Here is a 57,671-nt window from a genome sequence, read left to right as displayed (position 1 = left end):
CGTGCCGCACGGCTTGCCGGTCACCTCGCTGGCGCTGGGCGACAGCCTGGAAGAACGGCCGGCGGCGCCCGCCATCGGCCGCGCCGAGCTGGCCATGCCGGTGCCGCCGAACGCCCATTGCGTGTTCGCGGCGAGCGGCTACGGCTTCCCCGAGCAGCGCCTGCTGGCGCTGGCTCCGGTACGCGGCGTGCTGCAGTACTGGGATCCGCTGGCCCAGCTCTGGCACGTGATGGCGGCGGAAAACCCGGGCAGCGAACTGCGTTTCGTCTCGAGCCAGTACGGCTGGCTGCCGGCCACGCATCCGGCGCGCGGGAAAGTGGGCGTGGTGCCCACCGAAGCGGGCCTGGTGCGGCTCTGGATCAACCCCGTCAACGAGAGCTACCACACCGAGATGCTGGTCTCGGGCCAGATCGCCTCGAGCCCGGGCATCATGCGCCGCCGCGTCGGCTGCCTGTGCGTGATCGAAGGTGCACTGCACCTGCTCGACGCCCAGGCCGACTTTTCCAGCGGCGAGAACTACGAATGCGCGGACGCCCCGACCACCGGCTGGATGCGCCCGATCGGCTACGACAACCGCCTGTTCTGGCTGCACCAGCAGGGGCAGCTGGCATGGCGTCCGGGCGAGGCGCCGCGCTGGCGCCCGTGGCCGCGCGGCTGGACGCCGAAGCTCGACTTCGGCGGCCCGACCCAGAGCCGCGACGGCCGCCTGTGGCATATCGGCCATGACGGCCAGGCCTATTCCTTCCTCGAACTGGGCGCCGACAATCCGCAGGTCGAACCGATCGACGGCGCGCGCCTGGGCTTTGCCAACCTGCTGTTCCGGCGCGGCCACCCGGTACTCGGCGAGCCCTGGTCGGCCGAGCACGTGGAAGACGTGAACGAAGACGATTCGCTGGTGCTGCCGCTGCTGCGCAGCTTCAACAACAACCGCAGCCAGCCGAGCGGCCTGGTGCTGCGCTTCCACAAGTACACCGGCCGCGCCGAGGAAGCGCTGGCCGGGCGCACGATCGCCCGCACCACGATCGAGTGGATCGGCAAGCGCAACGTGATCCTCGACGACGTCGCGCGCCTGGCCCGTCCGCTCGAGTGCGTGCCTTTTGTGTACGACGGCGCGCTGTGGCTGCACCATCCCGACTGGAACGCGATGCGCGGCTGGCGCCTGGAAGAGTTGTCGTGATGGCCTTCCTGGTGCGCGTCGCCGCCTGTCTCGCATTCCTGTGCGGCGCCGGGTTTGCCCACGCCGCGACGCCGCACGTCTTCCTGGTCCAGAACTCGGGCTGGATGGAACCCTTCTACAGCGATCCCGATTCGCCCTTCAAGCCGCTCGTGGCCGAGCTGGCGCTGGCCGTCGCCCAGCCCGGCGACGCCCTGGTGCTGGCCGCCTTCAACCAGTCGCAGCCGAATGCGCCTTCGCCGCGGGCGCTGGTCTCGAGCACGGTCGGCAAGGGCACGCGTGCCGAGGTGACGCGCGCGCTGGCCGGCCTCGACACCGCGCGCAAGCCCGGCGGCGCCCTGGCCGACACCGACCTCGGCGAAGCGGTGAGTGCGGCCATGAGCCAGGCGCTGGGTGGGCGGGACGGCATCGTCTGGCTGGTCACAAACAACCGCAACAGCCCGAACAACGACCAGGCCACGGCCCAGCGCAACCGCGAGTTCTACCAGTTGATCCACAGCGGCGCGGGCATCCGCACCGCGCTGGCCTTCCCGCTGCGCATGCGGGTAGAAGGGCAGCACTACCGCGCCAACGGCCTGATGATCTATGCCTTCGGCGTCGGCGCGGGCGGCAAGGCGGCGCTCGACCGGCTGCTGGCATCGGGCAGCATCAAGCAGGTGGTGACCGAACCGCCCGCGCGCCTGAAACCGCTCGACCGCGACACCGTGCGCCTGCTGCCGCGCAAGGTGGGCAACGCGCCGGGAGTCGACTTCGCCATTGGCGCCAACGGCGTCCTGCGCGCCGACATCGCCCCCGACGCGACTGCACCGAGCGCGAAGATAGACTGGCACCTCGAGAACACGATGTACCCCTACACCATCGTCAGCGCCACCCTGAGCGCACGCTCAAAGCTGGGCGGCGAGGACCGGCCGGTGACCTTGGGCAGCCGCCGCGTGAACGCGCTGGCGCCCGGCAAGCCGGTGCCGCTGGCCTCGACCCTGCAGCTGCCGGTGGCGCAACTGCCCGGCAAGTGGTCGCTGGAAGCCTTCAAGGCCGCCGGTTCGGCCTATGTGCTGCCGGGAGCGATCGAGGTGCACCTGGCCGACCAGCAGCTGGCGCTGTCGCAGGGCTTCCGTGCGCGCATGGCCGAGCTGTTCCCGGGCGACCCGCTGCCCGACATCTTCACGCCCCCGGCCTCGATCCAGGCTTCCACCGCCGTGCTGCCGCTGGAAGTGCGCGTGCATTACGGCAGCGGCCCGCTGTTCGCGGCCGGCGCCGCGCTGCTGGCGCTGCTCGCCGCGGGGGCCGCCGCCGCGTATGCCTGGATGCGCCCGCGCCAGGCCCAGGTGACAGTGGAAGACGAAACCCGCACCATGCACAGCCGCGCTGGCGCCATCCAGCCGATTTACGACAAGACGGGTGTGGAAGTCGCCCGCCTGAAGACAACCCTGTTCGGCCACCAGTTGATCGATCTCCGCCAAGGAGCACAAGTGCGCCTTGGCCGCGCTGAACCATAACAAAGGACTGCCCATGCAAGCCACCGCCCAGACCGACCCCGGATTCAAGCTCCCCCAGGACAAGAATACGCCCGACGATCCGCTGCCCAAGACCACGCCCGAGACGGCGACGACGACCACGCTGGAAGTGCAGCCGGGCGCGCCGGCGCCGGCCACCGATACCTCGACGCGCGACGTCGCCATCGGCGGGGCCGCCTTCCTGGTGCTGCTGGTGCTGTTCTTCTTCGCCCGCAACGCCTACGTGCACCACCTGGTGGTGCGCCGGGTGGCGCCGTCGACGGCGGGCAGCGCCGGCTGGCTGCTGTTCCTGGGACTGGGATTCATGGCCGCGGCGGCGGTGCTGGCCATCGTCAACGCGAGCAAGTACCTGACGCTGGGCGTCACCGCGCCGCTGGTGTTCGTCGGCCTAGTCGCCCTCGTCGCGGCCCTGTTCATCGGTCGGCGTTAAACGCGCGCCCTCAAAGCTGCAACCCAAGCAATCGAAAGAAATGACATGGCAGATTTACCGACTCCCGCAAGCCTGAACCGCAAGTCCGAGCTGAAAGTGGACCTGCGCCCGACGCTCTTCATCGGCGCCGGCGGCACCGGCATGGAAGTGATGATGCGCATCCGCCGGCGCATCCTGTCGGCGGTCTGGAACCGCCACAACCCGACGCGTGTCGAATCGATCGCCGATTTCCCCGTCGCGCGCTTCCTCCACTTCGACCTCGACTCGAACGCCGTCATCGACGAGGGCAAGTCGCAGCGCACCGACCCCTGGTACGAACTGGTGAAGCTGACCGACGAGGAACGCCTGGTCGAGCCGCTCGACCTTCCGCAATACCACGAATCCGACGACAGCCTGGCGCGCTTCCCGCTCATCGAAAGCTGGATGCCGCTGCGCCCGAAAAAATTGCGCTCGCTCGGCATCGATCCCTCGAAAGGGGCGGGGCAGATCCGGGCCGTCGCGCGTTTGTACCTGTTCGACAAATACCCGAAGCTGCGCGGCCGCATCAAGGGCGCGCTGAATTTTTTGGGCAGTAATGCCGGCATCGAGCGCAAGGACAACTACCAGCGCCTCGGCCTGCAGGTGGACACCTCCAAGTTCCGCATCGTCGTCATCGCCTCGAACGCGGGCGGCACGGGCGCTGGCAGCGCCATCGACCTGGGCTGGATGGCCAAGGCGATCGCGCGCCAGGAGGTGGCCGACAGCCAAGTCGACCTGGTGATGTTCATGCCCTCGGGTTTTGCGAAAGCGAACAAGGAGCGCACCGAGGCGAACGCCTACGCGACCATGATGGAGCTGGAAACCAGCATGCGCGACATGAACGCGCAGGTGAAATGGATGGACCCGGACAGCATCACGGGCCGCGGCGCGCCTTTCGACGACGTGTATTTCGTCGACACCGCCAACCTCGCCAACAAGGCCACGCAGGACGTCAAGGACGTCTACCAGATGGTGGCCGACACCCTGTTCGAGGACTTTGCCTCGGCCGACTTCGCCAACCGCAAGCGCTCGGTCGCGGTCAACCAGCAGCAGCACAAGCTCGGGCCCTACAACCCGCGCGTGCCGGAAGGGCGTTTCGGCGACATGCGCCTGTCCTACTCGAAGGTGTATTCGGCCTTCGGCAATTCCGTGCTCGACACCCAGCAAAGCCTGCGCGAGGACATCCGTGCCTACGAACTGGCCGCGCTGATGGTCAAGGAATTCTTCGGCCTCGTCGGGCGCGACGGCGCGCTGGCCCGGCGCGCGGGCGACCAGGAGCGCGACGCCTTCATGCGCGAGCAGATGGACATGCGCGAGCTGCCCTTCGACGAATTCCCCGACTTCCGCAAGGGGACGGTGGACGTCACGCCCTTCCAGGAATATGCGCTCACCGGCCTGCTGCTGCGCGACAAGGAAGGGCGCTCGCTGCTCGAGCGGGTCGAGAGCAAGGTGCAGCTCGAGATGGACCGCATCATGGCCGCCTTCGACATCCCGCAGTGGCGCGAGCGCGTGGCCGAGCTGCTGCCCAACCTCGAGCGCGACGCCATCCGCGAAGCCGGGGCGACTGCCGAGACCAGCGAAGACCGCATCAAGCGCCACACGATCGAACTGACCGGGCGCCTGAAGGGACGCGTGCGCGAACGCCTGTATGCGCTGCTGGACGACCGCAAGCAGGGCGGGCTGGAGTTCGTGCTCTCGCTGCTGGAGCAGGTCAAGGCGCGCTTGCTGCAGCGCGACCTCGCCAACGCCGAGCGCAACGGCCGCCGCTACCGCGACATCCGCGACGCCCTGCGCACGCGCCAGGTCGAGGAATCGCTGAACAACCTGTCGCAGGCCGCCGGCCGCCTGTTCGGCAAGGACGCCCAGGCGCGCGAAGTGATGGCGCATTTAAAACGCGACATCGCCGACTACCTGCGCTTCCACCTGCTGGCAGTCGCCGCCGGCCAGTCCATCGAAGTCATGCGCAACATGTCGTCCTGGCTGGGCGAGCCGCAGGCCACCGACGAATACGGCAATGCCCAGTGGAGCGGCATCGCCGGCGAATTCCAGGAAGGGAGAAGGCACGTGCAGGAGATCCTGCGCGCGGTCGACGGCCGCATCGCCCAACTGCGCGCCGACGCGCGCCAGGAGCACGCCACCTACATTAAGCTGGCCGGCGACGTGACGCCGGCCCCGGTGCGATTGACGGGCGACGTCAGCGCCTGGAGCGAGGAAGTGCTGCTCGAATTCGGCGGCTCGGGACGTTTGTTCCCGCAGTTGGGGGACGAGCGCACGCGTTCCGAACTGCTGCTGAAACTGTTCCGCCGCGCCCAGACCCAGCTGTCGGGAGAGGAGCTGGCCGAGCCTTCCGACCCGCTGCTCGACCGCCTGAATGCGATGACGCCGCAGGAGCGCCACCGCATCTTCGCCGAATGGATCAGGAGCGCCATGCCCTGGGTGAACGCGCGCTTCTCGGCCGAGTTTACTCCGAATTCGGACCAATTCAAGTGTTTTATTGGAGTGGGTGACACTTCGGCGTGGCGCAAGATGGAAGGGGAAATCCGCGCTGCGATCCCGACCGGCTTCTTCCATGGCGACCTGGTCTCGGTCGTCAACACCGGCGTGTCCGGGCGCGCGGTCTGCTATATCGAGCTGTCGGGCTACCCGATGACGGTGCTGCGCGGCCTGCCGACCTGGCGCGCCTCGTACCAGATCGAGAACCCGAAGATCCCGACCCACCTGCATTTCGATTCGACGCGCTTCCGCCATCCGATCTCGCCCTCGATGGACGAGTTGAACCGCCTGGCGGACGACTACGAGTGGTTCCTGCAGGCGATCGCCCTCGGCGTCATCCGGCGCAAGATGGATGCCGGCGACCGCGAGGCCGCCTTCCAGCCGCGCGGGCAGTACCTGTTCGAAGTCGAACCGGGTTCGGGCGAGTGGCTCCAGATCGGCAACGAGTACGCGATCCGCTCGAACGGCCTGCCGCCCTATTACCGCGAGCAGGTGCTGGCCGGCGTGCGCAACCGGCTGGCGAACCTCGGGCCGCACCAGTTGCTGCTGTTGGCCGCCCTGATGCGCCACTACCAGCTGCGCGTCTACGAGCCGCGCCTGGAGACCGACGAAACCGGCGCCCAGCTGCCGTCGCCTTCGCTGCCGAACATCACGGCGCGCCGCCTGTACGAGGCCTGGCTGCGGCGTGCGATCGCGCTCGACCCGATGCTCTCGCAGGCATCGAGCGAGGCGGCGCTGGCGCGCATCGGCGAGTGGACCGAGAGCGTGCCCGATTCCGCGTCGGACGCCTACAGCTGGGAAGTCGAGCGCCCGCTGGATAAACGCATCCTGCGCCCGGAATTTTTGGCCAGCGACGCGCGTGCGGCGACGGTCATCGCACGCCAGGAGCAGAAGGTGGAAGCGGCTGCGATTCCCGACCCGGCGCCCGTGCCGGCACCGGCAGCGCAGGGCGCGCGCTACAAGCTGTTCGTGGCCGGCGCCCAGCGCGGGCCGTTCACGGTCGAGGAAGTCGCGCAGCAGCTCCGGCGCGGCGAGATCGACCTGGCGACGCGTTCGTGGAACATGGCCCAGGACCTGGCATCCGGCAAGTGGCAGACCGTGGCCGACATTCCGGGCATCGGCGTCTGGCATGTGCAGGCCATTCCCGATCCGGATGACGGCATCCCGGATCCGCAATAACAGGGGAGGGCTGTGCAACACGATTCGATTTTCCGCTGTATCGACCCCGCCTGCGGACGGACGCTGCCCCGCAGCGTGAACTTCTGCCCCTACTGCGGCACCGCGCAGGTGGATGAGGCCCGGCGCACCCATGGGCACGCAGGCATGCCTCCCGAGCGGCAGGCGCCGGAGCGCGCGGTCGACGCCGTGCCGGCTGCCGCTGCCGCTGCCGGGATAGTCGCCGCCGCACCTGAACGCACCGGCACGCCGGCGCCGGCGGGGCAGACCGGCCTTGCGGGCGATGGTGCCGCGCCGCCCGCCCCCGCACCGGCACCGGCCATGCCCGCGCCGGCGGCCGCGATGGCGGCCGCGATGGCGGACGCCCGCCCGGCCGCGCCCGAGCCCAGCCCTGCAGGCGCCGGCAGTGCAGCCGATGCGCGTCCGGGCGCCGGCCCGGCCGGCGCGCAGGGCAACAACCCGGCGGGCGCCCGGCCCTCTCCGCTGCCGCCGCTGCCGCCTTTGCCGCCGCTGCCGCCGTCTCCCGGCGCGCGCGGAGGCGGGGCCGCGGCGCCGCCGAAGCGCGAGCCGGTGCGCCTGCGCTGGTGGATCCTGGCGCTGGCCGCGCTCTGGGGCATCTGGCTGCTGGCCAATCCCAAGGGGCGCCGCATCGAGGCGCAGATGGACAAGGCGATGACGCTCGCGAAGGAGTGCAAGCCGCGCGAGGCGCAGACCGAGCTGATCGCGCTGCGCAAGACGGAGGCGACCCCGGAGCAGCTGCAGCAGGTGCAGCGCGCCCTGAACGACGCCGCCGGCATGTGCACCCGCAAGCGCCAGCGCGACAAGGCCTGGCGCGAGGCGAAGACGGCCGTCGAGTCGGCGCTCGCTTCGGGCTCGGCCGAGCGCGCGCGCCAGCGCCTGCGCACCTTCACCAAACGCTGGGGCGAGGACGACGAGACCCGTGCGGTCAAGGAGGACATCGACGCGCGCCAGCCGGAACATCCGCGTGCCGATGAGGTCGAAGGAAGGAGGTAGGGCGCCGATGGCCGGCGCTGTCGTGGCGCATGCCTTTTTCGCAAGGTGTATGCTTGCGGAAACACGATCACAGGAGCGAATCATGAAAGCAACTACCCTGTTCGGTGCGCTGCTGGTGCTGGCCGTGGCCGCCGGCTGTTCGCGCGACGAGGATGCCATGGGCCCGGCGCAAAAGGCCGGCAAGGCCGTGGACGAAGCGGGCGACAAGGTCGCCGAGGGCTTGCGCGCCCCGCTCGAAAAAGCCGACGAGGCCGCGCGCCAGGCACGCGAACGCGCCGAGGAAGCCGGCCGCCAGGTCGCCGAGCGCACCGAGGAAGCGCGCGACAAGATCGTCGATGCCACCGAAGAGGCCGGGCGCGGGTTGGAGAAGGCGACGGAGAAGGTCGGCGAGAAGGTGGAAAAGGCCGGCGAGAAGATGCAGGACGCGGCGCGCTGAAGGCGCCGGGTTGATGGATGTGGGGCTGTTGCCTGTCGCGTTATCGGTGGCTGCCCACGCGGATCAAGCAAACCACCAACGGCACAGGCAACAGCCCCACCAGCCCTGAATAAGCCTCACGCCTTCGTGTGCGAATCCGGATGCCCGCCCGTCACGATCGACAGCTCGACAAACCCCGCGCGCCACGCCTGTTCCAGGTTCTGCCCGATCTCTTCCATCGAGGTGCGCCCGACGTTGGCGAAGCCGGCCACGCCGTAGGCCCGGTTGCGGCCGTGGCCCTTGGCCATGTACAGCGCCATGTCGACCAGGTTGACGGCGCGCTCCCACGACAGCGGCTCGCCGCCGGGGATCAGCGGGAAGGGCGCGTAGCCGATCGAGATACTGGCCGACAGCTGCGTCCCCTGGAATCGGATCTTCGTCCCGGCGATCCCGTTCAGCAGGCGGCGCGCAATCTCGTCGAGGCCTCCCTGCGGAACCGCGGGAAGAAAGGCCAGGAATTCCTCGCCGCCCCAGCGCACGATCATGTCGGTCTCGCGCAGGATCTCGCGCAGGCTGTCCGCAATCTTCATCAGCACTTCGTCGCCGGCGCCGTGGCCCCAGGTCGCGTTGATGTGCCTGAAGTGGTCGACGTCCATCAGGAACAGCGCGCTGACCATGTCGCCGCCCGAGGCACCGCGCCGGCCCTCTGCCTTGCGCTTGCCGGGGCCCTCGTAGCTGCGCATGAAGTCCTGGAAGTGGCGGCGGTTGTACAGGGCGGTCAATGGATCGCGTACGCTCTGCTGCTTCAGTTCCTGGTTCTTGCGGTAGAGTTGTGCGTTGGCGTGCCGCACTTTGCGGTACAGGAGGCCGGCCACCACCGCCGCCAGCGCGAACACCACGATCAGCAAGGACCGGACGCGCTGTTGCGGGCTGTGGATGCCGATCTCCACCGACTTGACCTGGTTCTCGCGCCGGAGCAGCGCGATCTGGCGCTGCTGCCACTCGGTGTCGTACTTCTGCTGCAGTTCCAGCATCGCCTTTTCGCGGCGCTGTTCGAACAGTTCGTTCGACAGGGTGCGCTCGCGGTGATACGCCCGGACCGCACCGGCATCATCGCCGGCCTGTTCAAGCGCCGCGCCGTACTCGGCCAGCACGGCCTGGAGCTGCAGCTTGTCGCCCAGCTTTTCGAACAGCGCGAGGCCTAGTTCGAAGCTGGCCTTGCCTTCGGCCACGCGGCCGCTGGCCAGGTAGGCCTGGCCGATGTTCACGCGGGCGGTGGCAATCAGGTTCTCGTTGTCCAGCGTATTGGCTGCTCGGAAAGCTTGCAGGCCGTAGGCGAGCGCACGTTGGTGGTCGCCCAGCTTGAGGTAACAGTCCGACAGGTTTACCAGCGAATACGGCACCGAGGACTGTGCACCGAGTTCACGTTGCAACGCCAGCTCGGCCAGCTGCGCCTTGAGCGCGCGCGCCAGCTGCCCACTGGCCACGGAGAGGCGGTATTCGGTCTCCTTCAGCTGCGCCAGCCGGCCGGGCGAGAGCGTTTCCGCGTCCAGCGCCATTGCTTCGTCGAGTGCTTCGAAGCCCTTGTCGTACTGGCGCATTGCCGCGTACAGCTTGGCCAGCGCGTTGAGCGCGACCGCCAGCTGGACCTTGTCGCCATGCTGGCGCGTATAGGCCAGGGCGGCCTGCATGCCTTCGAGCGCGCGCGGGAAATTGCCGTCCTCGGCATACGCATCGGCCGATGAGATGCCGGCGCGCATGCGCAGCTCGACGTTGTCCGTGGTGTTGGCGAGGCGCTCGGCTTCCCAGATCAACGCGTGCGACAGCGCCAGCTCGCTCTGCGCGTACTTGATGTAGCCCTTGCGCAGCAACCCTTTTGCAACTGCACCATTGTTTTTCTCGCGTTGGCCAAACGCAATCAGCTCATCGCAGACGGTGAGTGCCTGTTCATACTTGCCGAGCATGTTATGGGCGGCGCACAGCTGGGCCAGGAACTCGGCCTTGTCGTCCACCGCTGCGGCGCGCGCCTCCGCCTCGATTGCCCGCAGCATCGGCAGGCCGCGCTCAGGCAGGTAGCGGTTGATTTCGCGGATCTCCACGAGACGCTCGGCCAGCGGGGCCGGCGCCGCTTTGCCCCAGGCGCAGCTGGAAGCCAGCAACAGCGCTGCCAGCAGTGCCGGGGGGCGGCACTGCAGCAGTCTGTTTTCGCGTGCTGCCGGCATGATGGTCTTTCGATGAGTTGATCGGCAACGGTTCAATGCCGCCACCCGTCATTATATTCTTGTTGTAAAACAGAAATACTCGATTTCGCCACCGAGGAGGCCGGGCGCGGGCTGGAGAAGGCGAGGGACAAGGTCGGAGAGAAGATGCGGGACGCGGCGCGCTGAGGGCGCCGGGTTGATGGACGTGGGGCTGTTGCCTGTGCCGTTAGTGGTTTGCTTAGTCCGCGTGGGCAGCAGGGCTGGCTAAATGCCGGCACTGCACATGCCTACCCTACGAAATGCGCTATCGGCGAGCTCAGGAAAAATGCGGTGACGTCCGGCAGTTTGCAAGGGCTTGCCAGCGGCATATCCCGTAGGGTGGGCACTTGTGCCCACGCGGATCGTGCAAACCATTAACGGCACAGGCAACAGCCCCACCAGCCCTGAACAAGCCTCACGCGCTCGCGCGCAAATCCGCGTACCCGCCCGTCACGATCGCCATCTCGACAAACCCCGCGCGCCATGCCTGCTCCAGGTTCTGCTCGATCTCTTCCATCGACGTGCGCCCGAAGTTGGCGAAGCCGACCACGCCGTAGGCGCGGTTGCGGCCGTGGCCCTTGGCCATGTACAGCGCCATGTCGACCAGGTTGACGGCGCGCTCCCAGGACAGCGGGGTGCCGTCGGGGCTCAGGGGGAAGGGGGCGTAGCCGATCGAGACGTTGGCGGCGATGCGCGTGCCCTGGTGCTCGACCCGGGTGTCGGCGATGCCGTTCAGGAGGCGGCGCGCGACTTCATCGAGTCCGCTGCGCGGGATCGCAGGCAGGAAGGCGAGGAATTCCTCGCCGCCCCAGCGCACGATCATGTCGGTCTCGCGCAGGATCTCGCGCAGGCTGTCGGAAATCTTGATCAGGACCTCGTCGCCGGCGCCGTGGCCCCAGGTGTCGTTGATGTGCTTGAAGTGGTCGACGTCGAGCAGGAACAGCGCGCTGACCATCTCTTCGCCGGACGTGCCCGCGCCGCGCTGGTCGACAGGCTCGTAGCCGCGCATGAATTCCTGGAAGTGGCGGCGGTTGTACAGCCCGGTGAGGGGATCGCGCACGCTCTGCTGCTTGAGCTCCAGGTTCTTCCGGTACAGCTGGTCGTTCGCCTGGCGCACCTTGCGGTACAGGAGGCCGACCACGACCGAGGCCAGCGCGAAGACGACCGCCAGCAGCCACCAGACGCGCTGCTGCAGGCGGCGGTTGTCGATCTCGACCGACTTGACCTGGTTCTCGCGCTGGAGCAGTTCGATCTGGCGCTGCTTGCGGTCGGCGTCGTATTTTTCCTGCAGTTCCAGCATCGCCTTCTGGCGGCGCTTCTCGAACAGCTCGTTCGACAGTGCGCGTTCGCGGTGATAGGCCTGGACCGCGCCCGCATAGTCGCCGGCGCGTTCGAGCGCATCGCCGTATTCCGCCAGCACGGCCTGCAGCTGCGGCTTGTCGCCCAGGTCCTGGAAGATCGCCAGGCCCTGTTCGAAACTGCGCTTGCCCTCCACGACGCGGCCGCTGGCGAGATAGGCCTGGCCGATGTTCACGCGCGCGGTGGCCACCAGGGCCTGGTTGTTGATCGCACGCGCCGCCTCCAGGGCCTGCAGGCCATAGGCCAGCGCCTGGCGGTGGTCGCGCAGCTTGAGGTAGCAGTCGGCCAGGTTCACCAGCGACCACGGCACCGCCGACTGGGCGCCCAGCTCGCGCTGCAGCGCCAGTTCGCCCAACTGCGCCTCGAGGGCGCGCTTCATCTGGCCGGTGGCGACGGCCAGGCGGTATTCGGTCGCCTTCAGCAGGGCCAGGCGGCCAGGCGAAGCGGTCGTGGCGGCCAGCGCCATCGCTTCGTCGAGCGCCTCGAAGCCCTTGCCGTATTCGCGCATGGTCGCGTAGAGCTTGGCCAGCGAGTTGAGCACGACGACCAGCTGGGCCTGGTCGCCGTGCTGGCGCGTGTAGCCGACGGCGGCCTGCATGCCTTCGAGCGCGCGCGGCAGGTTGCCGTCCTCGGCATGCGCCTCCGCCGACGAGATGGCGGCGCGCATGCGCAGGTCGACGTCCTCCGTGGTGTTGGAGAGGCGCTCGGCCTCCCAGATCAGCTCGTGGGACAGCGCCAGTTCGTTCTGGTCGTACTTGATGTAGCCCTTGCGCAGCAAGCCCTTGGCAAGGGCGACGTTATTCTGCTGGGTGCGGCCCAGGTTGACCAGCTCGTCGCAGGCGGCGAGCGCCGCGTCGTACTTGCCGAGATAGCTGTGGGCCATGCACAGCTGGGCCAGCAGCTCGGCCTTGTCTTCCACCGAAGCGGCGCGCGCCTGCGTCTCGATAGCCTGCAGCATCGGCAAGGCCTTCTCGGGCACGAAGCGGTTGATTTCACGAATCTCGGCCAGGCGTTCGGCCAGCGATGCCGGCGCCGCCTGGCCCCAGGCAGGGGAAGCCGCCAGCAAGGGCGCGCTCAGCAAAAGCGCCGCCAGCAGCGCCGCAGGGCGCCGGCTCGACTGTCTGATCTTGCATGCTGCCGGCATAATGATCTCTCGATGGGTTGACCGGCACGATTTCCGCGCCGCCATCGACCATTATATTCTTGTTGCAGATCAGAAATATCGCTTTTTTTGTCACCAGTAGGCAAAAATGCGACGCCTGAATGTCAACATTTCGCCAGCGGTATTGAAGCGGTATTGTCTACACAGCGAGTTGTTGCAAAAGATATAAACGCTGGTACAAGCCACCCTCGATCCGCATCAGTTCCTCATGCGCGCCCGCTTCGGTGATGCGCCCGTGGTTCAGCACGATGATGCGGTCCGCATCGCGAATCGTCGACAGCCGGTGCGCGATCGCGATGATGGTCACCGTCCCGCGTAGTTCGTCGAGCGCCTCCTGCACGATCTGCTCGGTCGCGCTGTCGATGCGCGAGGTCGCTTCGTCCAGCAGCAGGATGCGCGGCTCGCCGGCCAGTGCGCGCGCGATCGCGATCAGCTGCTTCTGGCCCGAGGACAGGCGCGAGCCGCCTTCGCCCAGCGCGGTGTCGTAGCCGTCTTCCAGCGCCGCGATGAAGTCGTGGGCGTGCGCAGCACGCGCGGCCGCTTCGATCTGGGCCTGGGGCAGGCCGCGTCCCATGTCGATGTTCTCGCGCGCCGAGGCGGCCAGGATGAAGGGGTCCTGCGGAACCAGGCCGACTTCGTTGCGGAAGCGCTCGTTGTCGATGCCGGCGATCGGCTCGCCGCAGATCTCGATGCGGCCGGTCTCGGCCGGGTAGTAGCGCAGCAGCAGCGACAGCAGGGTCGACTTGCCGCTGCCGGTGTGCCCGACGATGCCGAAGAAGGCGCCCTGCGGGATGTCGAGCGAGATGTCGTGCAGGACGTTCTGGCCGGGGACGTAGGCAAAGGAGAGGTCGCGCACGCGCACTGCAGGCGCGTCGGACTGGGGCGCCAGACGGGTGCCTGCGGCGCGACCGGCCGCGTGTTCTGCGGCGCCGGCCTCGTCGAGCAGGCTGGCGACCCTGGCCGTCGCCACCACAGCCTGCTGCAGGCCGCTGAACTGCATCGTGATCTGGATGAGGGGCTCGACCACGCGCGCGATGTAGCTGATGAAGGCGTACAGCACGCCGACTTCGACCGCGCCGATTTCCCTCTGGCCGAAGCTGAAAATCACCACCGCCAGCAGGATCACGTTGAGCAGGTCGAGCATCGGCCGCAGGAAGAAGGCGTTGGCCTTCAGTTCCGCCAGGCGCGCCGTGTAGTGCGACTGGTTCGTGTGGGCGAAGCGCTCGCCGAAGCGGCCGGCCGCGTTGCTCGCCTGGAGCACGGTCATGCCGCCGATCGATTCGGCCAGCTGGCCGTTGATCTCGCTGCGCAGCGCGCGCGCGCGCGTCACGGCGGGCGCCGACAGGCGCTGGTAGAGCCAGACGATGACCAGAACGGCGGGCAGCAGCGCGAGCACGATCAGCATCAGGCGCCAGTCGAGCCAGGCCATCGCGATCGTGGTGCCGATCAGGACAATGGTCGAATCGAGCAGCACGAACAGCACCTGGATGTACAGGGTTTTGACCGCCTCGGTGTCGTTCGTCACCCGGCTTACCAGCTGGCCGGTGATGGCGCGGTCAAAAAAGGCCATCGGCAGGCGCATCACGTGGCCATATACCCATTCGCGCAGGCGCCGCACCGAGCGCATCGCCATGCCGGACAGGCGCACCAGCTGCAGGTAGCGCAGCCAGGACGCGGCCCAGCCCGAGAGCAGGGCGCCGCCCAGCAGCAGCGCCATGCGCGTCCAGTCGGCATTGCGCGGGACCAGGTGATCGTCGATCAGCGCCTTGCCGAGGATCGGGCCCAGCACCTCGAGGGCGGCGGCCAGGATCAGCCACAGCGTGGCGACCACCAGCTGGCGGCGGTCGGGCCAGGCGGCGCGGCGCAGCAGGGCGGCGGCCTGCGTGGTCTGGGCCCGGCCCGCTTTTTCGATCGTGCTAGCTTGCGAATCAGCTTGCATCGAGGCTGGCCTCCAGTTGTTGGTAGCGCCACTGGCTGGCGTACCAGCCGTCCAGCGCGAGCAGGGTCTCGTGGTCGCCCGATTCGACGATGCGGCCGTCCTTCAGCACCACGATCATGTCGGCGTTGACGACGGCCGAGAGGCGGTGGCTGGCGATGATCGCCGTCAGTTCCGGCCGCGCCGCGCGTACTTCGGCCAGGTGCTCGAGGATGCGCGTCTCGGTGCCGGTGTCGACCGCCGACAGCGCGTCGTCGAGCAGCAGCAGCGAGCTTTCCGCCAGCAGCGAGCGGGCGATCGCCACCCGCTGGCGCTGCCCGCCCGAGAGCGTGATGCCCTTTTCGCCGACCGGGGTGTCGTAGCCCTGGGGGAAGCGCAGGATGTCGTCGTGGATGGCCGCCATGTCGGCCGCGTGCTCGATCTCGGCGCGGCTGGCGCCGGGCCGGGCCAGCGCGATGTTCTCGGCGATGCTGGCCGAGAACAGGAAGGACTCCTGCGGCACCCAGCTGGTGGCGCCGCGCAGGGTGGCGAGCCGGTAGCTGTTCAGGGGATGGCCGCCCCAGCTGACGCTGCCGCCTTGCGGCGTGGCCTGGCGCAGCAGCACGCGCAGCAGGGTCGACTTGCCGCTGCCGGTCGGGCCGACCAGGCCCAGCGTCATGCCCGGGCGCAGCGCGACCGAGACGCCGTCCAGCGCTGGCCGTTCCGCGCCTCCGTAGCTGAAACGCACGTCGCGCAGCACTAGCGGGCCGTCCTCGATCCGGTCCAGCTGCCCTTCGTCCTCGACCGACAGCGGCGCGTCCAGCATCGGCTGCAGGCGCGCCAGGCCGGCGCGGCCGCGCTCGATCAGCGACAGCACCCAGCCGGCCGCGAACATCGGCCAGATCAGCTGGCCCAGGTACATCGTAAAACTGGTCAGCGCGCCGATGGTCAGCTGGTTGTGCCAGACCAGGTAGCCGCCCAGGCCCAGGGTCAGCGTGCTGGCGGCGGTCAGCGTCAGGCCGACCGCCGGCTCATAGGCCGCTTCCCATTTCTGGGCGGTCAGGCTGGCGTCCGCGGCCTGGCCGGCCAGCGTCGAAAACTGGTCGGCGCTGCGTTTTTCCAGGCCCAGGGCGCGCACCGTGCGCACGCCGGACAGCGATTCCTGCACGTGGTCGTTCAGCGCCGAGAAACGCTTCAGCGAATCCGTTTCGGCGGTGTGGATGTGGCGCGAGATGTACCAGAAGGCGAGGCCCATCAGGGGGAAGGGCAGCAGCGCGATGCAGGCCAGGCGCCAGTCGACGCCGAGCAGCATCACGCCGAGCACCATCACCAGGGTGAGCGTCCCGTCGAAGCCGGCCAGCATGGCTTCGCCGGCCGCCATCTCGATGGCGTCGATGTCGTTGGTGCCGAGCGCCATCAGGTCGCCGGTGCGCTGCTTCTGGTAGAAGGCGGGACCCTGGTTCGACAGGCGCGCGTACAGGCGCGTGCGCAGTTCCACGCCCAGGCGATAGGCCGCGCCGTACAGGCGGATGCGCCAGCTCACGCGCAGCACGTAGATCGCCACGCCGAGGGCGAGCAGCTGCAGGATCCCGATCGTCAGGTCGTGGTTCGACAGGCGGTGCGCGGCCAGGCCGTCGATCATGGCGCCGACCTTGCGCGGCACCCAGACGCTGCATATCGCGACGCCCGCCAGCATCACGGCCGACGATGCGTACGCCTTCCAGTGGCGCAGCACGAAGCCGCCCACCAATCTGGCTAGACTCATTGGTATTCCTTGCGTTGGCGCCCGAACGGCCAACCTGGCCAAAAGGGACGGGCGGCAGCCCGAAAAAAAAAGCGGGCCGAAGCCCGATCAACAAAAAAGCGGGCCGTAGCCCGCTAGTGTACTTTTTTTAACCGGGCGGCGCAGCGCGCCTCGGCGTATGGATCAGCTCTGCTTCCTGCGGCCCTTGGTGCCGCGGGTCTCGACCGGGCGGGTAGTCGTCGCTGCCGTTGCCGGCGGCGGAGTGGCGTCGACCGGTTCCACCTTCGGCAGTTCGATCTCGACCGCCACTTCGACCGGCACGCTGGCCGCGACCGGATGGGGCGGGGCGACCGGCGTGTCGAGCGCTTCGCTGGTGGCTTTTGCGATGGTGGTCGGCTCGGCATCCGGTTCGATGTCGGAGGTGACGACCGCGAGCTCGCTTACCTGGGCAGCCGATTCAGTGGCCGATTCAGTGGCCGATTCGGCGACCGACTCGGCGGCGGCGGCCGTGGCCGATGCCGTATCGCCGCCGATACGTTCGAAGGCCTCGGCGGCGGCCTGGCCGGCCTGGCTTTCCGCCAGGGCGGGAGCCGGTTCCTGCTGCGCAGCGACAGGCGCGGCGGCAGGTGCTTCGGCCGGCGTGTCCAGCGCCGGGCTGCCGACGCTGTAGGTGCGCATGAGCGGCAGGTTCATGCCGGTGGCGGCGATCGAAAACAGCTCGCGGCCATAGTCGAACATGGTGCGCAGGTGCTGCTGGGATTGGGAACCGATCGCCAGCAGGTCGCGCGGATCGCGTGCGGCCAGCAGCTGGCGCACGGCATTCGACGATTGTTCGACGGCGGCGCGCGATGCATCGAGCTGGAGAGCCAGCACGCGGCTGGTACGGTCGAGGGCCTGGTCGCTCAGGCTGCGGATCAGGTTGAAACTATTGTCGAGCTGAGTCTGGCGTGCTGCGGAGAACTGTTCTGGAAGCGAAGTCATCGATGGTCCTTATCGTTCGGTTATGGCGCACTGCAACATTCCTAGTGTAGCCTTGACGCTGAGCCTTGCAAAGCGAAATTTGTCACTGTGTCATCGGCGCAATATTGCATTGCATCATGAGTTACAAATCGTCACGCAAAATACCCTGCCTGGGTATGGGAACTCGCTACAATCAATCGGTCTGAACAGGAGCGTCCATGGATCTCGTGATTCGCAATGCCACGCTGGCCGACGGCCGGCAGAACATCGATATCGGCGTCGAGGGCGAGCGCATCGCCGCCGTCGAAACGGGGCTCGCAGCCCGGGGCGCGCGCGAAATCGACGCCGCCGGGGATCTTGTCACGCCGCCGTTTGTCGACGCCCATTTCCACATGGATGCGACCCTCAGTTACGGCTTGCCGCGCGTGAACGAGTCCGGCACCTTGCTTGAAGGCATCGCCTTGTGGGGTGAACTCAAGCCGCAACTGGCGCAGGAAGCCCTGATCGACAGGGCGTTGCATTATTGCGACTGGGCCGTTGCGCGCGGCCTGCTGGCGATCCGCACCCACGTCGATATCTGCGACGACCGCCTGCTCGCCGTCGAGGCCCTGCTCGAGGTCAAGCGCCGGGTGGCGCCTTATATCGACCTGCAACTGGTCGCCTTCCCGCAGGACGGCCTGCTGCGCAGCCCAGGCGCCTTCGACAACCTGAAACGCGCGATCGGCATGGGTGTGGACGTGGTCGGCGGCATCCCGCACTTCGAGCGCACCATGGCGCAGGGCGCCGAGTCGGTGCGCCTGCTGTGCGAATTCGCCGCCGAACGCGGCCTGCGCGTGGACATGCATTGCGACGAGACCGACGACCCGCTTTCGCGCCACATCGAGACGCTGGCCTATGAAACCTGGCGCACCGGCCTGCAGGGCAGGGTGGCCGGCTCGCACCTGACCTCGATGCATTCGATGGATAACTACTACGTCAGCAAGCTGATTCCGCTGATGCGCGAGTCCGGCGTGGCGGCGATCGCGAATCCCCTGATCAATATTACGCTGCAGGGCCGCCACGATACCTACCCCAAGCGGCGCGGCATGACCCGCGTGCCCGAGCTCATGGCGGCCGGCATCGACGTCGCCTTCGGCCACGACTGCGTGATGGATCCCTGGTACGGCCTCGGTTCCGGCGACATGCTGGAAGTGGCGCACATGGGACTGCACGTGGCCCAGATGACGGGCCAGGCGGCGATGCGCCAGTGCTTCCAGGCAATCACCGAGACGCCGGCGCGCATCCTCGGGCTGGAGGGTTACGGCCTGGCGCCCGGCTGCCATGCCGATTTCGTGCTGCTCGACGCTTCCGGGCCGGTGGAAGCGATCCGCCTGCGCGCAGCCCGGCGCGCCGTGGTGCGGCGCGGCGCCGTAGTCGCCGAAGCACCGCGTGCGGCCTCCTCGCTGCGCCTGCCGGGACGGCCGGAAACGGTCGATTTTCGAATCAGGCGTTGACGCCGGCAAACCCGGTGCTAGAATCCCGAGCCCATGTAGTATTGATAAACATTAGCGAGCCCGTGAAAGACATCCAGATCCGCCCAGCCACCAGCGCCGACTTCGACGCCATGTGGACCATCTTCACCGCCCACATCGCAACGGGCGAAACCTACCCGTTCGAGCACGAGGCCACGCGCGACGCGGCGCAGGCCTACTGGTTCGGGGGCGGAGTGACCTGCCGCGTCGCGGTGCTGGGCGAACGGGTGCTCGGCATGTACCGCATCGTGCCGAACCAGATCGGGCGCGGCCGCCACGTCGCGAACGCCTCCTTCATGGTCAGCCCGGCCGCCCAAGGCGTCGGTGTGGGCCGCCTGCTGGGCGAGCATTGCATCGAGGAAGCGCGGCGCCAGGGCTACCTCGCCATGCAGTTTAACTACATCGTCAGCACCAACACCGCCGCCCTGATGCTCTGGAAGAAGCTCGGGTTTGCCATCGTCGGCACGCTGCCCAAGGCCTTCCGCCACAAGCGTCTGGGCTATGTCGATGCCTACGTGATGTACCAGTTGCTGCAGGATCCGGATCACTGGCCGACCGCCGACGAGTAGTCCTGCCGTGCTCCGGCGCTTTCCTGCTCGATGATAGGATGGTGTTGTTACTTCAATCATCCCTGAAAGCCGACCCATCGCGATGCCAACCATCGAGCCCAACGCCGCGTTCTACGTCGTCCTGAACGCCGGTTCCGGCCATGCCGAAACCGAACTGCGCTGCTCGACCATCCGCGACGTGTTGAAGGAGGAAGGGCGCACCTGCCACCTCGAGATCGTGCGCGACCCCGGCCAGCTGGGCGAGATCGCGCAGCGCATGGCGCAGCAGGCCAAGGCGAGTGGCGGCGTGCTGGTGGCCGCCGGCGGCGACGGCACCATCAACACGGTGGCGCACCAGGCGGTGCTGCAGGGCTGCCTGTTCGGCGTGCTGCCGCAAGGGACCTTCAATTATTTCGGCCGCACCCACGGCATCCCCGAAGACCTGGAAGAGGCGGTGCGCGCCCTGGTGCGCTCGCGCGTCATGCCGGTGCAGGTGGGACTGGTCAATGACCGCATCTTCCTCGTCAACGCCAGCGTCGGCCTCTACCCCGAGCTGCTCGAGGCGCGCGAGCACGACAAGCGCGAGTTTGGCCGCAGCCGCATCGTCGCCATCCTGTCGGCGCTGAAGACCGCGCTGGGACGGCACCGCCCGCTGCGCATCACGCTCGAGACCGAAGGCATCGTGCGCAAGCTCCGCACCGCCACCCTTTTCGTCGGCAACAACCGGCTGCAGATGGAGCAGGTCGGCATGAAACCCCTGACCGTCGCGGTCGAGGAGGGGGAACTGGCCGCGATCGCCCCGCGCCGCGTCGGCAAGCTCGGCATGCTCTGGCTGCTGTTGCGCGGCGCCCTCGGGCGCCTGGGCGAGGCGGACAATGTGCTGGCCTTCTCGTTCAAGCGCCTGGTCGTGCGCCACGCGCGCCTGTCGCCGCGCCGGACCATCAAGGTCGCCACCGACGGCGAGGTCACGCGCATGACGATGCCGCTCGAGTTTCGCGTGCTGGAGGAGCGGCTGGCGCTGCTCAAGCCGCCGGATGCGGCGCATGATTCGCGGGATGCGTCCGCGGCGTAGGCCGACCCCACGCGTCTTACATTCACTCCACCCGCTGCACCCGCAACCCGAATAAATCGAACCGGTTCGACGGCCCGCTCGTCCCGCCTGCGGCGCTGAAGCTGGCGTTCGCTTCCAGGTAGCTCATGTTGTAGAAGTCGCTCATGCGGACGCGGTAGGCGCCGGCCGGCAAGCGCGCGGCCAGCGGGGTCGACAGCGCCGGGGCGTTCCCGGGCTGCGTGTGCGGCAGTTGCACCACGCCCTGGGCCACGGTGTTTCCGGCCGCGTCCAGCACCGCCAGCCATTTCACGCCGCCGCTCACGCCCAGGTTGATGGCGTTGGCCGTGTTCGTGTAGCGCAGCTGGAGGCGGTAGTCGCCGGTCGCCGGAATGCGCAGTTCGCGCAGCTCGAAGCGGTCGGCAGGCTTGCCCCAGCCGGCCAGGCGCGGCGCCTTGCCCGGCGTGGCTGCCAGGTTCGACGCGACGCGCGCATCCGTGACGGGGATCTCCTGCGCCGGGCCGACGCAATGGGGCGCGCTGTGGTGGCTGCGGTTGCCGGACGCCGTGAATTGCGCCTCGACCGCATAGCAGGCATACGGTTTGAGTTCGCGATCGAGCCAGCTGCCGGCGGGCAGCTTGGAAGCCACCGGCCTGCCGTCGCGGTAGACGTGGTAGACGACGCCCGCCTCCTTGCCGCCGGCGCCTATCTGCAGGCGCACGCGGCCCTGGGCGTCGCGTTCGGCGCGTTCGATGCGCGGTTCGCGTGGCCCGAAGACGGCCGGCGACTCGGCGTACGGGTCGGCGCTCACGCGGCGCATCGCCGACTCGCCGGCGAGCGGAGACCCGAGTGCGACCTCGATGACGTCGCCATCCTTCAGCTGCGCCCACGGGATCGTGGCCGGGGCCGGGGCGCCGTTCAGCAGCACGCGCTCGACCCGGTGGAAGCCCCGGGCCGTGCTGGCCGGCGGCAGCAGCAGGCGCACGGCGATGCGCGGGCCATTCTGGCCGCGCAGGCGCAGGTTGTGCAGCGTCGCCTGCCCGCTGCCGGCAAAGGTCTCGCGCCGCAGTTTGGTGGTGACGAAGGGCCGCAGGGCGATGCCTTCGTCGAGTGCGGCCACGCCGAACACGCTCTCGATCACCATGCCGAGATAGGCGCCCACGGACCACAGCTGGCGCCGCGAATTGATGACCGGCCCGATCAGCGAAGGATTTTTTTCGTCGAGCAGAAGCGGCTGGCCGGAGAGCCACTCCAGGTTTTCCATGTTCGACATGTTCAGCGCCGCGCCGCGCATCAGGGTCTCATACGCTGCATCGGCCACACCGGCGTGCCGCATCTGCACCGCCGCCTTCAGGCCATAGCCCGTCACGAAGGGCCACATGGCGCGGTTGTGGTAGACCGGCATGCCCGGCTGCTGCGGCCAGATGACGGGCGCGCCCATCGGGCCATGCGGATAATGCGCCAGGATGCTGCGTGCGCGGGCCTCGTCGGCCACGCCGGTGACGATGGCCAGCGCCTGGCCCAGCCAGTCGAAGCGGTGCATGGGTGCGCCGTCGAGGTGGCCGGCGGTGAGGCTGCTGTACATGCCCGCGTCGTCCAGCCACAGGCGGGCGTTGATCGCCTTCTTCAGCGCCAATGCCCAGGCTTCGTAGCGCGCCGCGCGTTCATCGTCGCCGGCGTCGCGCGCCAGCTTGGCGGTAAAGCCGAGGGCCTTGTAGTGGGCGACGTTGGTCGACACCGCCTTGGCGCTGGCCATCGAGGCCAGGTCCTGCGTGATCCAGGCGGCGTAGCTCTGGTCGCGCCAGTCGAGGAAGGATTGCTCGCCCGTGTACAGGCCGTCCCGCGCATCGAAGGCGGCGATGCGGTCGTTCTCGATGGTGTTCGACAGTGCAGCCAGGGCGCGCGCGGCAAAGGCGGCGCGCTCGGCGGCGGGCAGCTGGCGCAGGGTTTCCTCGGCCGCGAAGGCCCAGGTGACGCGGTCGGTGCTGACCGGCCAGCTGCCGCCGCTGCCGGTGTCCTGCACCACCTGGAGGCCGTCCGGAGTACCTGCGACCTGCGGCGCCTTCGGAACCTCCTTGCGGTAGCTGGAAAGCTTGAAGTCGAGCGAGTTGCGCACGCGTTCGGGGTCGAGCAGGGCCAGGCCGAGGTCGGCCGCATACGACAGGTCGCGCGTCCAGACGTAATGCCACTTCTCGCCGGTCTCGAAGCAGTCGCAGGGGATGGCGGCGCCGCCGTTGTAGTTGCCGTCGCGGATATGGCTGACCGCATCCTGGCGCATCTCGCTGCCGGCCAGCGCGAACAGCGCGTCGAAGGCCAGGTTGCCGCTGCGGGTGTAGGGGAGCTCGGCGCTTTCGGCGTAACTGGCGTGCTGCGGCACCGGGTCGCGCAAGGCCATCGTCGTCGAGTGGGTGTAGCTGCGCAGCTGGGCCTCGGGGTCCTGCAGCGAAAAGCGCGCGGTTTCCGTCTTGCCGTCGTGGGTCGGATAGGCCAGCGTCACCACGCGGGCGCGGCCAGCGTGCGGGTCGGGCGCCGGGCCGCTCTTGCGGCCGGCCAGGCGCACCACGCGCAGCACGGGCGCCGCCGGCTTGCCCGCATCGAGCGTGAAGCGGTAGGTGCCGGTGCTGCGCACGAACAGCGTCGCCTCGGGGCCGGCGCTGGTGCTCAGGCGCACCGCCTCGCCGGGCTTGACCGCGGACGCTGCCTGGCCGTTCGGCACCCGGTTTGGCACCCACTCTTGCTGCCAGTCGCCGCTGCCGATCTTGAAGCCGTGGTTGCCCGGGCTGACCAGGATGTCGGCTTCATAGATGCCCTTGCCCTTGTGCCGCAAGGCGTTCTCGAGGCCCCAGCCATTGAAGCCGCCGCGCACGAACATCGCCTCGCGCAAGGGGCCGGGGTCGGCCGCGACGGCGGCGCTGGAGAGGAGCAGGGCAGGCAGCAGCCCGCGCGCCGGATGCATGACGGAGGGCCGCATCATGCCCCCGGCAGTTCGATGAGGGCAGTTGCCTTCGGCGCCAGGCGCAGCTCGCGCGTCAGGTCGACCGTCCGGCCGCTCAGGACGTCGACGCCGGATGGCGTCCCTTTCAGCATCTCCTGGAAGCGGCTGGTGGGCAGCACCATCTCCTTGTCGTTGTTGTTGAAGGCGACCAGCACGCGTTTTTGATCGTCATAGCGGAAGTAAACCCAGGTGTTGTTCTCCGGGCCGAAGTGCATCAGCTTGCCCGTGTGGATGACCGGCTGGCCCTTGCGCCAGGTGGCGAGCTTGCGCACCAGTTCCTGCGCCGCGCGCTGCTCCTTGCTCAGGCCCTTGCCCGTGAAGGCGTCGACCTTGTCGCCGGCCCAGCCGCCGGGGAAGCCGGTGCGGTAGCTGGCGTCGTTGCGGCCCTTGGTCGGGCTGGTCATCAGGATTTCGTCGCCAGTGTAGAACTGCGGAATGCGCGGCATCGTCATCAGGAACACCAGGTTCATGCGGTAGCGGTCGAAGTCGGCGCCGGCCACGCTGAACATGCGCGCCATGTCGTGGTTGCCCCCGAAGAGGACGAGGTTGTTCGGTTCCGGGTACAGGTAGTCGAGCGAGAGCGTCTGGTAGACGTCGTTGAAGCCTTTCTCGGGGTTGGCGAGCGCGCCGCGCATGGCCTCGACCAGCGGGAAGTCCATCAGGCTCGGGAGCGAGGAGGTGTAGCCGTCGAAGTTGACCTTGCCGCGCTGCCAGCGCGCCACCACCGGCACGATCGTGCTCCATTCCTCGCCCACCAGGTTCAGGCGCGGGTATTCGTCCATCACGCGCTTCGTGTACTGCGCGAGGAAGGCGCCGTCCGAATAGCCGTAGGTGTCGATGCGCAGGCCCGACAGGCCCGCGTACTCGATCCACCAGATGTTGTTCTGGATGAGGTAAGTGGCCACCAGCGGGTTGGTCTGGTTCAGGTCGGGCATGGTCTCGACGAACCAGCCGGCCGTGAAGTTGCGGCTGTCGACTTTCGATGCGTACTTGTCCTGCACGGCCACGCGGTGGTGCTGGGTCGGCACGAACTGGCCGCCGAAGTTGATCCAGTCCGGCGTCGGCATGTCCTTCATCCACCAGTGCTTGCTGCCGATGTGCGACAGCACCACGTCCTGGATCAGGCCGATGCCGCGCTTCTTCGCTTCGTTCGAGAGGCGCACGAAGTCTTCGTTGCTGCCGTAGCGCGGGTCGATTTTATAGTGGTCGGTGGCGGCGTAGCCGTGGTACGAGTAGGCCGGCATGTCGTTCTCGACCAGCGGCGTCGGCCACAGCTGGGTAAAGCCGAGGCCCGCAATGTAGTCGAGGTTCTGGACGATGCCCGCGATGTCGCCGCCATGGCGCCCGCCGCCCTGCTTGCGGTCGACGCCCTCCATGCCCTTGACGTTGTCGTTGGCCGGATCGCCGTTGGCGAAGCGGTCCGGCATGACCTGGTAGATCGCATCGGCGCTGGTGAAGCCCTGGCGGTTGCCGGAGCCCGCCGCCCGCGCGCGCAGCTCGTAGGGATGGCGCTCGACCCGTCCGGCGCCGGCCAGTACGATCTCGAATTTGCCCGGTTTGGCGCCGGCCTCGATCTCGAGGTCGATGAACAGGTAGTTCGCGTTCGGCACGCGAGTCGTGGACACCAGGCGCACGCCCGGGTAATCGATGCGCGGCTCCAGCTGGCCGATGCCGGCGCCATGCACCATCAGCTGCAAGCCCTTGTGCTGCATGCCGGTCCACCAGAACGGCGGCTCCATGTGTTCGATTGCCGGCGCGGCTGCGGCGGCGCCGGCTGCGAGAGAGAAGACAAGCGTGATGAGTGAACGTTTCATGGCGGCGGCGGCCTCGAGAAGAGTAGGTGGTAGATACCCGCGTCGAGTAGTTTGGCTACAGGCATCTTGATGGTCGAGAGAGGTTATTCGCATTTCTCCCTCTAGTTGACGAAAAGAATACACGACTAGCTGAACAGCGGCAATCGCTGGAGGCATCTAGTTCAGGTACATGCGGTGGGGATCCCAGGAACGCCGGAACCCTCGATCCGGCCGGTCTGAGCCAGCTCCAGAGGTGTCGATTGTCCATGGCCGTTTTTGCAAGGTAAAAACACATCCACGATGCATCATTTTGGTGCATCGATGCACCGACTTGGTGAAAAGCAAGCAACTTGTAGTCCGACTACAACCGTGCATACAAGCTGCTGTAGCTCAAATACAACGATAAACGTCTTCACTCTATATAGCGGGGCATAGATTCGTAAATTGACGTAGTTGCAAGAGACGCCCGTTGACAGTGCATCTAGTTTTAGTACAGAATTCTTGATAGAACGTCTAAAAAGTCGTTAATCCGTCCCGTGTCATGGCTCTGCAGCTGTCGTCGGGAAACTACGTTGTTTTGATCTGAGGGGACACATGAAATTCTTCGCCAACAAGCAGGCAGCCACGGCTACCCGTGCCTTCCAGCTGAGCCCAGTCGCAGCCGGCTGCGCCATCTTCCTGACCGCCTTCGCCGGCAGCGCCTACGCGCAGACGACCGACGCGGCCACGGCAGCGCCGGCCACGACGGTCCAGGCTACCGACACCACCAACAACACGCCTAACTCGGCGGTCACGACGGGCGCGGACGCCACCGTCAGCACCACCACGACCCCGGTCCAGACCGTGCGCGTGACGGGTATCCGCCGCGGCATCGAGGCGGCCATCTCGATCAAGAAGAATTCGACCTCGATCGTCGAAGCCATCTCGGCCGAAGACATCGGCAAGCTGCCGGACCAGAGCGTCGCCGATTCGATCTCGCGCCTGCCGGGCGTCTCGACCCAGCGCGGCCGCAGCTCGGGCAAATCGTCCGACATCTCGGTGCGCGGCCTGGCGCCGAGCTTCAACGGCACCCTGCTGAACGGCCGCGAAATGGCCTCGACCGGCAACGCCCGTTCGCCTGAATTCGACCTGTTCCCGGCCGAACTGATGGGTTCCGTCGTCATCTACAAGACCCCTGACGCGAGCGTCATCGGCCAGGGCCTGGCTTCGACCATCGACCTGCGCACCCTGCAGCCGCTGGACTTCGGCAAGCGTGCCGTTGCCGTCAGCTACAAGAAGAGCCGCCTCGGCGTGAAACAGCGCGACGGCCTGCCGGAAGGCGACGGCGACCGCGCCACCCTGTCGTACATCGACCAGTTCGCGAACCGCACCATCGGCGTGGCGATCGGCCTGACCCGCTACGAAGAAATGGGCGGCGGCCAGTCGAAGTTCAATTCGTGGGGCACCGCCACCATGAAATTCAACGGCGTCGACGTGAAGACCCCTGGCGGCTTCGGCTACGACACCGAGCAGAACATGCACAACCGCGACGGCGCCTTCGCCTCGCTGCAGTTCCGTCCAAACAAGAACTTCAAGTCGACCGTCGACCTGTTCTACTCGGCAGGCGAGACCGGCCTGAAGAAGACCGGCTTCGAAGGCGGTGTCGCCTTCAACGCCGGCGGCGCGTACGAACTGCCTCACGTGCTGAGCCAGGCCACCGTGGCCAACGGCGTCGCCACCAGCGGCACCATCACCAACTGGAAGGGTGTCGTCCGCAACCACTACGAAGGCGCGGAAGACGACCTCAAGACGATCGGCTGGAACAACGAACTGAAGATCGGCGAGTGGACCACCTCGGCCGACCTGACCTGGTCGAAGGCCACCAAGCTGGGTTCGCGCTACGAGACCACCGCCGGCACGCTGCCGAGCCAGCAGGATTCGCTGTCGTACACCAACTTCAACGGCTCGAACGTCACCGAAGTCAAGTACACCCCGGGTTCGAACTACGCCGACCGCAGCGTCGCGCGCCTGACCGACACGATGGGCTGGTCCGGCGGCGCGGCGTCGCCGCAGGCCGGCTACCTCGGCCAGCCGTACGTCGAGGACGAAGTCAAGGCAATCCGCCTGGCTGCCAAGAAGGCCGTCGAGTGGGGCCCAGTGGTCGGCACCACCTATGGCCTGAACTTCACTGCGCGCGACAAATCGCGTGCAGGCCAGGACGGCCGCCTGATGATCATCGGCGGCAATCCGGCCGGTTTCGCAACGGTGCCGGGCGACGCCATTGCTCCGGCCGGCGCCTCGGGCTTCAATGTGGTCAGCTGGGATCCGCGCGGCTCGCTGGGCACGATCTATGAACTGGCCCAGAAGGTCGACGCCGACATCCTGAACAAGTTCTGGGACGTCCAGGAACGCATCTCGACCGGCTATGTCATGGGCGACCTGGATGGTCAGATGTTCGGCCTGCCTTACCGCGGCAACGTCGGCGTGCAAGCCATCCACACCGACCAGACCGGTAACGGCTACAAGGTCGACAGCGGCAACTGCAAGGGCAATACCCCGACGACCTGTCCTGGCCAGCGCGTCAGCGGCGGCGACAAGTACTGGGATGTCCTGCCTAGCCTGAACCTGTCCTTCGACCTGGGCAATGAGCAGTTCCTGCGCCTGGGTGCGGCCAAGGTCGTTTCGCGCGCCAACCTGGACGACCTGCGCGCCGGTTCGAACGTCACGCTGGGCAATAATCAGGGCAAGAACGTCCTGACCAGCACCTCCGGTACGCCTGACCTGAAGCCGTTCCGCGCCAAGTCGCTCGACCTGTCGTACGAAAAATACTTCGGCAACAAGGGCTACGTCAGCGCCGCTGCCTTCTACAAGAAGCTCGACAGCTACATTGTCCGCACGGCACGCGACTTCGACTTCGCCGGCTTCATCACTCCGGGCACGAACCTGCCGGAAGGCAGCTCGACGATCGGCCGCTTCACCCAGCCACAGAATGGCAGTGGCGGCAACATCCACGGTTTCGAGCTGGCGGTGAACCTGCCGTTCTCGATGGTGTCGGAATACCTGGACGGTTTCGGCGTGCTGGTCAACCACTCGGACACGAAGAGCAGTATCGACCTGCCGCGTGAAGCGTTCGCGAACGTCACCGGCAGCTCGGCGACGATCCCGCTGCCTGGCCTGTCGCGCAAGGTTACCAACCTGCGCCTGTACTACGAGAAGAACGGCTTCCAGATCGCCGCCGCGGCGCGCAAGCGCTCGAACTTCCTGGGTCAGGTATCGGACTTCCAGGACAACGCGCAGCTGACCTTCATCAAGGGCGAGGAAGTCGTCGACCTGCAGGTTTCGTATGAAATCCAGCGCGGCTGGCTGAAGGGCGTGAGCCTGTTCGCCCAGGCGCAGAACTGGAACAATGCGCCGTTCCTGGAGTACACCGACGACGAAAACAACCCGACCAACCGCGTCGACTACGGCCGCACCTACCACTTCGGCGCCAGCTACAAGTTCTAAGTTCGATTTGAACTGAAGCCGAACTGCGGTACAGTAACGACCCCTGCCGGGCTCCCGCCTGCCAGGGGTCGTTTTTTGACCCTCCGGGACGAACACATATGCAGAACGAACCAATCAAGGACATCGTCATCGTCGGCGGCGGCACCGCCGGCTGGATGACCGCCGCCGCGCTCTCTACCATCCTCAACGGCCGCTACAATGTCCGCCTCGTCGAGTCCGACGAGATCGGCATCGTCGGCGTGGGCGAGGCGACCATCCCGATGATCCAGCGCTTCAACCGCGTGCTCGGCATCGACGAAGCCGAATTCATGCGCGAGACCCAGGGCAGCTTCAAGCTCGGCGTCGAGTTCGTGAACTGGGGCAAGCTCGGCGAGCGCTACATGCACGGCTTCGGGCGCCTCGGCCAGGACCTGGCGACGGTGCCCTTCGAGCAGTACTGGCTCAAGATGCGCCGCATGGGCAAGGCCGGGCCGCTCGAGGAATATTCGATCACGCGCATGGCGGCCAAGGCCGGCAAGTTCATGCCGGCGCGTTACGACGTGCCGAATTCGCCGCTGGGCGACATCGCCTACGCCTACCACTTCGACGCTAGCCTGTACGCGCGCTTCCTGCGCAAGCTGGCCGAGTCGCGCGGCGTGACCCGCATCGAAGGCAAGATCGTGCGCGCGACCCAGCTCGACGGCGACGGCTTCATCGACGCCGTCGAGCTGGAGAACGGCACCCGTGTCGAAGGCGAGCTCTTCATCGACTGCTCGGGCTTCCGCGGCCTGCTGATCGAGCAAACCCTGCAGACCGGCTACGAGGATTGGACTAACTGGCTGCCGGCCGACCGCGCCCTGGCCGTGCCCTGCGAATCGGTGCCGGCGATGACGCCGTTCACCCGCGCGACGGCCCATAAATCGGGCTGGCAGTGGCGCATCCCGCTGCAGCACCGCATCGGCAACGGCCATGTGTACTGCAGCCGCTTCATCAGCGACGACGAAGCCGCCGCTACGCTGCTGGCCAACCTGGACGGCAAGGCGCTGGCCGACCCGCGCCTGATCAAGTTCCAGACCGGCATGCGCAAGCTCGCCTGGAACCGCAACGTGGTCGCCATCGGCCTCGCCGGCGGCTTCCTCGAGCCGATCGAGTCGACCTCCATCCACCTGATCCAGTCGGCGATCCAGCGCCTGATCGACTTCTTCCCGGACCGCGCCTTCGATGAGACCGAGCGCAACGAGTTCAACCGCCAGTCGCGCTTCGAGTACGAGCGTATCCGCGACTTCATCGTGCTGCACTACCACCTGAACCAGCGCACCGACTCGCCGTACTGGCTCGAGTGCGCGAACATGGCGATCCCCGAGACCCTGCGCCAGAAGATGGACCTCTACCGCGCGCGCGGCAAGGTGGTGCGGGTCGAGAACGAGCTGTTCTCGGAAGTCGGCTGGACCCAGGTGTTCGAAGGGCAGAACATGCCGGTCGAGGGCTACCACCCGCTGGTGGATGCGCAGTCCGAGGCCGACATTGCGGATTACCTCGACAGCGTGCGCGGCGTGATCGCCAAGTGCGTGAACGTGATGCCCTCGCACGAGGAATACATCGCCCGCCACTGCGCGGCGCCGAAGATGTAAGCCGCGTTCCTGATCTTTCCTGCAAGCAGCCTCATGCGCTTGGCGCATGGGGCTGTTTTTCTTTGAAACGCTTCACGGCACCCGCCGTTTTTCAAATTGTGCCCGCCCGTTCCCGTCGAGGGAGTAAACTGGCGGTTTAGTATCGTTTTTCGAAAGTCATCCATGTCAGACACCCCCATCCCATCGTTTTCCGACCTGAACATCCCCGCGCCCATCCTCAAGGCGCTCAAGGACGTCGGTTACGAGACGCCGTCGCCGATCCAGGCCGCCACCATTCCCTTGCTGATGGAAGGCCGCGACGTGCTGGGACAGGCGCAGACGGGCACCGGCAAGACCGCCGCCTTCGCGCTGCCGGTGCTGGGCCGCATCGACACCAAGCAATCCGCGCCGCAAGCGCTGGTGCTGGCGCCGACGCGTGAACTGGCGATCCAGGTGGCGGAAGCCTTCCAGAGCTACGCCGCCCACATGAAGAACTTCGCCGTGCTGCCGATCTACGGCGGCCAGAGCTATGGCCCGCAGCTGCAGGCCCTGCGCCGCGGCGTGCAGGTCATCGTCGGCACCCCGGGCCGCGTGATCGACCACATCGAGAAGGGCTCGCTCGACCTTTCGCAGCTCAAGACCCTGGTCCTGGACGAAGCCGACGAAATGCTGCGCATGGGCTTCATCGACGACGTCGAGCAGATCCTGCAGCAGATCCCGGAAGAGCGGCAAATCGCGCTGTTCTCGGCCACCATGCCGCCGGCGATCAAGCGCATCGCGAAAACCTACCTGCGCGACCCGGCCGAAGTGACGGTCGCCGCCAAGACCGGCACCGCCGACAACATCACCCAGCGCTACTGGCTGGTGTCGGGCATGCAGAAGCTCGACGCGCTGACCCGCATCCTGGAAGCCGAACCGTTCGACGGCATGATCATCTTCGCCCGCACCAAGCTCGGCACCGAAGAGCTGGCGACGAAACTCCAGGCGCGCGGCTTTGCCGCCACGGCGATCAACGGCGACATGGCGCAGGTGCAGCGCGAGCGCACCATCGAGCAGCTCAAGAACGGCAAGATTGACATCCTGGTCGCCACCGACGTCGCCGCCCGCGGCCTGGACGTGGAGCGCATCAGCCACGTCATCAATTACGACGTGCCGTCGGACCCGGAAAGCTATACCCACCGCATCGGCCGCACCGGCCGCGCCGGCCGCAGCGGCGACGCGATCCTGTTCATCACCCCGCGCGAGCGCGGCCTGCTGAAAGCGATCGAGCGCGCCACCCGCCAGCCGGTCTCGCCGCTGACGCTGCCGACCATCAAGGCCGTGAACGACGTGCGCATCGCCAAGTTCAAGGAACAGATCACCGAGGCGCTGGCCGCCGGCGGCCTGGAGCAGTTCCGCGGCCTGATCGAGGAATACGAGCAGGAGCACAACGTGCCGGCGGTCGACATCGCCGCCGCGCTGGCGAAACTCGGCCGCGGCGAAGTGCCGCTGCTGCTGGAAAAGCCGGACCGCGAGCCGAAGGCCGCCAACTGGGAAGAGCGTCCGCACCGCACCGATTTCGTCGAGCGCCTGCCGCGCCCGTCGCGCGAAGACGCCGGCAGCTGGGAGGAGCGTGCCCCGCGCGCGCCGCGCGAATCCGGCTTCAATACTGGCTTCAAGAAGGAGCGCGTGATGCGCGCGCCGGAAGACGGCATGGCGACCTTCCGCATCGAAGTCGGCCACACCAACGGCGTCAAGCCGGGCAACATCGTCGGCGCGATCGCCAACGAGGCCAATATCGATTCCAAGCTGATCGGCCGCATCGAGATCTACGACGACTTCAGCACGCTGGATTTGCCGGCCGACCTGCCGAACGACCTGCTCGACCACCTGAAGACGGTCTGGGTGGCGGGCCAGCAGCTGCAGATCACGCGCGACGGCGAAACCCCGCCGCCGAAGAAGGCGGGCTATCCGAAGAAGTCGTTCGGAGCGGAGCGCCGCTATTCGGAAAAGCCGGGCTTTAAATCGGACAAGCCGGGCTTCAAGAAGGCGCGCAAGGAGTAAGTCGGCTGCAAGGTAGGGTGGACGGCTTCGCCGTCCACGCGTTCAACCTACGCTTGCACGCCTCATCATTTATTCCGGGGGGGGCTACGGGAAAAGCTCTTCCGATTGCTCCACCGCCGGTTGAACGCGTGGACGGGCAACCCGTCCACCCTACGTTACTTCGCCGGCGCAAACATCCACAACAGCGCCTCGCGCAATTCGCCGCTCCAGAACGCCTCGTTGTGCTCCGCCTCCGGCACGATTTTCAATACTGTATTCGCCGCTGGATGCCCGCTGGTGCGCACCACCTGCGCCATGCGCTCGACGTCCGGCACCATCGTCTCGCCTTCCTTCCCGCCCATCAGCAGATACAGGCGCGCGTCCTGCGGCAGCGGGTTGCGCGCCATGAACTCGAACGAGGGCACGGCCGTCCAGTAGGCGGGCGAGAACACGCCGGCCTTGGCGAACACCTGCGGGTACTGCGCGATCGCATAGTGCGAGGCCAGGCCGCCCATCGAGCTGCCCATGATGGCCGTGTGTTCGCGGCCGGGGAGGGTGCGGTACTTGCTGTCGATCAGCGGCTTCAGGGTCTTGACGACGAAGTCCGTGTATTCGCGGCCTTCGGGCATGCCGAAGCGTTCGTTGCGCCAGGCGTTCAGTTCCGTCATGCGCTTCTCGCCGCCGTTGTCGATGCCGACCACGATCAGTTCCAGCTTCCCTTCTTTCGCCAGGGCGTCCAGCGTCTCGTCGACCTTCCATTCGCCGGCATAGGCGGTGGCCTCGTCGAACAGGTTCTGGCCGTCGTGCATGTAGAGCACCGGGTAGCGCTTGGTCGAAGTGGCATAGCCGGGCGGCAGGTAGAGGCGTACCTGGCGCTTGCGGTCCAGGCCCGGCATGGCGAGCGGCTCGGGCAGCAGGCTGACGCCGGGCAGGGCGGTCGAGGCTTTCGCCGGCGCCGGGATGTTGTCGGCGGCAGCCGCGGGCAGAGAGAGCAGCGCGGCGAAAGCGAGCGGGCAGAGAGTGCGCATCATGAACAGTCCTTTCATGGGATTAGTAGAGTCAGTGAGCAGGAGCCAGCGCCGGCGCGGCGGCCTGCTCCGCCTTGTTCTCGCGCACCAGCAGCCACAGCACGCTCGAGACGGCGAGGCAGCCCCCGCAAATCATGAACAGCACGCTTTTGTCGGGCGCCGTTTTCAGGACGTAGCCGACGCTGGTCGTGGCCAGCTGCGGCAGCACCACCGACAGGTTGAACAGGCCCATGAAGTAGCCCATGCGGCGCTTGTCGACCTTCTCGCTCATGATCGCAAACGGCAGGCTGACCACCGCCGCCCAGCCGATGCCGACCACCGCCATCAGCACGTACAGGACGGCCGGGGTGCGCGCGAACAGGGCGATGGCGAAATAAGCCAGGGCCATGATGCCGATGCAGGCGGCCTGGGTGCGCACGCGGCCGATGCGCGCGGCAATCGGCGCCAGCACCAGCGCCGGCAGCAGGAAGCCGACCACGTTCATCACCGCGAACGAGATTGCGATCACATGGCCCGACTGCGCCGCAGCCTGTTCGGCCGTGGCGCCGGGAGCGACCACGTGCTGCTGGATGAAGGAGATGATGTAGACGAACATGGCCTGCACGCCGAACCAGGTAAAGGCATGCGCCGTCCACAGGCGCCAGAGCTGGCCCCATTCCGTGCTGCCTTCCACGGCCAGCTCGACGTCCTCTTTGGCCGGCGCCAGCGTGCGCGGCTCCTCGACCAGGAACACCGGCAGCACCGAGAAGGCCAGCACGATCACGACGCCGATCGAGATCAGCGCGTAGTTGTCGATGAAGGCGCCGATCAGGTAGGCCATCACGCCCCAGAAGCCGGAGATCGTCTGCATCCAGGTGTAGCCGCGCGTGCGCGCGTCGCCGTCCGGCGTCACGTCCGCGATGAGCGAGCGGGTCGGGTTGAAACTGATGTTGATCGACAGGTCGAGCGTCAGCGCGATGATCACCGCGACGATCAGCAGGTTGCCGATGCCGAGCAGGTCGGCCACGACTTCGATGCGCGGCAGCAGGAAGATGGAGAGGGCAGCCAGCACGCCGCCGATCAGGATGAAGGGCCGGCGCCGCCCGCCCCAGAACCAGGTCTTGTCGCTGATGAAGCCGATGATCACCTGGCCGAGGATGCCGGCCAGCGGGCCGGCCGCCCAGACGATGCCGATCTCGTGGATGTCGAGGTGGTACTTGGTGCTCAGCAGCCAGCTGAGGGCGGAAATCTGGATGCATAGTGCGAAGCCCATCGCCGTGGCGGGCAGGCTGGTCAACGCGTAAAAGGGCTTGCTCAGCCGGCGCTGCATGTCGAGCATGATGTCTCCGTGTTGTTGTGTTATTTGACTACAAATGCTGGATAGTCAATGTTGGATGAGGCGATTCTACCCTGTCCGTCTCTGATTGACACTCGGAAAACACCATGTTATTTTGCTACAAACTCATCTTGCAACCGCCCGTCCTCATGGCCTTTCGGACGGGGACGCTCCCCCAGCCTTGTTCCTGATCCCGCATACTGCAGCTTGTACGCAGGATCAGACCGCGGCGCGTGGCGCGTTCGCCACATACAGAGAGCCTGGCAGGACGCCGGGCCGATCGGGGACATCAATGGAAATGCAAACCAACGCGCTCAAGCCGCGCCTGTCGTTCTGGCAGCTGTGGAACATGAGCTTCGGCTTCTTCGGCATCCAGTTCGGCTTCGCGCTGCAGAACGCCAATACCAGCCGCATCTTCTCGACCCTCGGCGCCAACCCGGACGACCTGGCCCTGTTCTGGCTGGCCGCGCCCGTCACCGGCCTTGTGGTGCAGCCGATCGTCGGCTACCTGAGCGACAACACCTGGCATCCGAAGTGGGGCCGCCGCCGCCCCTTCTTCTTCATCGGCGCGATCCTCGCCATGATTTCGATGTTCCTGATGCCGAATTCCTCGGCGCTGTGGATGGCGGTCGCCGTGCTGTGGATGATGGACGCCGCGATCAACGTGTCGATGGAGCCGTTCCGCGCCTTCGTCGGCGACAAGCTCGACGTCTCGCAGCAGACCGCCGGCTACGCGATGCAGACCTTCTTCATCGGCTGCGGCGCCGTGATCGCCTCGCTGCTGCCGACCATCTTCACGAGCCTGGGCGTGTCGAACGTGCCGCTCGACGGCAGCATTCCCGACACCGTCCGCTATTCCTTCTACGCCGGCGCGCTGGTGTTCATGGCGGCCGTCAGCTGGACCGTCTTCACGGCCGACGAACTGCCGCCGGCCGACCTGGCCGCATTCAGCCAGGAGCGCCAGCACGCACGCAACATCAAGGTCGCCTTTGCCGAAATCATGGGCGGCTTCGCGCGCATGCCGAAGACCATGGTGCAGCTGGCCTTCGTGCAGTTCTTCACCTGGATCGCGCTGTTCGCGATGTGGATCTACACCGGCAGCGCGATCGCCGATTCCGTCTACGGCACCCGCGACGCCCAGTCGGCCGCATTCCAGGAAGCCGGCAACTTCGTCGGCGTGATGTTCGCGGTGTATAGCGGCGTGTCGGCCCTGGCCGCCTTCGTCCTGCCGGTGTTCGCCCGCGCCACCAGCCGCAAGACGGTGCACGCGGTGTGCCTCGCCATCGGCGGCGCCAGCCTGGCCAGCATCGCCCTGATCGACAGCCGCGAGATGCTGATGCTGCCGATGATCGGCGTCGGCATCGCCTGGGCCAGCATTCTGACCATGCCCTACGCGATCCTGGCCGGTGCGCTGCCGGCCAAGCGCATGGGTTACTTCATGGGCCTGTTCAACTTCTTCGTCGTGATCCCGCAGATCGTCAGCGGCCTGCTGCTCGGTTTCGTCACCCGCGAATTCTTCGACGGCCATACGGTGCAGACCCTGGCCCTGGGCGGCGCCTGCATGGGCATCGCCGCGCTGCTGACGCTGGCGGTGACGGACAAGGCCAGGAATTAAGGCCTGCGCGCCGTGATTTTCGCTCCTGTCGTATCGTAATGTTTTATTAACAAACGACTCAGCTACGGAGCGAAGCATGACGATACAGACAGTGGCGACGAGGCCATTCGCCGGACAGCGTCCCGGCACCTCGGGCCTGCGCAAGAAGGTGGCCGAGTTCCAGCAGCCGGGCTACCTCGAGAACTTTGTCGAAGCGATTTTCCAGACCCTGGGCGACTGCACCGGGCGTACCCTGGTGCTCGGCGGCGACGGCCGCTTCTTCAACCGCAGCGCGATCCAGACCATCCTGCACATGGCCGCCGCCCACGGCGTGGCGCGCATGCTGGTCGGGCGCGGCGGCATCCTGTCGACGCCGGCGGTGAGCTGCGTGATCCGCAAGCACGGCGCCTTTGGCGGCATCGTGCTCTCGGCCAGCCACAACCCCGGCGGCCCGGACGGCGACTTCGGCATCAAGTACAACATCGAGAACGGCGGCCCGGCCCCGGAAAAGATCACCGAGGCGATCTTCGCCCATACCCAGGCGGTGTCGAGCTACCGCATCAGCGACGCGCCGCCGGTCGACCTCGACGCCATTGGCGCCACCACCCTGGAGGGCATGCAGGTCGAGGTGATCGACCCGGTAGCCGATTACGCCGAACTGATGGCGCGCCTGTTCGACTTCGACGCCATCCGCGCCCTGTTCGCGCGCGGCTTCACGATGACATTCGACGGCATGAGCGCCGTCTCCGGTCCGTACGCGAAAGCGATCCTGGAAGGGATGCTGGGCGCGTCCGCCGGCACGGTGATCAACGGCGAGCCGCTGGAAGACTTCGGCGGCCACCATCCGGACCCGAACCCGGTCAACGCCGCCGAACTGATTGCACTGATGTCCGCCCCCGGCGCGCCCGACTTCGGCGCCGCCTCGGACGGCGACGCCGACCGCAACATGATCGTCGGCCGCAGCATCGCGGTGACGCCCTCGGACAGCCTGGCCATCATCGCCGCCAACGCGCGTGTGGCCCCGGGCTACGCGGCCGGCATCAAGGGCATCGCCCGCTCGATGCCGACCTCCCAGGCGGCCGACCGCGTCGCCCAAGCCCTCGGCATCGACTGCTTCGAGACCCCGACCGGCTGGAAGTACTTCGGCAACCTGATGGACGCCGGCCTCGTCACGCTCTGCGGCGAGGAAAGCTACGGGACGGGTTCAGACCACGTGCGCGAGAAGGATGGCCTGTGGGCGGTGCTGTTCTGGCTGAACATGCTGGCCGCCACGAACAAATCGGTCGAGCAGCTGGTGGGCGAGCACTGGGCGCGCTTCGGCCGCAACTATTATTCGCGCCACGATTACGAGGCCGTCGACGCGACCGCCGCCGACGCCATGATGTCCGCGCTGCGCGAAAAACTGCCGAACCTGGCCGGCCAGACCCTGGGCGATTTCCGCGTGGCCCAGGCCGACGATTTCGTCTATACCGACCCGGTCGACAATGCGATCGCCTCGCGCCAGGGCGTGCGCATCATCATGACGGATGGCTCGCGCATCGTCTTCCGCCTGTCCGGCACCGGCACCGAAGGCGCTACCATCCGCGTCTACCTCGAACGCTATGAAGCCGACCCGGCACGCCACAGCCTCGACACGCAACAGGCCTTGTCCGGCCTGGTGGCGATCGCCGACGCCGTGTCCGAACTGCGCCGGCGCACCGGCCGCCAGATGCCGAGCGTGATCACCTGATTTTTCCAACCCTGCCACCACTGCCCATGAAACTACCTGCACTTGCCGTCTCCCTGCTGCTCGCCTTCGGCCAGGCCCAGGCCGCCGCGCCCTGGAATGCCCCGGCCCAGCCTTTCGTCTGGGAGAACGCGACCGTCTATTTCCTGCTGACGGACCGCTTCAACAACGGCAATCCGGCCAACGACCTGGCCTATGGCCGGGCGAAGGATGCGGCGCCGCTGCGCGGCTACATGGGAGGCGACTTCGCCGGCATCACGGCGAAGATCAAGGAAGGCTACTTCACCGAGCTGGGCGTGACTGCGCTGTGGATCACGCCGCCGGTCGAGCAGATCCACGCCGGCACCGACGAGGGCACGGGTAAAAGCTACGGCTTCCACGGCTATTGGACGCGCGACTTCACCGCCGTCGACGCCAACCTCGGCACCGAGGCGGACTTCAAGACCCTGGTCGACACCGCCCACGCACACGGCATCCGCGTGCTGCTCGACGTGGTCATGAACCACACCGGCCCCGTCACCGCGAGCGATCCGGTGTGGCCGGAGGAGTGGGTGCGTACCGGCCCGACCTGCACCTACAAGGACGCGCGCACGACGATCGACTGCACACTGGTGAAGAACCTGCCGGACATCCGCACCGACAGTAACAAGGCAGTGGCGCTGCCGCCGCAGCTGGTGGCGAAGTGGAAGCGGGAAGGGCGCTACGAGCGCGAGGTCAAGGAGCTGGACGATTTCTTCAAGCGCACCGGCTACCCGCGCGCGCCGCGCTACTACCTGATGAAGTGGCACGCCGACTGGGTGCGCAAGTTCGGCATCGACGGCTTCCGCGCCGACACCGTCAAGCACACCGAACCGGGCGTGTGGAAGGAACTCAAGAAGGTAGCAAGCCAGGCCTACGAGGACTGGAAGAAGGCCAATCCGTCGAAGAAGCTGGGCGACCTGCCGTTCTATATGACGGCCGAGATCTACGGCTACGAGATCAAGCACGGCCGCGCCTACGACCTGGGCGACAAGCAGGTCGACTACCCGGCCCAGGGCTTCGACAGCATGATCAACTTCGCGCTGAGAACCGATGCGACCGAGAGCTACGAGAAGATCTTCAGCGCCTACTCGACCGCCCTGCAGGGACCGCTGAAGGGCAGCTCGGTGCTGAACTACATCAGCTCGCACGACGACGGCTCGCCCTACGACCCGAGCCGCCAGCGCCCTTACGAAGCGGCGAACAAGCTGCTGCTGGCGCCGGGCGCCGCGCAGATCTACTACGGCGACGAAACCGCGCGCCTGCTGAACGTGAAGGAAGCCGAAGGCGACGCCAAGCTGCGCTCCTTCATGAACTGGGATGAACTGGCGTCGAACGCCGAGCGCGGCCTGAACCGCGTCCAGGACGTGCGCGAGCACTGGGTCAAGCTGGGCCGCTTCCGCCAGGCGCATCCCGCCGTGGGCGCCGGCGTGCACCGCATGCTCCAGCACCATCCCTACGTGTTCAAGCGCACGCTGGAAAAAGGCAAGCTCGTCGACCGCGTCGTCGTCGCCCTCGACCTCCCCCAGGACAAGCCGACCGCCATCCCGGTCACGGGCGTGTTCATGGACGGCCAGACCGTGCGTGACTGGTATTCGAACACGCGTGCCGTCGTCAAGGGCGGCAAGGTGCAGTTCGAGACGCGTAACAAGGTGGTGCTGATCGGGCAGGAGTAGGGCGGATTGTCCGCGCAGGCGTAGGGTGGTCGGCTCCACCCGGGCGTATGCGCATCTGCGGCTGTAATGCCGCGCACGCGTTCAACCAGCTCTAGAAACCTCGCGTCAGTGCAGATGAAGGTTGAACGCGTGGACGGCGCCACGATCGCGGATGATCACGTGTTCGGGTATAGCCGTCCACCCTACAGTGCACCGGACATCGCCCCCCCGCGCATATCGGCTAGACTTGATGGATCGCTAACCCTGCACGAGCCGTCATGACGTCCATCCGCCTGTCCCGTATCGTCTCCATCCTGGCCCTGTCGCTGGCACCGCTGGCCCACGCCGCCGACGAACCCGCCTACGGCCCCGAACTCGAAGGTTTTACGTATCCTGCCCCGGTCAAGCAGTTCAACTTCACCTCGCAGCGGGTGAAGCTGCACATGGCCTACATGGATATCGCGCCGACCGGCAAGGCGAACGGCCGCACCGTCGTCCTCCTGCACGGCAAGAACTTCTGCGGCGCGACCTGGGAGGGCAGCATGAAGGCGCTGGCGGGGGCCGGCTACCGCGTCGTGGTGCCGGACCAGATCGGCTTTTGCAAATCGAGCAAGCCCCAGCACTACCAGTACACCTTCCAGCAGCTGGCCGAGAACACCCGGGCGCTGCTCGACTCGATCGGCGTGAAGGGGCCGGTGACGATGATGGGCCACTCGACCGGCGGCATGCTCGCCGTGCGCTACGGCCTGATGTTCCCGCAGCAGACCGAGCAGCTGGTGCTGGTCAACCCGATCGGCCTGGAAGACTGGAAGGCGCTCGGCGTGCCGTCGCTGGGCGTCGACAAGTGGTACCAGCGCGAGCTGCAGACCACGGCCGAGCGCATCCGCAACTACGAAAAGGCGACCTATTACGTCAACCAGTGGAAGCCGGAATACGAGCCGCCGGTGCAGATGCTGGCCGGGATGTACCGCGGCTCCGGCAAGGAAATCGTCGCCTGGAACTCGGCGCTCTTGTACGACATGATCTATACCCAGCCGGTCGTCTACGAGTTCCCGCTGCTGACGATGCCGACCCTGCTGCTGATCGGCCTGAAGGACACCACCGCCATCGGCAAGGACGCCGCGCCGGAAGCCCTGCGCCCGAAGCTGGGCAACTACCCGGAGCTGGCGCAGAAGACCGCTAAAGCGATTCCGAAGGCGACGCTGGTGAGCTTCCCGGACATGGGGCACGCGCCGCAGATGCAGGACCCGCTGGCTTTCCATGCGGCGTTGCTGAAAGGTTTGAAAGCGGGAAGGTGATTTGAGCGATCTGGTAGCAATCAATCAATGTTATGCTACGCGGCACAAGACCTACCTCAGCCGTCAAGCAGCGATGATCACCGAACCAGAAATCGAACAAAAAAACAGCCGTGCTTCCTATGCCGACGGTCCGCGCCTGCTGGCCGACATCGGCGCCACCCATGCCAGGTTGGCGCTCGAGACGGCGCCCGGCGTGCTGCGCCAGACGGCGGTGTTGCGCTGCGACGACTACAGCGGCATCGTGCCGCTGCTGAACACGTATCTGGCCGAGCACGGCAGCGAGCGCATTTCGCATGCGGCCTTTGCGATGGCGAACCCGATCAGCGGCGACCTGGTGCGCATGACGAATCGCGACTGGCAGTTCTCGACCGACGAAGTGCGCCGCACGATGGGCTGGTCGACGCTCCTGATCGTCAACGACTTCACCGCGCTGGCGATGGCGCTGCCCGGCCTTGGCGCCGGCGACGTGCTGCAGATCGGCGAGGGTAAACCGCAGCCGCACGCGGTGGCCGGCGTGCTCGGGGCCGGCACGGGCCTGGGCGTATCGGGCGTGATCCCGACCGCCGATGGTTTCGTCACCCTCGGCAGCGAGGGCGGCCACGTCAACTTCGCGCCCGGCGACGAGCGCGAGTTCGCGATCCTGCAATATGCCTGGCGCGAGTGGCAGCACGTCTCGAACGAGCGCATCCTGTCCGGCCCGGGCATGGAACTGGTGTACCGCGCGCTGGCGCAGCGAAATGGCGCCGAGGCCCCGGCCCGCAACGCCGCCGAGATCATCGGCGGTGCGCTCGAACAAAACGACCCGCTGTGCCTGGAAGTGCTGGAGTGCTTTGCCGGCATGCTCGGCGGCGCGGCGGCCAACCTGGCGCTGACCCTCGGCGCCTTCGGTGGCATCTTCATCGGCGGCGGCATCGTCCCGCGCATCGCCCAGTGGTTCGCGACGTCCCCGTTCCGCGCGCGCTTCGAGGCGAAAGGGCGCTTCTCCGAGTACCTGGCCCAGATCCCGACCTACGTCATCATGACGCCGAACCCGGCCCTGCGCGGCGTCTCGACCATCCTGTCGGAACACCTGCGCGGGCGCAGCGGCGCCAACACGCTGATGGAGCGCGTGCAGCACCTGCAGCACGAGCTGTCGCCGGCCGAGCAGCGCGTGGCGAGCCTGGTGCTCGAGCATCCGCGCAAGGTGTTATCGGAACCGATCGCGGAGATCGCGCGCTTGGCCGACGTCAGCCAGCCGACCGTGATCCGCTTCTGCCGCTCGCTCGGCTTCCAGGGCCTGGCCGAATTCAAGCTGAAATTCGCCGGCAGCCTGACCGGTTCGATTCCCGTGCGCCACAGCCAGGTGCGCATGAGCGACAGCACCCATGATTTGTCGGCCAAGGTGATCGACAACACGGTCTCCGCCATCCTGAAATTCCGCGACGGCCTCGACGTGCACGCGATCGACCGCGCCATTGCGCTCCTGCGCAGTGCCAGCAAGGTCGAGTTCTACGCGATGGGCAACGCGCGCGTGGTGGCGCTCGACGGCCAGCATAAATTCTTCCGCTTCCGCATCCCGACCACCGCGCACGGCGACGCCCACCTGTTCACGCTGGCCGCCGAACTGCTGCAACCGAACGACGTGGTGATCGCCATCTCGACAGCCGGCCAGGCGCCCGAACTGCTGTCGGCAGTGGACGCGGCGCGCAACGCCGGCGCCAGCGTGATCGCCATCACCAGCAGCAAGTCGGCGCTGGCGAAAAAGGCGAATGTCTGCCTGGCGGTCGACCATACCGAGGACAGCACCACCTTCCTGTCGATGATTTCGCGCATCCTGCAGCTGCTCCTGATCGACATCATGGCGGTCGGGATTTCGCTGGGCAGCCAGGCCGACCAGGACGGCGATATCGAGCGGCGCAAGCTGCTCATTTCGCACCTGGACGTGTAGAAGAGAAAACGTCGGCTTCGGAATCGATTGTCCTATAATCGAGCGCAGCGTCCACCTTTCCGAAGCCTGCTTGCCGTCGCCGTTGAAACTGATAAGCGCTATGTCCATCCACAATGAGGCCGTGAACCTGGCCGGCAAGGTTCTTACCCATTCCTGCCATGCCTGCGCCTTTTTCCACACCAAGGAAGAAGAGTACCGGGTGCTCATGCCGTTCATCATGGAGGGTTTCGAGCGCGGCGACCGTGCCTTCCACATCGTCGATCCCGAGCACCGCGCCGAACACATGGCGCGCCTGCAACAGCAGGGCATCGACACGGACGCGGCCGAGGCGGATGGCCGTCTCGAAGTCCTCAGTTGGCGCGAAACCTACCTGAAGGATGGGCGTTTCGACCAGCAGCGCATGATCGAGACCCTGCTGCAGATGCTGGCGCCCCACAATTCGCCTCCCGGAAAGATGTCGCGCAATATCGCGAACATGGAGTGGGCGCTGGAAGACCGCCCGGGCGTGCACGATATCGTCGAGTACGAGGCGCGCCTGAACGCCGCGCTGCCGGCGCGGCACGACCCGGTCGTCTGCACCTACGACCTGTCCAGGTTCGATGCCGCCGCCGTGACCGAGATCATGCGCACCCATCCCATGGTGATCATCGGCGGCATCCTGCAGGAAAATCCTTTCTATGTCCCGGCTGAGCAACTGCTCCAGGAAATCGAAGCCAGGAAAACGGCCGCCGGCGCCCAGCCCGGCGCGGCGGAGTAGGGGATTGGGCGGCATGGAGAATCCCGGCAAGCAGGCGTCCGAGATCGAGGAGCTGAGGCGCACGACGCGCGACCTGGTCGCCATGTCGACCTTGTCCGCTGTCTGGGGCGACTTCGGCCTCGACGCGATCGTCGGCAGCCTGGCGGGCGTGCTCTCGTCGATGCTCGACCTCGACCTGGCCTATGTCCGCGTCACGGGCGGCGGCGCCAGCCCGGCGGTCCCTGCCCTGGAAAAAATCCAGGGCAAGTTCCTCGATGCCGCCCGGCTGCTGCCCGCCGTGCGTGCAGTGGCGGACAGCCCATCGGCTGCGCCGGCGGCGGCAGAGGCCGTTACCATCGCCCTTCCGGACGACGGATGCCTGCTCCGCGCCAGCGCCGTCCGGCTCGGTATCGGCCGCGGCATCGGCGCCGTGGTCGTGGCTTCCCGGCGGCCTGGTTTCCCGTCCGAGCACGATCGCTTGCTGCTCGGTGTGGCCGCCAACCAGGCGGCCGTCTTCGTGCAGCGCCGCCTGGCCGAGCAGGCGCTGGCACGAAGCGAGTCGCGCTTCCTCGACCTGGCCGACGCGGCGCCCGCGATGCTCTGGGTGACCGAGCCGGACGGTTCGTGTTCCTTCCTGTCGCGCGGCTGGTATGCCTTCACCGGGCAGAGCCCGGCCCAGGGCCTCGGTTTCGGCTGGATCGACGCAATCCACCCGGACGACCGGGACGCGGCGGACGATGCTTTCATGGAAGCGAACCTGCAGCAAAAGGGATTCAAGCTCGAGCACCGCCTGCAGCACGCGGACGGCAGCTACCGCTGGGTGATCGACGCCGGCCAGCCCCGGTTCTCGTCGGCCGGGGAGTTCCTTGGATTCGTCGGCAATGTGCTCGATATCAGCGACCGCATTCAGGCCGAGCAGGCCCTGCGCGAAACCCAGCAGACGCTGTCGACCGTGTTCGAGGCGCTGCCTGTCGGCGTGGCGGTGACTGACCGGGACGGCAAAATCGTGCACGCGAACCAGGAGATGCAACCGTACATGCCGACCTCGGTCCTGCCTTCGCTCGACGACGCACGCCGCCACCGATGGCAGGCTTTCCACGCCGATGGTACGCCGTTCGCAGTGCGCGACTTTGCCAGTGCGCGCGCCATGCGCGGCGAACGGGTGGTGCCAGGGATCGAGGCGCGCTACGAAAAGGACGACGGCAGCGAAATCTGGACGCAGGTGGCCGCGGTTCCGCTCACCGGCAGCGACGGTGCGGCCAAGGGCCAGGTCACGGTGGTGACCAACATCGATGCCTTCAAGCGCACCGAGAGGGCGCTGCGCGAGGCCGAGGCCAGCCAGCGTGCGCTGTTCGACGAGGTCACCCGGTCGCACAAGAACCTGAGCGAGTTCCTGGCCGTGCTGGCGCATGAACTGCGCAATCCGCTGGCGCCGATCGTGACCGGGCTGGAAGTCATGCGCATGCGCGCCGACAGCATGGAGACCGTCGCCAGCGTGCGCGGCATCATCGAGCGCCAGGCGAAGCAGCTGTCGCACCTGATCGACGACCTGCTCGACATCGCCCGCGTCACCAACGGCAAGGTCGAGATCAGGAAGGCGCCGGTCGAGCTGAAGGCGATCGTCTCGAACGCCGTGGAGACCAGCCTGCCGCTGATCGAGAAAAGCCGTCACGCCTTCAGCCAGGTGCTGACCGATGCGCCGCTGCCGGTCAACGCGGACGCCGCCCGCATCGCGCAGGTGATCGGCAACCTGCTGACGAATGCGGCCAAATACACGCCGCAGGGCGGGCACATCGCACTCGAGGTCGGGCGGCAGGGCGACGAGGCCGTCATCTCCGTCATCGACAGCGGGGTCGGCATTCCGCCGGAGTCGCTGGAATCGGTGTTCGACATGTTCAGCCAGGTCGGGCGCAACATGCCGCACGCCCAGGGCGGGCTCGGGATCGGGCTGTCGCTGGTGCGCCAGCTGGTTGGCATGCACGGCGGCACCGTGGCGGCGGCGAGCGCGGGGACCGGCAAGGGCAGCACCTTCGTGGTTCGGCTGCCGCTCGACAAGGACGCGGTCCCTGCCGGCAGCGCCCAGGCATCCGCCCAAGTGGCCGGCGGCGGCACACGCCTGCGCATCCTCGTCACGGACGACAATGTCGATGCCGCGCTGACCCTGGCCGCGCTGCTCGAGATGCACGGCCATGCGCTGCGCACGGCGCACGACGGGCCCGAGGCGCTGCGCATTGCCACGGAATTCCAGCCGCAAGTGGTCTTCCTCGACATCGGCATGCCGGGCATGAGCGGCTACGAAGTCGCACGCCGGCTCAGGCAGATCGCGGGCCTCGAGCGCAGCGTCATCGCGGCCGTGTCGGGCTGGGGCGCGAAGGACGACCTGCTGCGCACCAGGGAGGCCGGCTTCGACATCCACTTCACGAAGCCGGTCGCGCCGGCGCGCGTCAGCGATTTCCTGGCCTCGCTGTCCGGGCGCAGCGACGCCTGATACCGCAGGGCGTCGACCATGATCGTTCCATGCGCCTCGACCTCGCAGGAGGGCTGGCTGGACCTGCGCCGGGCCTTGTGGCCGCAAGGGACGGCGGCCGAACACCTGGCCGAGATGCAGTCCTTCCTGGACGAGCCGGCCAAATACGTGCAGTTCCTGGCCCATGGCGCGGACAGCCGGCCGGCAGGCTTCGTCGAAGCGGCGCTGCGCACGGACTACGTCAACGGCACGGAAACCTCGCCGGTCGTCTTCCTGGAAGGGATCTACGTCGCGCCGGCATGCCGGCACCAGGGCATCGCAGCGGCGCTGGTGGCCGCCGTGGCCGCGTGGGCGGTCGACAAGGGATGCAGCGAGCTCGCATCCGACGCGCTGCTCGAGAACACGGCCAGCCATGCCATGCATGCCGCGCTCGGGTTCGAGGAAACGGAGCGCGTCGTCTATTTCCGCAAGCGGCTCGCTCCATAAACGTCCAGGCACCCCTGCCTGTTACCGGGTGCCGCGCACCCCGGCCACCACCCGCACGGTGTTGTCAATATTGCATGCTTGCAAAATAAAACGGCACCCGTGATGCATAATCTATAATGATTTCATTGCCCATCGATCGACTATCGGATCGACATTTTTCTCATCTTTTCAATGCAAGGGCAGCCCATGAACGCGGAAATTGAACGAATCCCCACTGGAATACCGGAGCTGGATGCCGTCTTGCGCGGAGGACTTATCCGCCAGCGCGTCCATTTGATTGAAGGCAGGCCGGGTACCGGCAAAACGACACTGGGCCTGCGTTTCCTGATCCACGGCGCATCGCAGGGTCAGCGCTGCCTCTACCTGACGCTCTCCGAGAGCAGGGCCGAGCTGCTGGCGACGGCCCACAGCCATGGCTGGTCCCTCGACGGCATCGACATCGAAGAGATCATGCCCATGGCGCCGGATACGAGTTCGTCGCAAACCATCCTGCTGCCGACCGACACCGAGCTTTCCGCCCTGGTGAACCGCATTGCGCAGCGGATTGCGGCAAGCGATGCCGACCGGGTCATCGTTGACTCGATGGTCGAAGTACGGCTACTGGCGCGCGACAGCGCGCACTACCGGCGCCAGATCATCGACCTGCGCCAGCGCCTGGGCGATTGCCAGGCCACCGTGATCCTGCTCGACGACCTGACGGCGGATGGCCGGGAGTACGAGTTGCAGAGCGCCGTGCACGGCGTCGTGACGCTCGAACAGCTGGAGCGCAACTTCGGCGCGACCCGCAGGCGCTTACGCGTCGTCAAGCTGCGCGGAGGCGACTTCCAGAGCGGCTGGCACGATTTCGCGATCAAGAAGAACGAGATCCTGGTCTTTCCCAGCCTGATCGCGCAGGAGCACCATCGCGACGACGAGGTGCGCGACATCGCCAGCAATGTCGACAGCCTTGACCAGCTCATGGGCGGCCCCCTGGTCGCCGGCAGTTCCACGATGATCATCGGGCCTTCCGGCGCCGGCAAATCGACCCTGGCCCTGCAGTACGCGCTGTCCGCAGTGAAAAGCGGCTGCCACGTCGGTTACTTCACGTTCGACGAATCCGAGCTGACCTTGCGCTCGCGGATGGCCGAACATATCCAGCAGGACGAGGACTCGCACCAGCAGCGCCTGTTCCACCTGCGCCGCGTCAATCCCTCGCGCATTTCGCCGGGCGAATTCATCTGGAACGTGCGGCGCATCGTCGAAGACAGCGGGGCGCGCCTGATCATCATCGACTGCATCAACTCCTACCTGGATGTGATTCGCGAAGAGAAGTCGCTGCTGCTGCAGATGAACGAGCTGTTTTCCTATCTGAGCAATATGAACGTGACCTCGATCATCGTCGGCGCTCACTCCGCGCGCCTCGATACCTCGAAGGAGCCGGATGCGCTCAGCATCATCACCGACAACATCATCTCGCTGCGCTACTACGAGCATGAGAACGTCGTGCGCAAGGCGATCTGCGCACTGAAACGGCGCCACGGCCGCCACCAGCACGACGTGTGTTCGCTGCACCTGACCGACGAGGGCATCGAGATCGGCGCACGCGTGGAGGTGCCGATCAGCGAAGCGGGAGCGACGTCCCTTGAAGTCTGACGGCGCCGACGCTGGTTCCATGCAGGCCGCGCTGGCGGTGGTCTTCGCACCGGTCGAAGGCGACGCGCTTGCCCTGCGCGGAATGCTCGAGGAAGAAGGCGTGCAGATGCATTCCTGCGCCAGTGCGGACGCCTTTTATGCGCAGCTGGACGAGAGGGCGTGGTGCGCCATCGTCACCGAGGAAGGCCTGGACCGCTGTTCGCTGGAGGGCCTGGACGCGACCTTGCGGCGCCAGCCGACGTGGTCGAACCTGCCCCTGCTGACCCTGGCGGGACCGGCGGCTGGAAAGGTCGACAGCAATCGCTTCACGCGCCTGGCGCGGATCGGCAACGTGACTCTCATCGAACGCCCGACCTCGCGCGAAGTGCTGCTGATGGCGATACGGTCGGCCCTGCGCACCCGCCAGATCCAGTTCGCCATGCGCGACCACTGGCGCGCGCTGGAGCAGCATGCGCAAGGGCTGGAGGAAGCCGTGCGGGAGCGTACGCTCTCGCTGGAACGGGAAATCGGCGAGCGCAGGCGGGTCGAGCGCGCCCTGGAGGAGGCGCGCCGGCTCGAATCGCTGGGCCGCCTCACCGGTGGCGTGGCGCACGACTTCAACAACATCCTGCAAGTGATCTCCGGGTCGGAAGCCCTGTTGCGGATGCTGCTGGCGAAGGAGCTCGCGGTTCCGGTCGGGCGCGCGCTCGACAGTATCCGGCGCGCTTCCGGCCATGGCGCTGCCCTGACGCAGCAATTGCTGGCGTATGCGCGGCGCCAGCCGCTGAACAATGTCGCCCTCGACCTGCCCCTGTACCTGAAGACCACTGCCGAGATGCTGCGCGAGACGGCGGGGCCGCAGGTCCAGTTCAGCAGCCGGATCCCGGCTGCGCTGTGGTCGGTGTCGGTCGATCCGGCCCAGCTCGATGCGGCATTGCTGAACCTGGCCAGCAATGCGCGCGATGCGATGCCGGACGGCGGGCAACTGCTGCTCACGGCGGAGAACCTCCGCCTGCCCGACGCCGGTTTCCCGGAAGCGGCCGACCTGGACGGCGAATATGTGTGCATCGCCGTCGTCGACACCGGGGAAGGCATGTCCGACAAGACGGCGCGGCAAGCCTTCGAACCGTTCTTCACCACCAAGTCGGTCGGCAAGGGCACGGGCCTCGGCCTGTCGCAGGTGTACGGCTTCGCCAGCCAGAGCCATGGCCTTGCCTTCATCCGCCGCGAGGCCGTCGGCACCCGCGTCGGGATCCTGCTTCCGCGCAGTACCGACAAAACCGATGCGCCGGCGCCGGCGGCGTCCGGCATCGCGCCGCGCACGCTGCACGGCGTGCGCATCCTGTGCGTCGAGGACGATCCGGTGGTGGCCGACACGATGACGGCGCTGCTGCAGGCGCTCGAGGCCGAGGTGACGGTCGTCGACAGCGCGGACGCCGCCACCGGCGCCGATTTCAGCCAGGTCGACCTGGTCTTGTCCGATGTGATGATGCCAGGAAGTATGGACGGGATCGGACTGGTGCACTGGCTGTCGCGCCACCATCCGCGCGTGCCGGTGGTGCTGACCAGCGGCTACATGGTCGATCCGGGACGCCTGCAGACCTTGCACATCCAGTTTCTGCGCAAACCCTACACCGCGGAGGCGCTGGCCGGCGCCATTGCACTCGCCCTCGAGCGGCCGGAACGCGCCGGAATCGTGGGCGACGGCTGACCCTGGAGCTGGCGCCCGGTGCTCAGCGCTCCATCAGGATGGCGAGCATGCGCGCTGGGTTGGCGATGAAGTCGTGCGTCACCCGGTAGTGCTCGGTGTCCTCGTAGGCGATCGGCGCGATGCCGCGCTCGCCGCATTCGTAAATCGTCGCGTTCGGGTAGGCCATCAGGATGGGCGAGTGGGTGGCGATGATGAACTGGCTGCCGTCTTCGGCGAGGTCATGCAGGCGGCTGAGCATGGCGAGCTGGCGCTGCGGGGACAGGGCCGCTTCCGGTTCGTCGAGGATGAACAGGCTGTTGCCGCCGAAGCGCGCCATGAACAGGTTGAGGAAGGCTTCGCCGTGCGAGAGTTCGTGCAGCGGCGTGCCGCCATAGGCATCGGTCAGCTTCCCGATCCGTTCGATCTCGGTGCTCACGTTGAAAAAGCTTTCCGCGCGCAAGAAGAAGCCGTCGCGCGGCGGCGTGATGCCGCGCGCCAGGCGCAGGTGTTCGTGCAGGCTGGAATGCGATGCGCGCGTGGCGAACCGAAAATTGCGGCTGCCGCCTTCCGCGTTGAAACCCATCGCCACCGCGATGGCTTCGAGCAGGGTGGATTTGCCGGAGCCGTTTTCGCCCACGAAGAAGGTGACCTGCGGGTGCAGCGCCAGCCTGTCGAGCGAGCGGATCACGGGCAGGGATAAGGGGAACTCCTGCGCATGCGCGGCCGCGGAGGATTTGAGGCTCACTGCCGACAGGAAGGGATGTGCTTTCATGGGCGCTCTGCGGATGAGTTTGTCTTGCACGATCGACAAGCGCCCATATTGTACAGCGCGCCCCCGGGTAGTCCCTGGTGCGCGCCTGATTCCGCTCAATCCTCGATGAAGACCACCGCCGTGCGCGCCGGGATGCTGAACGTGCCCTTGGCGCTGTCGTAGCCGGCGTTCGCGGCGCGCTTGTCGCCCGCGCCCGGCGCCGTGTGCACCGGATGCAGGCGCAGGCGCTTTCCGGCCGCCTGCGGGTCGGCCACCACGTGCGCCACCTTGTCCACGTTGATCAGGTAAGTGACGCCCTTGAAGCCCGCGCCGGCATAGCCGCGGCCGTCGAGGTGGGCCGCCAGCACGGTCGGTTCCTGTTGCGGGCCGACGTTGAAGAAGCGCAGGCGCTGGATGACGTCATCGGCCGTGCGCATGCGGAACAGGGTCGAGCCGGCGCGGATCCGCAGCAGGTCGCGGAAGGCGTCGCGCGTGAAGGCGATGTTGGCCGGGGTGGGAACCAGGGCGGGATTGGCCAGCAGCGGCTTGAACAGCGGCCAGTCCTTCGCGTTGTCCGGGCTTGGGGGCAGGCCGGTGCCGAAGTAATTCGTCTGGTAGCTCCAGTCGACCCGGTTGAACCAGTCGCCCGAGTTGAAGCTGTTGCGGTCCAGGGACTTGGAGCGCAGGATGTCGACGCCCGCGTGGTAGTAGGCCACGCCCTGGCTGAAGGCGTTGAGCGCCAGGCCCAGCACCTGGACGCGGGCGCGGTCGGCGGTGGAGGTGTCGACCGGCAGCTTGAGGGCGTTGGCGTCGTACAGGGTCTGGTTGTCGTGGTTCTCGACGTAGTTCACGACCTCGCCGGGCTGGCTGGCGTAGCCGGCGGGCTGGCTGCCGTAGGGGATGTCTTCCAGCTTGCGCGGCGTGCCGTCGAAGGTGGTCAGCGTATAGCCGCGCAGGGTGCCGGCCAGGCCGATGCGGAGCATGTCGGCGGCCGCCATCAAATCCTTCACGGGGCGCGCGCCGGCGCGGGCGTTGGCGTCGTAGACGAGGCCGTTGATGTAGCCCTGCTGCTTGATGACGGCGTCGCCCGCATCGCCGGCGCCGCCGCCCCTGGCCGCATCGCGCGCGCGGTCGCTGAAGGTGCCGATGCCGCTGCCGTTCAGGGACAGCTGCGAGGCCTGCACGAAGCGGGCGCCGTCGGCCACCTCGCCGAAGTTCCAGCCCTCGCCGATCAGTTGCACGGGGCGGCCGGCGGCCTTGTCCACGCGCGCCTGCAGGGTCTCCATCGCCGCGCGCGGCTGGTGGCCCATCAGGTCGAAGCGGAAGGAGTCGATCTTGTAGTGCTTCACCCACAGCTCGGCGGATTCGATCATCAGCTTGGCCATCATGGTGTTTTCGGTAGCCGTGTTGTCGCAGCAGGTCGACTGCTCGACGGCGCCCTTTGCATCCAGGCGGTGGTAGTAGCCGGGCACTACGCGGTCGAGCACCGATTTTTCATGTTGCCCGGAGCGGAAGGTGTGGTTGTAGACCACATCGAGGCCGACGCGCAGGCCGGCGCGGTGCAGGTTCTGCACCATCTCGCGGAATTCGACGATGCGCCTGGCGCCGTCCGCCGGATCGCTGGCGTAGCTGCCTTCGGGCGCGTTGTAGTGGAAAGGATCGTAGCCCCAGTTGTAGCAGTCCTGGTCGGCCGTTTTGCCGATCAGTGCCTGCTGGGTCTCGCCGTCGGGCGCGCCCTGGGGCTGCGGCACGGCGCAGTCCTTTTCCGGGACGCTGCCGAGGTCGTAGACGGGCAGCAGGTGGATGTCGGTCAGGCCCGCCTTGGCCAGCGCCTGCAGGTGGCGCATGCCGGCCGAACGCGTCTCGCCGAAGGCTGCGTACTTGCCGCGTTTATCGGCCGGCACGCTCGGGTCGTCGCGCGAAAAATCGCGCACGTGCAGTTCGTAGACGGCCATGTCGGGCTGGGCCTTGACGGTGGCCGGCACCCGGTGCGTGTCCCAGCCGCGCGGTTTGAGGGCAGGGGCGTCGAGGTCGGCGATGTAGCTGCGTTTCGAATCGGTGCTCAGGCTGACCGAATACGGGTCGGTGACGAAATTGCGCACCAGGCCGGCACTTTCGGCCACCACGTCGACGGCGTACTTGTAGTAGCGGCCGGAGAGGTCGGCCGGCAGGTTTGCCGCCCAGACGCCGGTGCGGGCGTCGAAGGCCAGCGGGTGGACGGCGGCGGCGCGGCTGGCGGCATTGTCGTAGACGCAGACGGCGGCCTGCTGCGCAGTCGGCGCCCACAGCTTGAAGCCGATGCGGCCTTTGGCCGGGCTGGCGCCGAGGTCCGGCACGTTTTCTGCGGCGGCGTACAGGTCGTCGAGGGCGCCGGCCGCTTGCAGGCGGGTCGCCGCCAGCACGGTGCCGTCAAGCGCTTCGCGCACCAGCACCAGCTGCTCGCGGTGCAGCCCTGCGAGGCGAGGCAGGTCGGCCTCCTTGACGGACAAGACGGCGCCCGCGCCGACGTACTTGAAGCGCTGGGCGGCGGCGGCAGGCACCGCGCCTTTGAACACGTCCAGCAGCAGCGATCCTGCCGCGCCGCTCACCTTCGCGTCGGCAGCGGCCTTGATCGCGCCGGTCGGCGAATGGTAGAGGCGGAACACGCCTGCATCCACCGCGCCCGGCCACTGCGCCAGGCGCCGGTCGAGCCAGACGGCGCGCGCCTCGAAGGCCTGCGCGGCCGGGTGCAGCACCGCGGCGAAGGTCGGGCTGTCGCAGGCCTGCAGGGGGATGGCGGCGTGGGCGGAGCAGGTGGCGGCGGCGAGGGCGGCGCAGGCGTATCGGATCATGGGGCTCTCAATGTAGTTCGGCTACAGAATGGCAGCCATGTAAGGGTAAATACGCTGCCGGTGGGTCTTTATTTGATGTAATTCTACTAGTGTTTGCTAGCGTAGCGGATAAAAACGGGGCTGTTTGATATTCGGAACTCGCGAAAATAAAAAAGCCGCCCCGACGCAAACCGGAGCGGCTTTTTTCAAACGGAGCAACCGGCTATCAGACCTTGGCCGGCGCCGGCACCGCGGCGCCTTCGGCGTTGCGATAATAATCGACCATCTTGTAGCGCTTCGCATAGAGGCCGAAGGCGAGCGCCGCCAGCAGCGCAAAGGCCGCGAAGAAGTACATCTGGAAGGCGATCACGCCGACCCCGGAGCTGGAAATCGTATTCAGCACCGCCTCGTTCTTGACCGCTGCGTTCACGACCAGCACCCACAGGTTGCCGACCGTGACGGCCAGGCTCCAGAGGGCCATGATGGTGCCCTTCATCGCGGCCGGCGCCTGGCTGTAGGCGAACTCCAGGCCGGTGGCCGAGACCAGCACTTCGCCCATCGTCAGCAGCGCGTAGGGCAGGATCTGCCAGGCCATCGAGGTCGGGGTGCCGGCGTCCATCGACACCTGGATGGTGCCGATCACGAGCCAGGACAGGGCCGAGAAGGCGATACCGGCCGTCATGCGGCGCAGCGGGGTCGGCGTGAGGCCGATCTTCTGCAGCATCGGGAACAGCACCAGGTTGTTAAACGGGATCAGGATCATCACCAGCAGGGGGTTCAGGGCCTGCATCTGCGCAGGCAGCAGGGTGAACTCGTTGCCGAAGATCGAGAAGGTAGTGATCATCGAATTGGCCTGCACCACCCAGGTCGAAGCCTTCTGGTCGAACAGCGACCAGAAGGGCGTGACCAGCGCGAACACGACCAGGATGCGCAGCACCGCGCGCACGCCGTCGACGGCTTCGTCGGGGTGGGCACCGCGCGCACGCTCGAGCTGCATCGAGGTGCCCAGGCCGCCGAAGGCCAGCAGCAGCACCAGCGCGGTGCAGGCGGCGATCACGAAGCCCCATTGCGGCGACATCGCCAGCGACACGATCGCGCCCGCCACGCCGATCAGGGCGATGGTGAGGCCGGGACGGCCCTGGCCCGGCTTCTGCGCCAGCAGGGCGGTGCGCGCCACGCGTGTGAACGAGTGCGGGCTCGGCGCGGCGGGCGGCACGTGCACGTATCTGTGGCGTGCGCTCCAGAAGATGACGGTCGCAATGAACATCAGGATGCCGGGGATGCCGAAGGCGACGGCCGGGCCGTAGTTCTTCAGGAACAGCGGCATCAGCAGCGACGCGAAGAAGGAGCCGAAGTTGATGATCCAGTAGAAGGCGTCGAAGACGAGCTTCGCCTTGCCCTTGTTGGTCTGGTCGAACTGGTCGCCCACGAAGGAGGCAACCAGCGGCTTGATGCCGCCCGCGCCGAGCGCGATCAGGCCCAGCCCGAGGTAGAAGCCCTTGACGTTGTCCTCGAAAATGGCGAGGCAGGCGTGGCCCGCGCAGTACACGAGGCTGAGCCAGAAGACGGTGTTGTACTTGCCGAAGAAGCGGTCGGCCAGCCAGCCGCCGAGCAGGGGGAAGAAGTACACGCCGATCACGAAGGTGTGGAACACGTGCTTGGCTTCGCCGGTGCGCTCGGACTCCGGCAAGAACAGCAGCAGCGTCGAGATCAGGAAGGGCGTGAGGATGTTGCGCATGCCGTAGAAGCTGAAGCGTTCGCAGCCCTCGTTGGCGATGATGTAGGGGATCTGGCGGGGCATGCGCCCGTTGGATTCGATTGGCGTCGGCTGGCTCATGGCGCATCTCTAAAATGGATCAACCCCGGATGCTATGACGCTGTACGGGTCTTTGCAACAGGAAAATATGCACTGTCGAGCAGGGTTCGTAGTTTTGCTACTTCAGCGTTTTCCGATGCAAATATTATTTGCAGATAAGCCATTGAATGCAAAGGAAATATGCTCTTCATGACGGCATTCCGGCCGATTGTCATTGCCCTGAACCTGCTGTATATTGCGTAAAAACCATCTCACCGGATCGATCCCCATGACCCAGACTTCCACGCAAAAACACGACTGGTGGCGCGAAGCCATCATCTACCAGGTCTACCCGCGCAGCTACCTCGACTCGAACGGCGACGGCGTCGGCGACATTCCCGGCATTACCTCGAAGCTCGACTACATCGCCAGCCTGGGCGTGGACATCGTCTGGCTCTCGCCTTACTTCAAGTCGCCGATGAAGGACTTCGGCTACGACATCTCCGATTACTGCGACGTCGACCCGCTGTTCGGCACCCTGGCCGACTTCGACGCCATGGTCGCCAAGGCGCACAGCCTGGGCCTGAAGATCATGATCGACCAGGTGATGGCGCACACGGCCGACGCCCACCCCTGGTTCGTCGAGAGCCGCAGCAGCCGCGACAACCCGAAGGCCGACTGGTACGTCTGGGCCGACGCGGCACCGGACGGCAACCCGCCGAACAACTGGATGTCGGTCTTCGGTGGCGCCGCCTGGCACTGGGACAGCCGCCGCAAGCAGTACTACATGCACAACTTCCTGGCCAGCCAGCCGCAGCTCAACTTCCATAATCCCGACGTGCAGCAGGCCCACCTGGAGGCGCTGCGCTTCTGGCTCGAGCGCGGCGTGGACGGCGTGCGCATGGACGCCTGCAACTACCACTTCCACGATACGGAACTGCGCAGCAACCCGCCGGCCACCAAGCGCGACACCGCCTCGGTCACCGACGTCAACCCCTACGGCATGCAGGCTCACATCTACGACAAGACGCGCCCGGAAAACATTGCCTTCCTGCAGAAGATCCGCGCGCTGCTGAACGAATTCGGCGCCGTGTCGATCGGCGAAGTCGGCGCCGACGACGCGCTGGCCTGCATGGCGGAATACACGGCCGACGGCGACAAGCTGCACATGGCCTACAGCTTCAACCTGCTGACCCCGCAGTTCACGGCAGCGCACATCCGCACGCAAGTGGAAGAATTCGAAGCGCGCGTGAAAGGCGGCTGGGCCTCCTGGTCGGTCGGCAACCACGACGCCATCCGCGTGGTCACGCGCTGGAAGGGCGAAGATGCGCCGGTCGCCTTTGCGGCGATGGTGCTGGCGATGCAGCTGTCCCTGAAAGGCACGCCTTGCCTGTACCAGGGCGACGAGCTGGCGCTGCCGGAAGCGGACGTGCCGTATGAACTGCTGCAGGACCCGTACGGCATCACCTTCTGGCCCGAGTTCAAGGGCCGCGACGGCTGCCGCACGCCGATGCCGTGGACGAACGAGGCGCCGAACGCCGGTTTCACGAGCGGCACGCCCTGGCTGCCGGTGGCCGAACCGCACCTGGCCCTGGCTGCATCGGCGCAGGAAAACGACCCGAGTTCGGCCCTGGCCGCTGCGCGCCGCATCATCCATTGGCGCCGTTCGCTGCCGCAGCTGACCCGCGGCGACATCAGCTTCTTCGACGCGCCGGAACCGATCCTCGCGCTGCGCCGCACGCTGGACGGCGAGCCGACCGTGCTGGCCGCGTTCAACCTGTCGAATGCGCCGGTAAGTTTCGATTGGGCGGAGACGGCTGCCGCTGCGAACCTGGAAGGCCATGGCCTGCCGGGCGAGGCGGCGGGTGGGAAGGTGAGCTTGCCGGCTTACGGCGCCTGGTTCGGCACCGCGAAATAAGTGTATGACGGCCCGCCCGTGTACGGGCCGATAAACGTAGGGTGGACTCCTGAGTCCACGCGTTTATAACGTGTGCGTACTTGCGGCCTGGCGCTACGCCCCGGATGTTCGCATGCCGCAAACGCGTGGAGTTGTCATTGAGGCCCCGGGCCTCAATGTCGGCCGTTTCCATCAGCACCGGCGAGTAGCCGCTCTCGCTGGCGCCGGCCAGCAGCAGGGTCAGCCAGCGGTACAGGGGGGCGT

General features: G+C 66.9%; 35 protein-coding genes (1 of these 35 running past the window's edge). 23 read left to right on the top strand and 12 right to left on the bottom strand.

Annotated elements, in window-relative coordinates:
- The 6 genes from ACWCIA_RS18870 to ACWCIA_RS18845 all read left to right on the top strand — a co-directional run.
- A protein-coding gene (locus ACWCIA_RS18870) for a hypothetical protein (protein WP_454165753.1) crosses the window boundary here: on the top strand, positions 1–1,177 show its 3' portion. Its footprint begins 305 nt before the window's first position; only the last 1,177 of its 1,482 coding nucleotides appear in the window; its start codon lies off the left edge, out of view; its stop codon occupies positions 1,175–1,177.
- Positions 1,117–2,670, top strand: coding sequence for a hypothetical protein (locus ACWCIA_RS18865; RefSeq protein ID WP_454165751.1), 1,554 nt, complete (start codon positions 1,117–1,119; stop codon positions 2,668–2,670). Before ACWCIA_RS18870 ends, ACWCIA_RS18865 begins: the two co-directional genes overlap by 61 nt.
- 13 nt (positions 2,671–2,683) lie before the next feature.
- Positions 2,684–3,118 (top strand): hypothetical protein, encoded by a 435-nt coding sequence (locus tag ACWCIA_RS18860; protein WP_454165749.1) that lies wholly within the window; start codon positions 2,684–2,686, stop codon positions 3,116–3,118.
- 45 nt (positions 3,119–3,163) lie between these two features.
- Positions 3,164–6,808 carry a tubulin-like doman-containing protein gene (locus ACWCIA_RS18855; protein ID WP_454165747.1) on the top strand — a complete coding sequence of 1,215 codons (3,645 nt, stop codon included), beginning with the start codon at positions 3,164–3,166 and terminating at the stop codon, positions 6,806–6,808.
- 12 nt (positions 6,809–6,820) lie between these two features.
- Positions 6,821–7,819 (top strand): hypothetical protein, encoded by a 999-nt coding sequence (locus ACWCIA_RS18850; RefSeq protein WP_454165746.1) that lies wholly within the window; start codon positions 6,821–6,823, stop codon positions 7,817–7,819.
- 82 nt (positions 7,820–7,901) lie between these two features.
- The gene (locus ACWCIA_RS18845) at positions 7,902–8,255 is read left to right on the top strand and encodes a hypothetical protein (RefSeq protein ID WP_454165745.1); all 354 of its coding nucleotides are present in this window, start codon (positions 7,902–7,904) and stop codon (positions 8,253–8,255) included.
- Positions 8,256–8,371: 116 nt separating this feature from the next.
- On the opposite strand, the gene ACWCIA_RS18840 is transcribed toward ACWCIA_RS18845, so the two are convergent.
- From ACWCIA_RS18840 to ACWCIA_RS18820, 5 genes are all read right to left on the bottom strand, one after another.
- Positions 8,372–10,456, bottom strand: a complete 2,085-nt coding sequence (locus ACWCIA_RS18840; protein WP_454165743.1) for a tetratricopeptide repeat-containing diguanylate cyclase — start codon at positions 10,454–10,456, stop codon at positions 8,372–8,374.
- A 433-nt stretch (positions 10,457–10,889) separates the two neighbouring features.
- Complete coding sequence (locus ACWCIA_RS18835; protein WP_454165741.1) at positions 10,890–12,977, bottom strand: diguanylate cyclase; 2,088 nt, start codon at positions 12,975–12,977, stop codon at positions 10,890–10,892.
- Positions 12,978–13,134: 157 nt separating this feature from the next.
- Positions 13,135–14,934, bottom strand: coding sequence for an ABC transporter ATP-binding protein (locus tag ACWCIA_RS18830; protein ID WP_454165740.1), 1,800 nt, complete (start codon positions 14,932–14,934; stop codon positions 13,135–13,137).
- The gene (locus ACWCIA_RS18825; RefSeq protein ID WP_454165738.1) at positions 14,924–16,675 is read right to left on the bottom strand and encodes an ABC transporter ATP-binding protein; all 1,752 of its coding nucleotides are present in this window, start codon (positions 16,673–16,675) and stop codon (positions 14,924–14,926) included. The genes ACWCIA_RS18830 and ACWCIA_RS18825 overlap by 11 nt, the downstream gene beginning before the upstream one ends.
- Positions 16,676–16,837: 162 nt before the next feature.
- Positions 16,838–17,635 (bottom strand): phasin family protein, encoded by a 798-nt coding sequence (locus tag ACWCIA_RS18820; RefSeq protein ID WP_454165736.1) that lies wholly within the window; start codon positions 17,633–17,635, stop codon positions 16,838–16,840.
- Between the two features lie 197 nt (positions 17,636–17,832).
- Here ACWCIA_RS18820 and ACWCIA_RS18815 point away from each other — a divergent pair, with 197 nt between their 5' ends.
- The 3 genes from ACWCIA_RS18815 to ACWCIA_RS18805 all read left to right on the top strand — a co-directional run bounded on the left by ACWCIA_RS18815 (position 17,833) and on the right by ACWCIA_RS18805 (position 20,745).
- Positions 17,833–19,107, top strand: coding sequence for an amidohydrolase family protein (locus tag ACWCIA_RS18815; protein ID WP_454165734.1), 1,275 nt, complete (start codon positions 17,833–17,835; stop codon positions 19,105–19,107).
- 62 nt (positions 19,108–19,169) lie between these two features.
- Positions 19,170–19,694: an N-acetyltransferase family protein gene (locus ACWCIA_RS18810; protein WP_454165732.1), complete on the top strand. Its 525-nt coding sequence runs from the start codon at positions 19,170–19,172 to the stop codon at positions 19,692–19,694.
- Between the two features lie 82 nt (positions 19,695–19,776).
- On the top strand, positions 19,777–20,745 hold the full coding sequence (locus ACWCIA_RS18805) for a diacylglycerol/lipid kinase family protein (protein ID WP_454165730.1): 969 nt from the start codon (positions 19,777–19,779) through the stop codon (positions 20,743–20,745).
- A gap of 22 nt (positions 20,746–20,767) precedes the next feature.
- Here ACWCIA_RS18805 and ACWCIA_RS18800 read toward each other — a convergent pair whose 3' ends face one another.
- Both ACWCIA_RS18800 and ACWCIA_RS18795 read right to left on the bottom strand, forming a co-directional pair.
- A complete protein-coding gene (locus ACWCIA_RS18800) occupies positions 20,768–23,695 on the bottom strand; it encodes an alpha-L-rhamnosidase-related protein (protein WP_454165728.1) in 2,928 nt (975 codons plus the stop codon).
- Positions 23,692–25,530: a glycoside hydrolase family 13 protein gene (locus ACWCIA_RS18795; RefSeq protein WP_454165726.1), complete on the bottom strand. Its 1,839-nt coding sequence runs from the start codon at positions 25,528–25,530 to the stop codon at positions 23,692–23,694. The genes ACWCIA_RS18800 and ACWCIA_RS18795 overlap by 4 nt, the downstream gene beginning before the upstream one ends.
- Before the next feature lie 573 nt (positions 25,531–26,103).
- On the opposite strand from ACWCIA_RS18795, the gene ACWCIA_RS18790 reads away from it, so the two are divergent.
- The 3 genes from ACWCIA_RS18790 (at position 26,104) to ACWCIA_RS18780 (ending at position 32,624) form a co-directional block, all read left to right on the top strand.
- Entirely contained in the window at positions 26,104–28,992 is a 2,889-nt protein-coding gene (locus tag ACWCIA_RS18790) for a TonB-dependent receptor (protein ID WP_454165725.1), read from the top strand.
- Between the two features lie 98 nt (positions 28,993–29,090).
- Positions 29,091–30,602, top strand: coding sequence for a tryptophan halogenase family protein (locus ACWCIA_RS18785; protein WP_454165723.1), 1,512 nt, complete (start codon positions 29,091–29,093; stop codon positions 30,600–30,602).
- A gap of 162 nt (positions 30,603–30,764) precedes the next feature.
- The gene (locus ACWCIA_RS18780) at positions 30,765–32,624 is read left to right on the top strand and encodes a DEAD/DEAH box helicase (RefSeq protein ID WP_454165721.1); all 1,860 of its coding nucleotides are present in this window, start codon (positions 30,765–30,767) and stop codon (positions 32,622–32,624) included.
- A gap of 155 nt (positions 32,625–32,779) precedes the next feature.
- On the opposite strand, the gene ACWCIA_RS18775 is transcribed toward ACWCIA_RS18780, so the two are convergent.
- Together ACWCIA_RS18775 and ACWCIA_RS18770 are read right to left on the bottom strand one after the other, a co-directional pair.
- Positions 32,780–33,634 (bottom strand): alpha/beta hydrolase, encoded by an 855-nt coding sequence (locus tag ACWCIA_RS18775; protein WP_454165720.1) that lies wholly within the window; start codon positions 33,632–33,634, stop codon positions 32,780–32,782.
- A gap of 28 nt (positions 33,635–33,662) precedes the next feature.
- Positions 33,663–34,949 (bottom strand): MFS transporter, encoded by a 1,287-nt coding sequence (locus tag ACWCIA_RS18770; protein WP_454165718.1) that lies wholly within the window; start codon positions 34,947–34,949, stop codon positions 33,663–33,665.
- Between the two features lie 289 nt (positions 34,950–35,238).
- On the opposite strand from ACWCIA_RS18770, the gene ACWCIA_RS18765 reads away from it, so the two are divergent.
- The 10 genes from ACWCIA_RS18765 to ACWCIA_RS18720 all read left to right on the top strand — a co-directional run bounded on the left by ACWCIA_RS18765 (position 35,239) and on the right by ACWCIA_RS18720 (position 50,175).
- Entirely contained in the window at positions 35,239–36,561 is a 1,323-nt protein-coding gene (locus ACWCIA_RS18765) for an MFS transporter (protein WP_454165716.1), read from the top strand.
- A gap of 76 nt (positions 36,562–36,637) precedes the next feature.
- Positions 36,638–38,269, top strand: coding sequence for an alpha-D-glucose phosphate-specific phosphoglucomutase (locus ACWCIA_RS18760; RefSeq protein ID WP_454165714.1), 1,632 nt, complete (start codon positions 36,638–36,640; stop codon positions 38,267–38,269).
- Between the two features lie 26 nt (positions 38,270–38,295).
- On the top strand, positions 38,296–39,960 hold the full coding sequence (locus ACWCIA_RS18755; protein ID WP_454165712.1) for an alpha-amylase family glycosyl hydrolase: 1,665 nt from the start codon (positions 38,296–38,298) through the stop codon (positions 39,958–39,960).
- A gap of 257 nt (positions 39,961–40,217) precedes the next feature.
- Positions 40,218–41,237, top strand: a complete 1,020-nt coding sequence (locus ACWCIA_RS18750) for an alpha/beta fold hydrolase (RefSeq protein WP_454165710.1) — start codon at positions 40,218–40,220, stop codon at positions 41,235–41,237.
- Between the two features lie 73 nt (positions 41,238–41,310).
- Positions 41,311–43,164, top strand: a complete 1,854-nt coding sequence (gene glk / locus ACWCIA_RS18745) for a glucokinase (RefSeq protein ID WP_454165709.1) — start codon at positions 41,311–41,313, stop codon at positions 43,162–43,164.
- A gap of 100 nt (positions 43,165–43,264) precedes the next feature.
- Positions 43,265–43,921 carry an MEDS domain-containing protein gene (locus ACWCIA_RS18740; RefSeq protein ID WP_454165708.1) on the top strand — a complete coding sequence of 219 codons (657 nt, stop codon included), beginning with the start codon at positions 43,265–43,267 and terminating at the stop codon, positions 43,919–43,921.
- Positions 43,922–43,934: 13 nt separating this feature from the next.
- The gene (locus tag ACWCIA_RS18735; RefSeq protein WP_454165706.1) at positions 43,935–46,388 is read left to right on the top strand and encodes a PAS domain-containing hybrid sensor histidine kinase/response regulator; all 2,454 of its coding nucleotides are present in this window, start codon (positions 43,935–43,937) and stop codon (positions 46,386–46,388) included.
- An 18-nt stretch (positions 46,389–46,406) separates the two neighbouring features.
- Entirely contained in the window at positions 46,407–46,853 is a 447-nt protein-coding gene (gene aac(6'), locus ACWCIA_RS18730; protein ID WP_454165704.1) for an aminoglycoside 6'-N-acetyltransferase, read from the top strand.
- Between the two features lie 171 nt (positions 46,854–47,024).
- Positions 47,025–48,485: an ATPase domain-containing protein gene (locus ACWCIA_RS18725; protein WP_454165702.1), complete on the top strand. Its 1,461-nt coding sequence runs from the start codon at positions 47,025–47,027 to the stop codon at positions 48,483–48,485.
- Positions 48,475–50,175, top strand: a complete 1,701-nt coding sequence (locus ACWCIA_RS18720; protein ID WP_454165700.1) for a response regulator — start codon at positions 48,475–48,477, stop codon at positions 50,173–50,175. The genes ACWCIA_RS18725 and ACWCIA_RS18720 overlap by 11 nt, the downstream gene beginning before the upstream one ends.
- Positions 50,176–50,197: 22 nt before the next feature.
- Here ACWCIA_RS18720 and ACWCIA_RS18715 read toward each other — a convergent pair whose 3' ends face one another.
- The 3 genes from ACWCIA_RS18715 to ACWCIA_RS18705 all read right to left on the bottom strand — a co-directional run bounded on the left by ACWCIA_RS18715 (position 50,198) and on the right by ACWCIA_RS18705 (position 55,552).
- Positions 50,198–50,926 (bottom strand): AAA family ATPase, encoded by a 729-nt coding sequence (locus tag ACWCIA_RS18715; RefSeq protein WP_454165699.1) that lies wholly within the window; start codon positions 50,924–50,926, stop codon positions 50,198–50,200.
- 95 nt (positions 50,927–51,021) lie between these two features.
- Positions 51,022–53,736, bottom strand: a complete 2,715-nt coding sequence (locus ACWCIA_RS18710) for an alpha-1,6-glucosidase domain-containing protein (protein WP_454165697.1) — start codon at positions 53,734–53,736, stop codon at positions 51,022–51,024.
- Positions 53,737–53,941: 205 nt separating this feature from the next.
- Positions 53,942–55,552, bottom strand: coding sequence for a POT-type proton-dependent oligopeptide transporter (locus ACWCIA_RS18705; RefSeq protein WP_454165695.1), 1,611 nt, complete (start codon positions 55,550–55,552; stop codon positions 53,942–53,944).
- 247 nt (positions 55,553–55,799) lie between these two features.
- Here ACWCIA_RS18705 and ACWCIA_RS18700 point away from each other — a divergent pair, with 247 nt between their 5' ends.
- Complete coding sequence (locus tag ACWCIA_RS18700; RefSeq protein WP_454165693.1) at positions 55,800–57,428, top strand: alpha-glucosidase; 1,629 nt, start codon at positions 55,800–55,802, stop codon at positions 57,426–57,428.
- Positions 57,429–57,671 lie beyond the last annotated feature (243 nt).

It is taken from the genome of Massilia sp. SYSU DXS3249 (assembly GCF_053668055.1).
This window is presented reverse-complemented; position numbering and strand designations above follow the sequence as displayed.

Bases quoted from the DNA above. Each gene is read 5' to 3' on its own strand.
- ACWCIA_RS18825 (WP_454165738.1), bottom strand. From the start codon at position 16,675: ATGAGTCTAGCCAGATTGGTGGGCGGCTTCGTGCTGCGCCACTGGAAG.
- ACWCIA_RS18770 (WP_454165718.1), bottom strand. From the start codon at position 34,949: ATGCTCGACATGCAGCGCCGGCTGAGCAAGCCCTTTTACGCGTTGACC.
- ACWCIA_RS18705 (WP_454165695.1), bottom strand. From the start codon at position 55,552: ATGAGCCAGCCGACGCCAATCGAATCCAACGGGCGCATGCCCCGCCAG.
- ACWCIA_RS18805 (WP_454165730.1), top strand. From the start codon at position 19,777: ATGCCAACCATCGAGCCCAACGCCGCGTTCTACGTCGTCCTGAACGCC.
- ACWCIA_RS18845 (WP_454165745.1), top strand. From the start codon at position 7,902: ATGAAAGCAACTACCCTGTTCGGTGCGCTGCTGGTGCTGGCCGTGGCC.
- ACWCIA_RS18710 (WP_454165697.1), bottom strand. From the start codon at position 53,736: ATGATCCGATACGCCTGCGCCGCCCTCGCCGCCGCCACCTGCTCCGCC.
- ACWCIA_RS18820 (WP_454165736.1), bottom strand. From the start codon at position 17,635: ATGACTTCGCTTCCAGAACAGTTCTCCGCAGCACGCCAGACTCAGCTC.
- ACWCIA_RS18840 (WP_454165743.1), bottom strand. From the start codon at position 10,456: ATGCCGGCAGCACGCGAAAACAGACTGCTGCAGTGCCGCCCCCCGGCA.
- glk (WP_454165709.1), top strand. From the start codon at position 41,311: ATGATCACCGAACCAGAAATCGAACAAAAAAACAGCCGTGCTTCCTAT.
- ACWCIA_RS18835 (WP_454165741.1), bottom strand. From the start codon at position 12,977: ATGCCGGCAGCATGCAAGATCAGACAGTCGAGCCGGCGCCCTGCGGCG.
- ACWCIA_RS18725 (WP_454165702.1), top strand. From the start codon at position 47,025: ATGCAAGGGCAGCCCATGAACGCGGAAATTGAACGAATCCCCACTGGA.
- ACWCIA_RS18800 (WP_454165728.1), bottom strand. From the start codon at position 23,695: ATGATGCGGCCCTCCGTCATGCATCCGGCGCGCGGGCTGCTGCCTGCC.
- ACWCIA_RS18830 (WP_454165740.1), bottom strand. From the start codon at position 14,934: ATGCAAGCTGATTCGCAAGCTAGCACGATCGAAAAAGCGGGCCGGGCC.
- ACWCIA_RS18755 (WP_454165712.1), top strand. From the start codon at position 38,296: ATGAAACTACCTGCACTTGCCGTCTCCCTGCTGCTCGCCTTCGGCCAG.
- ACWCIA_RS18795 (WP_454165726.1), bottom strand. From the start codon at position 25,530: ATGAAACGTTCACTCATCACGCTTGTCTTCTCTCTCGCAGCCGGCGCC.
- ACWCIA_RS18815 (WP_454165734.1), top strand. From the start codon at position 17,833: ATGGATCTCGTGATTCGCAATGCCACGCTGGCCGACGGCCGGCAGAAC.
- ACWCIA_RS18765 (WP_454165716.1), top strand. From the start codon at position 35,239: ATGGAAATGCAAACCAACGCGCTCAAGCCGCGCCTGTCGTTCTGGCAG.
- ACWCIA_RS18750 (WP_454165710.1), top strand. From the start codon at position 40,218: ATGACGTCCATCCGCCTGTCCCGTATCGTCTCCATCCTGGCCCTGTCG.
- ACWCIA_RS18740 (WP_454165708.1), top strand. From the start codon at position 43,265: ATGTCCATCCACAATGAGGCCGTGAACCTGGCCGGCAAGGTTCTTACC.
- ACWCIA_RS18715 (WP_454165699.1), bottom strand. From the start codon at position 50,926: ATGAAAGCACATCCCTTCCTGTCGGCAGTGAGCCTCAAATCCTCCGCG.
- ACWCIA_RS18855 (WP_454165747.1), top strand. From the start codon at position 3,164: ATGGCAGATTTACCGACTCCCGCAAGCCTGAACCGCAAGTCCGAGCTG.
- ACWCIA_RS18700 (WP_454165693.1), top strand. From the start codon at position 55,800: ATGACCCAGACTTCCACGCAAAAACACGACTGGTGGCGCGAAGCCATC.
- ACWCIA_RS18780 (WP_454165721.1), top strand. From the start codon at position 30,765: ATGTCAGACACCCCCATCCCATCGTTTTCCGACCTGAACATCCCCGCG.
- ACWCIA_RS18735 (WP_454165706.1), top strand. From the start codon at position 43,935: ATGGAGAATCCCGGCAAGCAGGCGTCCGAGATCGAGGAGCTGAGGCGC.
- ACWCIA_RS18785 (WP_454165723.1), top strand. From the start codon at position 29,091: ATGCAGAACGAACCAATCAAGGACATCGTCATCGTCGGCGGCGGCACC.
- ACWCIA_RS18790 (WP_454165725.1), top strand. From the start codon at position 26,104: ATGAAATTCTTCGCCAACAAGCAGGCAGCCACGGCTACCCGTGCCTTC.
- ACWCIA_RS18760 (WP_454165714.1), top strand. From the start codon at position 36,638: ATGACGATACAGACAGTGGCGACGAGGCCATTCGCCGGACAGCGTCCC.
- ACWCIA_RS18860 (WP_454165749.1), top strand. From the start codon at position 2,684: ATGCAAGCCACCGCCCAGACCGACCCCGGATTCAAGCTCCCCCAGGAC.
- ACWCIA_RS18775 (WP_454165720.1), bottom strand. From the start codon at position 33,634: ATGATGCGCACTCTCTGCCCGCTCGCTTTCGCCGCGCTGCTCTCTCTG.